47 protein-coding genes, 1 other RNA gene and 1 pseudogene (2 of these 49 cut by a window edge) are annotated in these 57,671 nt (G+C 43.2%); 19 read left to right on the top strand and 30 right to left on the bottom strand.

Features of this window, described 5'->3' with window-relative positions:
• Positions 1–921: the 5' portion of an NADP-dependent isocitrate dehydrogenase gene (locus tag EYR97_RS05525; RefSeq protein ID WP_131092827.1), read on the bottom strand. The gene continues 1,299 nt to the left of window position 1, outside the view; 921 of the gene's 2,220 nt are visible here — the first part of the coding sequence; it begins with the start codon at positions 919–921; the stop codon falls past the left edge of the window.
• A 637-nt stretch (positions 922–1,558) separates the two neighbouring features.
• Between EYR97_RS05525 and EYR97_RS05530 the strand changes: the two genes are divergently transcribed.
• From EYR97_RS05530 to EYR97_RS05560, 7 genes are all read left to right on the top strand, one after another.
• On the top strand, positions 1,559–2,101 hold the full coding sequence (locus EYR97_RS05530; RefSeq protein ID WP_131092828.1) for an rRNA large subunit pseudouridine synthase E: 543 nt from the start codon (positions 1,559–1,561) through the stop codon (positions 2,099–2,101).
• Positions 2,102–2,328: 227 nt separating this feature from the next.
• The gene (gene mnmA, locus EYR97_RS05535) at positions 2,329–3,456 is read left to right on the top strand and encodes a tRNA 2-thiouridine(34) synthase MnmA (RefSeq protein ID WP_131092829.1); all 1,128 of its coding nucleotides are present in this window, start codon (positions 2,329–2,331) and stop codon (positions 3,454–3,456) included.
• The gene (hflD, locus tag EYR97_RS05540) at positions 3,456–4,082 is read left to right on the top strand and encodes a high frequency lysogenization protein HflD (protein ID WP_131092830.1); all 627 of its coding nucleotides are present in this window, start codon (positions 3,456–3,458) and stop codon (positions 4,080–4,082) included. Before mnmA ends, hflD begins: the two co-directional genes overlap by 1 nt.
• Positions 4,083–4,095: 13 nt before the next feature.
• Positions 4,096–5,463 (top strand): adenylosuccinate lyase, encoded by a 1,368-nt coding sequence (purB, locus tag EYR97_RS05545; RefSeq protein WP_131092831.1) that lies wholly within the window; start codon positions 4,096–4,098, stop codon positions 5,461–5,463.
• A 91-nt stretch (positions 5,464–5,554) separates the two neighbouring features.
• Complete coding sequence (locus tag EYR97_RS05550) at positions 5,555–6,202, top strand: adenylate/guanylate cyclase domain-containing protein (RefSeq protein WP_131092832.1); 648 nt, start codon at positions 5,555–5,557, stop codon at positions 6,200–6,202.
• Positions 6,203–6,356: 154 nt separating this feature from the next.
• On the top strand, positions 6,357–7,496 hold the full coding sequence (locus tag EYR97_RS05555; RefSeq protein ID WP_131092833.1) for a JmjC domain-containing protein: 1,140 nt from the start codon (positions 6,357–6,359) through the stop codon (positions 7,494–7,496).
• A gap of 8 nt (positions 7,497–7,504) precedes the next feature.
• Positions 7,505–7,963 carry a GNAT family N-acetyltransferase gene (locus EYR97_RS05560; RefSeq protein WP_131092834.1) on the top strand — a complete coding sequence of 153 codons (459 nt, stop codon included), beginning with the start codon at positions 7,505–7,507 and terminating at the stop codon, positions 7,961–7,963.
• A 96-nt stretch (positions 7,964–8,059) separates the two neighbouring features.
• Here the strand turns inward: EYR97_RS05560 and EYR97_RS05565 are convergent, their stop codons facing one another.
• Positions 8,060–8,464: a DUF4826 family protein gene (locus tag EYR97_RS05565; RefSeq protein WP_131092835.1), complete on the bottom strand. Its 405-nt coding sequence runs from the start codon at positions 8,462–8,464 to the stop codon at positions 8,060–8,062.
• Between the two features lie 521 nt (positions 8,465–8,985).
• Here EYR97_RS05565 and EYR97_RS05570 point away from each other — a divergent pair.
• From EYR97_RS05570 to EYR97_RS05580, 3 genes and pseudogenes are all read left to right on the top strand, one after another.
• Positions 8,986–9,201 (top strand): PGPGW domain-containing protein, encoded by a 216-nt coding sequence (locus EYR97_RS05570; protein ID WP_131093159.1) that lies wholly within the window; start codon positions 8,986–8,988, stop codon positions 9,199–9,201.
• Positions 9,202–9,495: 294 nt separating this feature from the next.
• Positions 9,496–10,002, top strand: a complete 507-nt coding sequence (locus EYR97_RS05575) for a (2Fe-2S)-binding protein (protein ID WP_131093160.1) — start codon at positions 9,496–9,498, stop codon at positions 10,000–10,002.
• A pseudogene (locus EYR97_RS05580) lies at positions 9,999–12,264 on the top strand (molybdopterin cofactor-binding domain-containing protein). Before EYR97_RS05575 ends, EYR97_RS05580 begins: the two are co-directional and overlap by 4 nt.
• 269 nt (positions 12,265–12,533) lie before the next feature.
• Here EYR97_RS05580 and EYR97_RS21860 read toward each other — a convergent pair.
• Together EYR97_RS21860 and ppsA are read right to left on the bottom strand one after the other, a co-directional pair.
• Entirely contained in the window at positions 12,534–12,683 is a 150-nt protein-coding gene (locus EYR97_RS21860) for a hypothetical protein (protein ID WP_165477983.1), read from the bottom strand.
• Positions 12,684–13,023: 340 nt separating this feature from the next.
• A complete protein-coding gene (gene ppsA, locus EYR97_RS05585; protein ID WP_131092836.1) occupies positions 13,024–15,396 on the bottom strand; it encodes a phosphoenolpyruvate synthase in 2,373 nt (790 codons plus the stop codon).
• Positions 15,397–15,669: 273 nt separating this feature from the next.
• Here ppsA and EYR97_RS05590 point away from each other — a divergent pair, with 273 nt between their 5' ends.
• Positions 15,670–16,482, top strand: a complete 813-nt coding sequence (locus EYR97_RS05590) for a pyruvate, water dikinase regulatory protein (protein WP_131092837.1) — start codon at positions 15,670–15,672, stop codon at positions 16,480–16,482.
• Between the two features lie 16 nt (positions 16,483–16,498).
• On the opposite strand, the gene EYR97_RS05595 is transcribed toward EYR97_RS05590, so the two are convergent.
• The 5 genes from EYR97_RS05595 to EYR97_RS05615 form a co-directional block, all read right to left on the bottom strand.
• Positions 16,499–17,383, bottom strand: a complete 885-nt coding sequence (locus EYR97_RS05595) for a hypothetical protein (RefSeq protein ID WP_131092838.1) — start codon at positions 17,381–17,383, stop codon at positions 16,499–16,501.
• A gap of 219 nt (positions 17,384–17,602) precedes the next feature.
• Entirely contained in the window at positions 17,603–18,268 is a 666-nt protein-coding gene (locus EYR97_RS05600) for a choice-of-anchor E domain-containing protein (protein WP_131092839.1), read from the bottom strand.
• 195 nt (positions 18,269–18,463) lie between these two features.
• A complete protein-coding gene (locus EYR97_RS05605) occupies positions 18,464–20,260 on the bottom strand; it encodes a tetratricopeptide repeat-containing sulfotransferase family protein (RefSeq protein WP_242634910.1) in 1,797 nt (598 codons plus the stop codon).
• The gene (locus EYR97_RS05610) at positions 20,247–20,438 is read right to left on the bottom strand and encodes a hypothetical protein (RefSeq protein ID WP_131092841.1); all 192 of its coding nucleotides are present in this window, start codon (positions 20,436–20,438) and stop codon (positions 20,247–20,249) included. Before EYR97_RS05610 ends, EYR97_RS05605 begins: the two co-directional genes overlap by 14 nt.
• Before the next feature lie 131 nt (positions 20,439–20,569).
• A complete protein-coding gene (locus EYR97_RS05615; RefSeq protein WP_131092842.1) occupies positions 20,570–23,272 on the bottom strand; it encodes a TonB-dependent receptor in 2,703 nt (900 codons plus the stop codon).
• Between the two features lie 315 nt (positions 23,273–23,587).
• Here EYR97_RS05615 and EYR97_RS05620 point away from each other — a divergent pair, with 315 nt between their 5' ends.
• Both EYR97_RS05620 and EYR97_RS05625 read left to right on the top strand, forming a co-directional pair.
• Positions 23,588–25,555 (top strand): BCCT family transporter, encoded by a 1,968-nt coding sequence (locus tag EYR97_RS05620; RefSeq protein WP_404840949.1) that lies wholly within the window; start codon positions 23,588–23,590, stop codon positions 25,553–25,555.
• A 30-nt stretch (positions 25,556–25,585) separates the two neighbouring features.
• On the top strand, positions 25,586–26,065 hold the full coding sequence (locus EYR97_RS05625) for a MarR family winged helix-turn-helix transcriptional regulator (protein WP_131092844.1): 480 nt from the start codon (positions 25,586–25,588) through the stop codon (positions 26,063–26,065).
• Positions 26,066–26,151: 86 nt separating this feature from the next.
• On the opposite strand, the gene EYR97_RS05630 is transcribed toward EYR97_RS05625, so the two are convergent.
• Together EYR97_RS05630 and EYR97_RS05635 are read right to left on the bottom strand one after the other, a co-directional pair.
• Complete coding sequence (locus EYR97_RS05630; protein ID WP_131092845.1) at positions 26,152–26,496, bottom strand: RnfH family protein; 345 nt, start codon at positions 26,494–26,496, stop codon at positions 26,152–26,154.
• Positions 26,493–26,924 carry a type II toxin-antitoxin system RatA family toxin gene (locus tag EYR97_RS05635; protein ID WP_131092846.1) on the bottom strand — a complete coding sequence of 144 codons (432 nt, stop codon included), beginning with the start codon at positions 26,922–26,924 and terminating at the stop codon, positions 26,493–26,495. Before EYR97_RS05635 ends, EYR97_RS05630 begins: the two co-directional genes overlap by 4 nt.
• A gap of 174 nt (positions 26,925–27,098) precedes the next feature.
• Between EYR97_RS05635 and smpB the strand changes: the two genes are divergently transcribed.
• Complete coding sequence (smpB, locus tag EYR97_RS05640; protein ID WP_131092847.1) at positions 27,099–27,578, top strand: SsrA-binding protein SmpB; 480 nt, start codon at positions 27,099–27,101, stop codon at positions 27,576–27,578.
• 62 nt (positions 27,579–27,640) lie between these two features.
• On the opposite strand, the gene EYR97_RS05645 is transcribed toward smpB, so the two are convergent.
• Entirely contained in the window at positions 27,641–28,864 is a 1,224-nt protein-coding gene (locus EYR97_RS05645) for an NADH:flavin oxidoreductase/NADH oxidase family protein (RefSeq protein WP_131092848.1), read from the bottom strand.
• Positions 28,865–28,995: 131 nt separating this feature from the next.
• Here EYR97_RS05645 and ssrA point away from each other — a divergent pair.
• Positions 28,996–29,352, top strand: a transfer-messenger RNA (tmRNA) gene (gene ssrA / locus EYR97_RS05650).
• A gap of 72 nt (positions 29,353–29,424) precedes the next feature.
• Here the strand turns inward: ssrA and EYR97_RS05655 are convergent.
• The 11 genes from EYR97_RS05655 to EYR97_RS05705 form a co-directional block, all read right to left on the bottom strand.
• The gene (locus EYR97_RS05655; RefSeq protein ID WP_165477984.1) at positions 29,425–30,960 is read right to left on the bottom strand and encodes an NAD(P)/FAD-dependent oxidoreductase; all 1,536 of its coding nucleotides are present in this window, start codon (positions 30,958–30,960) and stop codon (positions 29,425–29,427) included.
• 292 nt (positions 30,961–31,252) lie between these two features.
• Positions 31,253–32,428 (bottom strand): hydroxymethylglutaryl-CoA reductase, encoded by a 1,176-nt coding sequence (locus EYR97_RS05660; RefSeq protein WP_131092850.1) that lies wholly within the window; start codon positions 32,426–32,428, stop codon positions 31,253–31,255.
• Positions 32,429–32,670: 242 nt separating this feature from the next.
• On the bottom strand, positions 32,671–34,050 hold the full coding sequence (locus EYR97_RS05665; protein ID WP_131092851.1) for a sensor domain-containing diguanylate cyclase: 1,380 nt from the start codon (positions 34,048–34,050) through the stop codon (positions 32,671–32,673).
• A 267-nt stretch (positions 34,051–34,317) separates the two neighbouring features.
• Complete coding sequence (locus tag EYR97_RS05670) at positions 34,318–35,136, bottom strand: sterol desaturase family protein (protein ID WP_131092852.1); 819 nt, start codon at positions 35,134–35,136, stop codon at positions 34,318–34,320.
• A complete protein-coding gene (locus EYR97_RS05675; RefSeq protein ID WP_131092853.1) occupies positions 35,129–35,782 on the bottom strand; it encodes a CDP-alcohol phosphatidyltransferase family protein in 654 nt (217 codons plus the stop codon). Before EYR97_RS05675 ends, EYR97_RS05670 begins: the two co-directional genes overlap by 8 nt.
• A complete protein-coding gene (locus tag EYR97_RS05680; protein ID WP_131092854.1) occupies positions 35,776–36,429 on the bottom strand; it encodes an ATP-binding cassette domain-containing protein in 654 nt (217 codons plus the stop codon). The genes EYR97_RS05675 and EYR97_RS05680 overlap by 7 nt, the downstream gene beginning before the upstream one ends.
• On the bottom strand, positions 36,419–38,185 hold the full coding sequence (locus EYR97_RS05685; protein ID WP_131092855.1) for an ABC transporter permease: 1,767 nt from the start codon (positions 38,183–38,185) through the stop codon (positions 36,419–36,421). The genes EYR97_RS05680 and EYR97_RS05685 overlap by 11 nt, the downstream gene beginning before the upstream one ends.
• A complete protein-coding gene (locus EYR97_RS05690) occupies positions 38,185–39,558 on the bottom strand; it encodes an ABC transporter substrate-binding protein (protein ID WP_131092856.1) in 1,374 nt (457 codons plus the stop codon). Before EYR97_RS05690 ends, EYR97_RS05685 begins: the two co-directional genes overlap by 1 nt.
• The gene (locus EYR97_RS05695; protein WP_404840948.1) at positions 39,542–40,381 is read right to left on the bottom strand and encodes a DUF547 domain-containing protein; all 840 of its coding nucleotides are present in this window, start codon (positions 40,379–40,381) and stop codon (positions 39,542–39,544) included. The genes EYR97_RS05690 and EYR97_RS05695 overlap by 17 nt, the downstream gene beginning before the upstream one ends.
• A gap of 53 nt (positions 40,382–40,434) precedes the next feature.
• Entirely contained in the window at positions 40,435–42,495 is a 2,061-nt protein-coding gene (locus EYR97_RS05700) for an FAD-dependent oxidoreductase (protein WP_165477985.1), read from the bottom strand.
• A gap of 108 nt (positions 42,496–42,603) precedes the next feature.
• Positions 42,604–44,943, bottom strand: a complete 2,340-nt coding sequence (locus EYR97_RS05705; protein ID WP_131092859.1) for a TonB-dependent siderophore receptor — start codon at positions 44,941–44,943, stop codon at positions 42,604–42,606.
• Positions 44,944–45,101: 158 nt separating this feature from the next.
• Between EYR97_RS05705 and EYR97_RS05710 the strand changes: the two genes are divergently transcribed.
• The gene (locus tag EYR97_RS05710) at positions 45,102–45,518 is read left to right on the top strand and encodes a hypothetical protein (RefSeq protein ID WP_131092860.1); all 417 of its coding nucleotides are present in this window, start codon (positions 45,102–45,104) and stop codon (positions 45,516–45,518) included.
• A gap of 22 nt (positions 45,519–45,540) precedes the next feature.
• Here the strand turns inward: EYR97_RS05710 and EYR97_RS05715 are convergent, their stop codons facing one another.
• Entirely contained in the window at positions 45,541–46,005 is a 465-nt protein-coding gene (locus EYR97_RS05715) for an EVE domain-containing protein (protein WP_131092861.1), read from the bottom strand.
• Positions 46,006–46,247: 242 nt separating this feature from the next.
• Here EYR97_RS05715 and EYR97_RS05720 point away from each other — a divergent pair, with 242 nt between their 5' ends.
• A complete protein-coding gene (locus tag EYR97_RS05720; RefSeq protein ID WP_207308042.1) occupies positions 46,248–48,590 on the top strand; it encodes a YgiQ family radical SAM protein in 2,343 nt (780 codons plus the stop codon).
• 227 nt (positions 48,591–48,817) lie between these two features.
• Here EYR97_RS05720 and EYR97_RS22205 read toward each other — a convergent pair whose 3' ends face one another.
• The 6 genes from EYR97_RS22205 to ahpC all read right to left on the bottom strand — a co-directional run bounded on the left by EYR97_RS22205 (position 48,818) and on the right by ahpC (position 55,465).
• Positions 48,818–49,003, bottom strand: coding sequence for a hypothetical protein (locus EYR97_RS22205; RefSeq protein ID WP_258313204.1), 186 nt, complete (start codon positions 49,001–49,003; stop codon positions 48,818–48,820).
• Positions 48,981–50,282 carry a PepSY domain-containing protein gene (locus EYR97_RS05725; protein WP_242634913.1) on the bottom strand — a complete coding sequence of 434 codons (1,302 nt, stop codon included), beginning with the start codon at positions 50,280–50,282 and terminating at the stop codon, positions 48,981–48,983. Before EYR97_RS05725 ends, EYR97_RS22205 begins: the two co-directional genes overlap by 23 nt.
• A 9-nt stretch (positions 50,283–50,291) precedes the next feature.
• A complete protein-coding gene (locus tag EYR97_RS05730) occupies positions 50,292–50,828 on the bottom strand; it encodes a hypothetical protein (RefSeq protein ID WP_131092862.1) in 537 nt (178 codons plus the stop codon).
• Between the two features lie 9 nt (positions 50,829–50,837).
• Positions 50,838–52,970: a TonB-dependent siderophore receptor gene (locus EYR97_RS05735; protein ID WP_131092863.1), complete on the bottom strand. Its 2,133-nt coding sequence runs from the start codon at positions 52,968–52,970 to the stop codon at positions 50,838–50,840.
• Between the two features lie 175 nt (positions 52,971–53,145).
• A complete protein-coding gene (ahpF, locus tag EYR97_RS05740) occupies positions 53,146–54,735 on the bottom strand; it encodes an alkyl hydroperoxide reductase subunit F (protein ID WP_131092864.1) in 1,590 nt (529 codons plus the stop codon).
• A gap of 166 nt (positions 54,736–54,901) precedes the next feature.
• On the bottom strand, positions 54,902–55,465 hold the full coding sequence (gene ahpC / locus EYR97_RS05745; RefSeq protein ID WP_131092865.1) for an alkyl hydroperoxide reductase subunit C: 564 nt from the start codon (positions 55,463–55,465) through the stop codon (positions 54,902–54,904).
• Between the two features lie 227 nt (positions 55,466–55,692).
• Between ahpC and EYR97_RS05750 the strand changes: the two genes are divergently transcribed.
• On the top strand, positions 55,693–57,009 hold the full coding sequence (locus EYR97_RS05750; RefSeq protein ID WP_242634914.1) for a DUF2252 family protein: 1,317 nt from the start codon (positions 55,693–55,695) through the stop codon (positions 57,007–57,009).
• Positions 57,010–57,300: 291 nt separating this feature from the next.
• Positions 57,301–57,671, top strand: the 5' portion of a protein-coding gene (locus EYR97_RS05755) for an ExeM/NucH family extracellular endonuclease (protein WP_131092866.1). The gene runs 2,224 nt beyond the window's last position; the window shows 371 of its 2,595 coding nt (coding positions 1–371); the start codon lies at positions 57,301–57,303; its stop codon lies beyond the right edge, outside the window.

The raw sequence follows: 57,671 nt of genomic DNA on the forward strand, positions 1-57,671 counted from the left end.
TAGGCTCGCGATCTTATCATAAACACTGCCAAGACCGTTGTTAGGATTCACACCCAACTCTTCGAATAGGTCACCCCACTTGTCGAACAACTCTTTGTAGAACACTTTCACACAGTGACCAAACACGATTGGGTGAGACACCTTCATCATGGTCGCTTTCACGTGTAGTGAGAAAAGAATCCCCGTGTTTTTTGCATCTTCGATTTGTTCTTCGAAGAACTTACACAGCGCCTTCTTACTCATGAACATACCGTCGATAACTTCACCAGCAAGTAAATCAACGCGCGGTTTTAGTGTTTTCTTGCTACCATCTTTACCCGTAAACTCAATGCTTACATAGCCTTCTTTTTCAACGGTTACTGATTTTTCACCTGAGTAGAAGTCGCCACCGCGCATGTGCGCAACGTGCGTGCGAGATGCTTGAGACCACTCACCCATTGAATGCGGATGCTTGCGCGCGTAGTTTTTAACTGCTGTTGGCGCGCGGCGGTCTGAGTTACCTTCGCGTAGTACAGGGTTAACCGCACTACCTAGTACCTTGCCGTAACGCTCACGAATGTCTTCTTCTTCAGCCGATTTAGGTGAATCAGGGAACGCTGGTACGTTAAAGCCTTTGTCATTTAATTCTTTGATAGTAGCGCGAAGCTGAGGAATAGAGGCACTGATGTTTGGTAATTTAATGATGTTTGCATTTGGATCTTGTGTCATCTCACCTAGTTCAGCAAGCGCGTCTGTCACTTTTTGATCGTCTGACAAGTACTCTGGGAAGTTCGCTAATACGCGAGCAGCCAAAGAGATATCGCTTAATTCAACGTCGATACCTGCAGCAGAAGCAAATTTCTGAATAATAGGGAGTAAAGAATACGTCGCCAACATTGGCGCTTCGTCAGTCTTCGTATAGATGATCTTAGACTTGGTCATTATATACCTCATTATGTCGACAGCGTACTGCCGTTTTTTCGTCCATTGGGTCGCAACCACTCGCAATATTAGTCAAATATTGCGCCCATAGTCATTGCGATACGTAATTGATGCTTTCCACCAAACACCCTTGTGTAAGCGCTTGGCCACTTGCTGTTTTCGTCCTCATACCTTACTACGCTCAGTTTTATCAGCAGCAAAGTAACAAGCTGCAACTGACTAATAAACGTACGAATGCACAGCCTGATGAATTCGACTGCGTTCATTAGTATAGGGTCGAAAGTTTGAGTTACAAGTCATACCATTGTCTTAACCTGTAAGATCAATGAATTTATCGACAAATTGGCTGACGACATCGAATGCTGGTCAATTTTCAGGCAAGCAATCCGATGAACTGCCTTCTATCGAGTTGATATCGCAAACATAACTACCTAGAGTTCATGATACCAAAGTTTGCGTTACCTAAGTTCGTGGTACAATTTACGGCAAATCGGTTTATTAAGAGTTTACTAGGCACGATTGCGCTAGATTAAAAAGGGTCGAAATCAAAGGTGCCACCATGCGCCAAAGGAATTCCGATGAGAAACAGCACAAAGTGCTTCATGTAATGTTTAAAATTCAGCAGTATGGATAAGTAATGTCATCTAACACCCAAGTTATTTTGTTCAATAAGCCCTTCCAAGTTTTGTCTCAGTTTACCGATGCTGACGGTCGAGAGACGCTTAAGGACTATATAGACATTCCGAATGTATACGCTGCTGGGCGCCTTGATAGAGATTCGGAAGGGCTTCTTGTACTCACCAATGATGGAAAGCTTCAACACAAACTGGCGAACCCAAAAGCGAAAACCAGCAAAACCTATTGGGTTCAAGTAGAAGGCATTCCTGACGATACTGCAATTGAAGCACTTAGAAATGGCGTTGAATTAAAAGACGGTATGACCCGGCCCGCAAAAGTGAAAAGAATGGATGAGCCCAAGGTATGGGACAGAAATCCACCCGTTCGTTTTCGTCAATCCATCCCAACAAGTTGGCTTTCTATTACTATTACCGAAGGTCGTAACAGGCAAGTAAGACGAATGACAGCGCATGTCGGTTACCCCACCCTTCGACTTATTCGTTACCGTATTGGTAGTTGGACAATCGATGGAATCGAAAATGGACACTACGTAGCTTTCTAATTTACTTTCTAATTTAAAGTAAACGTAACAGAATTTACCTGTTAATTTCATCATATTTAACATGTGAATTGCAGCTCAAAATCTGTTAAAATCCGCGACCTCAAAAAGGGGCTAATTCAAAGAGCTAGTTCGAAGAGCTAAATCAAAGAGCTAAATTAAAGAGCTATGTCTCCACGCTTTATTGAAAAATGTTATTTGGCCCATACTTCTCCGAAACTTTGAATTAAATGAGTGTGCAATCAGCAGTGAGTGATATTGAATCTAACGCAAACAAGAAAGTAATTGTTGGTATGTCCGGCGGAGTTGACTCGTCTGTTTCAGCCTACCTGTTGCAACAACAAGGGTATCAGGTTGAAGGTCTTTTCATGAAAAACTGGGAAGAAGACGACAATGATGAATACTGCGCTGCTGCGGAAGATTTAAAAGATGCACAAGCTGTTGCCGACAAACTAGGTATTGAGCTTCACACCATAAATTTCGCCGCAGAATATTGGGACAATGTATTTGAGTATTTTCTTGAAGAATACAAAGCAGGCCGCACGCCTAATCCCGACATTATGTGCAATAAAGAGATTAAATTTAAAGCCTTCTTAGAGTTTGCAGCTGAAGACTTAGGTGCAGATTATATCGCTACAGGTCATTACGTTCGCCGTCGCGAAGTTGATGGGAAATGGCAAATGCTTCGCGGTTTAGACAACAACAAAGACCAAAGCTACTTCCTTTATACATTAGGTGAAGAGCACGTTGCTAAAACCTTGTTCCCCGTGGGTGACATTGAAAAGCCATTAGTGCGGAAAATTGCTGAAGAACAAGGCCTCATCACCCATGACAAAAAAGACTCCACTGGAATTTGCTTCATAGGTGAGCGTAAATTTAAAGACTTCTTAGCCCGTTATTTGCCAGCGCAACCCGGCGTAATAGAAACAGCCGAAGGCGAAGAGATCGGTCAACACGAAGGTCTTATGTATCACACATTAGGACAACGCAAAGGACTACACATTGGTGGTCTGGCTGAATACGGTGACGAGCCCTGGTACGTTGTAGACAAAGATGTTGCGCGCAATGTGTTAATTGTAGGGCAAGGTGCAGATCACCCAAGGCTCTATTCAAATGGCTTAATTGCTAAACAACTCCATTGGGTAGACAGAAAAACTCTTACACAACCTATGCGCGCAGTGGTAAAGACCCGTTATCGTCAAGCAGATATTCCCTGCACTATTACGCCTACAGGCGATGATACGATTGAAGTGCACTTCGACGAACCGCAAAAAGCGGTAACGCCAGGCCAGTCAGCTGTTTTCTATAATGAAGAAGTTTGCCTTGGTGGCGGAATTATAGAGAGTTATATCCGCTAATGTTAGAAACCGATATTGAAAATAACTTAGCGCTGGCCGGTGTGTGTCAGGCGGCGGCGCTGGTACAACAACTCGCCCGTCGCGGCAGTGCTGACGCAGATGCCGTAGAAGCGAGTCTGTCGAGCATCTTGGTGACATCCCCCGAAACACCACAGCAAGTATTTGGGCAGCTAAGTAACCTGAAACTAGGTTACAGTACGCTGGCCGCACAACTGTCTGATAAACAGAACACCAAAGATACCGAGTTAACCCGCTACGTCGCCAGTATATTAGGGCTAGAAAGAAAATTGTCTAAAAAGCCCAAAGCAATGCAGGAATTGGGTGACAGAATTTCGCACGTACAAAGGCAACTTGCGCATATCGACTTCCAAAACCCGCAAATAGTGTCCTCTTTAGCCAGTATTTACAGCGACATCATTAGCCCGCTTGCCCCTCGTATTCAAGTGGCAGGCAACCCTGATTATTTAAGCCAACCGGCAACACAACACAAAGTTCGTGCATTACTTTTGGCTGGCGTGCGTTCTGCAGTAATGTGGCGACAAATGGGTGGCAAGAGACGCAACATACTTTTTAAACGCAAACAAATTCTTAACAGTGCTATTAAGGCACTACGATTAATAAACTAGTGAGGAGCTCAAGGTGGAACTGAGTCAGTTAACTGCAATTTCCCCTGTCGATGGTCGATATGCTGGCAAAAGCGTAGAATTACGCAGTATTTTCAGCGAATATGGCTTACTAAAATACCGTGTTGAAGTAGAAGTACGTTGGTTGCAAATGCTCGCTACTCACCCACAAATTGAAGAAGTTCCTGCCTTTTCAGACACGTCTAATGCATTACTAGACAAAATTGTGGCCGAGTTCAGTGTTGATGATGCCATGCGCATTAAAGAAATTGAAAGCACAACAAACCACGATGTTAAAGCGGTGGAGTATTTTCTAAAAGAAAAAGTAGCAGATAATAGTGAATTGTCAGCGGTTAACGAATTCATTCACTTTGCATGTACCTCAGAAGACATAAACAACTTATCTCACGGCCTGATGTTACGTGAAGCACGTGAAACGGTTATTTTACCGTATTGTGATAAGTTGATTGACGCCCTAATTACACTAGCCAAGAAATATCAAAACGTGCCGATGATGGCTCGCACCCACGGTCAACCTGCATCACCAACGACCATGGGTAAAGAAATGGCGAATGTTGCCATTCGTCTTAAACGCCAACTAAGCCAAATTGCTAACGTTGAATTGCTAGGTAAAATTAATGGTGCGGTAGGTAACTACAACGCTCATTTATCAGCGTACAAAGACGTTGACTGGCATGATGTGTCAGAAAAATTCGTTACTTCACTAGGTCTTACGTGGAACCCCTTCACTACACAAATTGAGCCACACGATTACATCGCTGAAATGTTTGATGCTATTGCGCGCTTTAACACCATTTTGATTGATTTTGATCGCGATGTTTGGGGTTATATTGCATTAGGTCACTTCAAGCAAAAAACCATTGCTGGTGAAATTGGTTCATCAACAATGCCGCATAAAGTGAACCCTATCGATTTTGAAAACTCAGAGGGTAACTTGGGCCTCGCCAATGCAATTTTTGACCACCTTGCAGCAAAGCTTCCAATTTCTCGCTGGCAGCGTGATCTTACTGACTCAACCGTGCTTCGCAACCTAGGCGTAGGTGTTGGTTATGCTGTTATCGCTTATCAAGCCACACTCAAAGGCATCAGCAAGTTAGAAGTAAACGAACAAAGCTTACTTAATGAACTGGATAACAACTGGGAGTTGTTAGCCGAGCCAATTCAAACAGTTATGCGTCGTTACGGTATTGAAAAACCTTACGAAAAGCTTAAAGAGCTCACTCGCGGTAAAAAAGTAAATGCAGACGTTATCGCCGAATTTATTGATAACTTGGCAATGCCTGAAGAAGCGAAAGCGGAACTTAAAGCGCTGACACCAGCAACCTATATTGGTGATGCAATCAGGCTGGTTGATCAGTTATAAAACGTCAAGAAGCCTTGTACATTGAAAAGCGCGGTATTTCATACCGCGCTTTTTTTGTGCTACATTTTATGCTAAATCAAGGCTTTTTCCCGTGGAAATTCAAACTACAAACACTCAACCTAGGCATCATTTACAAAGCCAAAAGCACATAATAAACCACGCTGTAGTTATCTTCGTAGACATGTCAGGCTATCAACAACTGAACCATGCTCTGGGTGATGAAAACTGTATCCTAATCATAGAAGCATTGTTTCGCCAACTTGATACACTGGTAAAAGCGTTATCTTTGAAACCAGTTAAAACCAACGGCGATCAATATATCGTCATTTCAGAAACCGATAAGCAATTATCTAAAGAGGCTAAACAACATAACCCAACATCTGTTGAAATTAGTACATTGCATGCTCTTCACTTCGCCACATGTGCCCACGATATTGTTCGCAACAACAAAACGCTGTATAAACACAACTGTGGCCTACGCATAGGTATCGCGTCTGGCCCTATTGTAGCCGGTTATCCAAATAGGCACATGGGTGGCTATGATATTTGGGGGTTAACTGTCAATTTGGCTGCCATGTTGGAAAAAAGCACGCCCAAAAACACCACTGCAGTTTGTTCAAAAACACTGTTCTGCTTACCAGCCTACTGGCAGAGTCGGTTTAAGCAAACCTGCTTTCCTGTCAAAAATAGACGAGTAAATGCATTTGTAACCCAGATGGATAAGAATCTGAACCACTAAGATTTAAACGCCCGTCTGTAAAACGTGGTTTATTACTCGTCGCAACGTTGCGACACATTAACTTTCATTCAGAAAGTGGTGCAGTTCGCCTGACATTATCAACGTGTTAGGCGATAATCTTCATAATTCTGAATTAGCATAAGTAGTTAATACCATGCCCCCATTTATTCTCGATAAGTTTGATGCCGATGTATTTCTAAACGAATATTGGCAACAAAAGCCCGTTGTTATTCGACAATTGTTTAAACACTTTGACGACCCCATCGACGAGAACGACTTGGCAGGATTGGCACAAGAGCCTGATATTGATGCGCGGGTTATTAGTAACCAAAATGGCAAATGGCACGTTGAGCAAGGCCCGATTGAAGATTTTGATGCTGTATGCAAAGGGCAATGGACGTTATTGGTACAAGGTGTCGATAAGTATATTACCGATGTAACGCCGCTTTTATCCCCTTTCGGATTTATTCCACATTGGCGCTTAGACGACATTATGGTGAGCTATGCTACACAAGGTGCAGGTGTTGGTGCTCACATCGACCAATACGATGTATTTCTTGTTCAAGGCAAAGGAAAACGACGTTGGCGTGTGGGGGAGCCTGACGATTTTAAAGAGATATTTCCCCATCCTAAATTACGACAAATAGAGGGCTTTAAACCTGTTATCGATGTAGTTGTAGAGCCTGGTGATGTGGTTTATGTTCCTCCCGGTTGGCCCCATGACGGACAAACTATTGAAGATAGCCTGACCTATTCTGTGGGCTATCGAGCGCCCGATAACTTGCAGTTAGCAGAAAGCCTAGCAATGATGTTAGATAAAGGGCAATGCAACGTAAGGTTTTCAGACCCACAAAGAGTAAAACCTCATTCGCCTGCTAGCGTTAACATTGATGATGTAAACAGGCTAAAACAACAGCTTGTAGAAGCAATACAATCAGATGATTTTACCTTTGCACTACTTGAAGCGATGAGTGAGCAAGGTATCCCCGAATTTCCAGTAGAGCCTGAAGTAACACTTGAACAAATTGCCAATGAATTTTCTGCCGGTTTGAGTTTTGTGCCAGCAGCGGGTGTAAGAGCACTAATTTGTGATGGCAAAGCGGGACTTCCTAGAGCTCTGTACGTAAATGGCACTCAGTTTGAGTTTAGTCACACTGATACAGAATGGTATACTGCATTGGCTTCAGGGGAATTGCTCAATGCTACATGCTGCCAAGATGCACCTTCTTTTACATTTTTAGAAACCTTGACTACACTCGTTAATAACGGGTATTGGGAATGGTATGAAGGTTAGTAGGCAAAATGGCGTTTACAATTCAGAGCGTCGATTGGGAAAAGGACAAACATCGACTTAAAGCACTAAGGGAACACGTATTCGTATTAGAATGGCGCGTACCAAAAGCAAGTGAGTTCGATGAAGAAGATTGCTCTGCCTGCCATATTTTAATTATTGGCGATAACGATGAAGCGATTGCTACAGGTAGGCTAACAAGAAAAGGCGAATTAGGAAGAATTGCGGTTAAACGCTGCTACCGAACGTTACCTGTATACCGTGCACTTTTTGCTGCTCTGATTGACGCAGCAAACAAAATAAAAGTACCCAATATTAAAGTGGTGTGTAATTTAGATAGCGTTTCCTACCACCAATCAATTGGCTTTGTCCCCGAAGGCCAAGTATTTATGGAATCAGGTGTTCCTAGACAGCGTTTAGTATGTCCTGCTGAACGCTTTCCTTTACCTGACGTCACGCAGTTACACTAACACTTTTTAAATTTAAAGGATCATGGCTACGGTATAAGTAGCGCGTTAACCAGTAGCCATATCAATTCTTTGAAAAAACTGGGGTTATAAGCCCAATTAAGACCATAGTTGTGGCGCGTTTTGCATCACAAATAGGTTTTCAGCTCTATTTTCTAGTAGCGCAGCAAATGCTTTCTGTTCGTCACTGGCGCCCTGTGCCGTTTTCAAGTTCTCAGCTTTAAGCTGCCATTGCATACCAAAATACCTAAGTACTTCTTTTGCATCTTTTGCATTTTCGGTAGAAGTAAAGTCGGTGGGAAGGTCGCCGCTAATTACCCAATAACTCTTACCGTCCATAGCGCGAATTTTCCATACGGCGAGATACGGCATAAGGTAACGACTCTCATCGGTGATGACCGAATCAAATAAAACACCGTTCTCAGCCAAATATTTATTAGCATGTTGAAATTGATTCTTTACCCATTCTGCGCGTTCTTCATCACTTATTGTTTGTTCTGCCATTACTGTTCTCTTTTCTATCTAATCAAACGCGTTATCGCGCTAATATGATTGCCACGTATCTTCGTGATGCATCGTTAATATAGCCCCTTTTTACTTTATTTCGGCAGCGTTATCCAGAGCAATCACCTACTACATACGAGTTCTTACGACAAGTGCACATTATTTCAACAGCCAGAAGGCAATAGTTAAGAAAATCGCCTTTTCTGCTGTTTGATTTATAGACAACAACGCTTAGCGGCGACGTAATTAAGCCGAGATCTGAGAGTTAGCCGTGACGTAAATCATGAGAACAACTTACCAAATCAGGCTATAGAGAGAAGTAACATTAAAGGCATGTTCCGCATAAAAGGGGAATTTTTGATAAATGGTTACAATTTTAGTGTTGGCATAAGTACTTTAATCGAACACAATGAAAAGAATCGTGAATTGCAGGGCAGATAAAAACGCATCTGCTCTCGTGAAACATTAACAAGCTGTTGTATTTATACGGCACCTTTTAGACATAAACGGAGTACAATATGATGCGAATAGTTAGATTAACAGTAGGTGCTTTGTTATTCGTAAGTGGTATTGTACTGACACTACTACCAGGTTCCATTTTATTGGTTATCGGCGGGTTGATGCTGTTAAGTTATGACTGGCCGCGCGCCAGAGGCTGGTTGAAGTTTAGTCAGAAGTCGATGGCACACGGTGCACGAAAAATCGATCGCTTTTTACTTATGAGAAAGCTTCGATAGCGTTCGTTTTTCGTTTTTTCCTTATTCGCGTTTTCCCTGCTCGCACCTCAGCAGCGCACACCTTTGTCGCACTGCATACGTGATTAGTCTAAAGTCTATAGTAAACGTTACATCTCGTGCTAACGTAATGTATTCGCAACAGCACATCCCTTTCTAATAACAACACCAACGGTAAGTGCTCATATCTGAGCAGTGTGCAAAACACAGGCAATGTAATTGTATAAATATGTACGTCACTAAACATAGTGAGGCTTGGGTAAGTCATATATGTCAATTACTAACGGAGACAAGACCATGATAACGTTTACCGTTAACGGTAAAAATTACGAATTTTCGGGTGATCCATCAACACCAGTCCTTTGGTATCTGCGTGATGAATTAAATCTTACCGGTCCTAAATTTGGATGTGGTATGGCGCAATGCGGAGCGTGTACGGTACATATTGATGGTACGGCTCAACGCTCATGTGTTTTACCCGTATCAGCCGTTCAAGGGCGCAAAATCACTACCATTGAAGGCCTTAGCGAAAACGGTGAACACCCCGTTCAGCAAGCTTGGGTTGAACACAAAGTTCCCCAGTGTGGTTTTTGTCAATGTGGACAAATAATGCAAGCCGCCAGCTTACTGGCGTCCAATCCAAATCCCAGTGATAAAGAAATTGTTCAGAACATGTCGGGTAATATTTGTCGCTGCGGCACCTACCCTCGTATACACAAAGCGATAAAATCAGCAGCGGAGTCTATTTCCGGTACTGCTGGCGTAAGCTACTTCACCCCCAACACTGAGGGAGAGAACGCATGAAAAAGACGCACCAGTACTTTGATATGAATAGAAGAAGCTTTCTAAAATCGAGCGCAATTGCAGGTGCACTTGTTATCGGCACTTACTTTGCTGGCGGTGCACCGCGCGCCATGGCCGGGGTATTAGCCAAACCTTCCGACACAGCCAAGCGCGCAAACTTGTTCATCGCTCTGCGCCCTGATGGCATGGTCGAGATCACCTGTCACCGATCTGAAATGGGGCAACAAATTCGAACAGCTATTGCGCAGATAGTGGCTGATGAAATGGAAGCTTCATGGGATAAAGTAGTCGTCATTCAGGGTAAAGGCGACCCTAAATATGGCGATCAAAATACCGACGGTTCACGAAGTATCCGCTTTAACATGCAACGTTTACGTGAAATGGGCGCAAGTGTCCGTTACATGATGCAACATGCTGCAGCAAAACGTTGGGGCGTAAACCCAGATAGTTGTCGTGCCGAGCAGCATGTCGTCACCCACACATCAGGTAAAACACTTGCCTACAAAGATTTAATTGACGAAGCGCTGTCTATAACACCACCTGATGTTAACGAGCTTAAGCTAAAATCGCGTAAAGAGTGGCGTTACATTAACACAGGTATGGCACATATCGATTTGAACGATATTGTCACGGGTAAAGCGACATTTGCAGCAGATGTGCGCGAGCCAAAAGCACTGGTTGCTATCATTGAGCGCCCTCCCGTGGTGGGTGGTAAAGTAAAATCCTTTGATGCAACTAAAGCCAAAGCCCTAAGTGGCGTGGTGGATGTTATTGAAATTCCAGCAGCGAAAGGCGCTACACAATTTCAACCCAAAGGCGGCGTCGCTGTCATTGCGCAAAACACCTGGGCTGCTTGGCAAGGCCGAAAAGCACTTAGTGTCACTTGGGATGACGGCGCCAATAGCGATTATAACTCAAGCAATTTCAAAGAAAGCTTGCTTGAAACCGTGAACAAGCCACAAGCCCATGTACGTGAAAAAGGCGATGCTACAGGTGTGTTAGCAAGTGCAGCTGACAAACTAGTTGCTGATTATTATATTCCCCATTTAGCCCAAGCCCCTATGGAGCCACCTTGCGCTACTGCCATGTATTATAAGGATCGCGTAGATGTTTGGGCAGCAACGCAAAACCCACAAGCCGACATGGAAACTGTTGGTGCTATGGTTGGTATGGAAAAAGTAAAAAATCAATGTGCATGTAACTATGCTAGGTGGCGCATTTGGGCGTAAGTCGAAGCCTGACTTTTCAGCTGAAGCAGCTTATTTGTCGATGAAAACAGGCAAACCTATTCGCGTGCAATGGACACGTGAAGATGACATTCAGCACGGTTTCTATCACGCAGTATCAGCACAGCACGTTGAAGCATCGCTTAATGATGAAGGTGCTATTGACGCTTATTTACACAGAACTGCGTTTTCTCCCATTGCATCTACCTTTCAAGAAGGTGCCAATGCGCCATTTAGCTTTGAGCTCGATTTAGGCTTTACTGACAACCCTATTCTCACGCCCAATATGAAACTAGAAAGGGGCGAAGCGCCGGCAAAAGCGCGCATAGGTTGGATGCGTTCGGTATCAAATATCTTCCACGCGTTTGCCGTACAGTCGTTCATCAATGAAGCTGCACATAAAGCAGGCAAAGATGCAAAAGATTATCTATTAGAGGTCATTGGTCCCGATAGAATAATTGATGTCACTGAACAAAATGCTGAGTACATGAACTATTGGGGGGATAAAGCCGTTTATCCCCTTGATACCTCACGGCTCAAAAATGTAATAAAAAAAGTGGCCAGTATGGCAAATTGGGGAAGAGAGATGCCTAAAGGCCGTGGTTTAGGTATTGCGGCTCACCGTAGCTTTTTAACTTACGTTGCCACAGTGGTTGAAGTTGAGATATCAGACAAGGGTGACCTAACCATCGTCAAATCTTGGGTAGCAATTGATGCAGGTACGGTGGTCAATACCGATACCGTTATTAACCAAACACAAGGTGGCTCAATCTTCGGTATAACCACCGCAATCAGCGACGGGATAACCTTCGACAAAGGCCGCGTGCAGCAGAGTAACTTCCACAACTATCGCGTACCACGAATGAGTGACGCGCCTTTAGATATAGAGGTAGAAGTTGTTCAAAGTGACGCAGCGCCAGCAGGCGTTGGTGAGCCAGCTACACCAGTGTATGCCCCTGCGTTGTGTAACGCCATTTTCGCAGCATGTGGCAAACGTATCAGACAGCTGCCAATAGGAAACCAATTAAAGGCGTAATTCAACACCGCTTTTATCAAACTTTAACGCAAAAAGGAGACCTCGATGGTCTCCTTTTTAATTGAAGCTAGAACGTTTATGTTTCTGTTTACGGTCTGTCAGAAACAAACTCCTTGAGACCTTATGCAAACTCACATCAAACATTGTAAACCACTGCGTAAGATAGCAAGCAAACTGAAAGTATTGATGAAAACTTTCAAAATTTAAGAACAAAAACAATAAAAATTATTAATTACTCTTCTTTTTACCTTTCACTTTATCAGCGGATTTTATTCGTAGTTGCGTTCCATCCACATGATTTTCATTTTTAACTCATCAATTTCTTTGTACGCGTCAGCTAACTGCTCTGCCATAGAAGCTTGCTGCAATACATTATCTTCATTGTTGTTAAATGATGTAGTGTTGTCGTTGTGTACCATATTAGCTCAACCAAGTAGTTTATTAATCATGAAATTAAGTGCGTAACCAACTCTGTAATGTTACACTTATAATTACAAAAAGTCATTTAACAACTTCAATAATCACTATGCTTCTGATAAATATTGTCAACTTGGCGAAACGCGAAATTACCAGACTTTCTTTGTGTCTTTACAGTTAGTAAAACGGGCGGAAAGCTAGCTTCATACAAGTGTGTGTTTGTGCGTTTACACGTTGACGTTGATCCACGCTAAAAAAAGAGACCTGACCGGTCTCTTTTTATTAGCGTTTTGTTGTTAAAAGTTTACCCGAGATGAATTACTCCAATCCCTAGCAATGCTATTAACCGTGCTTTTCAGCCAGATATAGCCAAGTTTCAACCACCGTATCTGGGTTAAGCGATACAGAGTCAATACCTTCTTCAACTAACCATGCCGCAAAATCTTCGTGATCAGATGGGCCTTGACCACAAATTCCCACGTACTTGCCACGCGCTTTTGCAGCGCGAATAGCCATAGAGAGCAATGCTTTTACAGCTTCATCACGCTCGTCGAATAGATGTGCGATAAGCCCACTGTCTCTGTCTAAGCCAAGCGTGAGTTGGGTAAGGTCGTTTGATCCAATTGAGAAACCATCAAAGATATCTAGGAATTGGTCGGCCAGTAACGCATTAGAAGGCAATTCACACATCATGATAACGCGTAAACCATTCTCCCCTTTCTTTAAGCCCTGCTCTTCAAGCAACTCGATAACCTTTCGGCCTTCCTCGAGGGTTCGAACAAATGGGATCATAATTTCTACATTTGTAAGACCCATATTGTTGCGAACGCGCTTAATAGCTTCACACTCTAGAGCGAAACAATCGCGGAAGTCTTCTGAAATGTAACGACTTGCACCGCGGAAGCCCAACATTGGGTTCTCTTCATCTGGCTCATACTGATAACCGCCAACAAGGTTGAAGTATTCGTTAGACTTAAAGTCTGACATACGAACAATTACCTTCTCTGGCGAGAACGCAGCACCAATGGTAGATATGCCTTCAACTAATTTTTCAATGTAGTATTCGGTTGGCGATGCATAACCTGCAATCATGTCGCTGATCTCTTCTTTCAGCTCTTCAGGCTGGCTGTCAAAATTCAGTAACGCTTTAGGATGCACGCCAATCATACGGTTAATAATGAACTCTAAACGCGCAAGACCAACACCTGCATTAGGAAGACGGGCGAAGTCAAAGGCGCGATCTGGGTTACCCACATTCATCATCACCTTAAGTGGTAAATCAGGCATGGCGTCAATTCGCGAAGTAACCACATCGAATTCCAACTCGTCGCCATAAATAAAGCCAGTATCACCCTCGGCACAAGACACGGTGATCTTATCGCCAGTATTAATACTGTCTGTGGCATTACCACAACCTACAACCGCAGGTATACCAAGTTCACGAGCGATAATGGCAGCGTGACATGTACGTCCACCGCGATTAGTAACAATTGCAGATGCCTTTTTCATGATTGGTTCCCAATCGGGATCCGTCATGTCTGTTACCAGAACATCACCGGCTTGAATTTTGTCCATCTCTTCAATTGAGTCTAAGACTTTTGCTACGCCAGCCCCAATTTTGTGACCAATCGCACGGCCTTCACACACAATATTGCTTTGGCCTTTTAGCTGGAAACGCTCAATACTTTGCGAGTCTTCACGGCTGCGCACAGTTTCTGGACGTGCCTGAACAATGTACAACTTGCCGTCAGCGCCGTCTTTTGCCCACTCAATATCCATAGGACGTTTGTAGTGGTTCTCAATAATTTGAGCTTGTTTAGCCAGTTCCATCACTTCCTCATCACTCAATGAGAAGGTTTTGCTGTCTGCTGCTTCAATATCAACAATAGAAACCTGCTTACCGTGTGACTCATCGTCTGAATAAATCATCTTAGTAAGCTTGCTGCCTAAGTTACGGCGAACAATGGCAGGAAGGCCTTTATCAAGGGTTGGTTTATGAACATAGAATTCGTCGGGGTTAACTGCCCCTTGAACCACCATCTCACCTAGACCATAAGAACTGGTGATAAACACCACGTCTTCAAAACCTGATTCGGTGTCGATAGTAAACATAACGCCCGACGATGCAATATCACTGCGCACCATACGCTGGATACCGGCAGATAGGGCTACGCCTTTGTGATCGTAACCTTGGTGAACGCGATATGAAATGGCGCGATCATTAAACAACGACGCGTATACATGCTTGATAGCAACTAATACTGCGTCATAGCCTTTTACGTTTAGGAAGGTCTCTTGTTGACCTGCGAACGATGCATCTGGCATATCTTCTGCGGTTGCTGAAGAGCGCACAGCAAATGAAGCCTCTTCACCCGCATCGCCTTGTAGAGTAACAAAGGCTTCTTTAATTGCTTCTTCTAAACTTGGTTGGAATGGCGTGTCGATGATCCACTGACGGATATTCTTACCCGCTTCAGCCAAAGCATTAACGTCATCAACGTCAAGTGAATCAAGTACATCGTGAATTTTTGCTTCCAGACCACTTTGCTCTAGAAACTCGTTAAATGCTTCAGCGGTGGTAGCGAAGCCACCTGGCACTTGTACACCGGCATTCGCCAGGTTTGAAATCATCTCGCCCAATGATGCGTTCTTGCCGCCTACGCGACCTACATCATGCATGCCCAGTTCTTGATACCAAAGTACGTATTCTTGCACAGCCCAAGTCTCCCGCTTTTTTTATGAGTAGGGTATGAGGTCAATTTCAGGTATGTGCTTATTTAAGCCTGAAACTCATCAAATTTATGCCGAAAATAAGGCGCTTGCCATGTCTAAAATCGTTTCATGAATTTGACATTGCTTTGATATAAATCGTAGTCAATTCCATTAACCGTATAGCTTTTCGACAAAATCATCTTAGAATGGGGTATTTAAGAATGTAAACTCTTAATTACTTTTGTAATTAAATTACAACAATGTTAAGGATATGTTGTGCGTACAGCTTTTTATATTTCCGATGGTACAGCCATCACTGCAGAGGTGTTTGGCCACGCCCTGCTTTCACTTTTTCCCGTTGCATTTAATCACAACACCATTCCTTTTGTTGAAACTGAGGAACAAGCTCACAAAGTTCTTGAGCAAATTTCTGAAAGTTTTCAAGACTCCGGAGAACGCCCGCTCGTTTTTTATACAATTGTGAATGTAGATATTCGCAAAATCATCTCGAAATCAGTGGGTATTAACTACAACTTTTTAGACCAATTTGTTGCGCCGCTGGAAAAAGTATTAGGCGTGCCATCAAAACCGGAAAAACATCGTACCCACAGTATTCACGAAACCACTTATGATATTCGAATAGAAGCGGTGAATTATGCATTGGCCAATGATGATGGTTCGAATTTAAAAGACTATGACGAAGCCGATATTATTCTCACCGGTGTGTCGCGCTCAGGAAAAACGCCAACGAGCCTTTATTTAGCATTACAGTACGGTATAAAAGCTGCCAATTACCCATTTACTGAAGAAGACATGGGTGACATGCTAAAACTCCCTGCAGCACTTCGCCGTTATAAGCATAAATTGTTTGGCTTAACCATTGCGCCAGACCGCCTGCATCAAATCCGCTCAGAGCGTCGTGCTAATAGTAAGTATGCCTCGTTGGTGCAATGTAGAATGGAATTAAGAGAAGTAGAGAACTTGTACCGAAAAGAGAAAATCCCCTTTCTTAACAGTACAAAATATTCCATTGAAGAGATTTCAGCCAAAATACTCGCTGAAACAGGCTTAAAACGCCGTAAGTACTAGTCTCAAGAATAATAGGCTAGTCTTCTTCCGCTTTTGTCTTCAAATCTGCGGTAAGCTTTCTATAGTAAACAATCTGGGGAGTCGGCAGTTTTTCTATGTCGACTTTTCCCAGCCACATTGCCGCCTTAGCACTGTCTGATACCCTATTTTCAATTTCGGCGAGACGTAGGTAAATAGTATTCACTTGCGCAAAATCTTTGGCCGCTTTTGCGTAAGTTAAACCAGTTAGAAAAGCTTTTCTCGCTTCATCAAATTTACTGTAATTTCGTAGTGCAACTGCATAGTTGTTATAGGCCACCGCAACCTGTTGAGGATCATCTATTTGTTTTGCCCAAAACAATGACTTTTCTCTGTAAAACAGATGTTGTTCTAAATGCTCACTTTTGAGCGCTATATGCCCTAACTCCGCAAATATCTCGCGATAAAACTCTGCGTCGTTGTAATTATTGGTTTCTAATACGTCAACAAAGTCACGAGCACTCTCAAAGCGCTCTAGAGAAACGAGCAAATTTAGAATGCTCAAAGCAGTTTCTTGAGAGGGATCTTTTTCAAATAACGCCTCATAACCTGAAAGTGACTGCACATAAGCAGATTTAGCTTCCTCTTTTCGGTTATTGATAGCAAGCCATTTGCCAAACAGCATATTAATTACCGGTTGATACTCTACCGGTACATCTTCATGATTTACCCAAGGACGTATTACGGCATAAAGCTCGTCAAATTTTCGAAAATGAAATAAAGAATTTAATCGCAGTATTTCTAACTGCCACCATTGAGAGGAGCCTGAAGCTTGATGCTGTTGACGCGCGCTTATTTCAGAAAAACAAGATACAGCATGATTTTCGCAAATAACATCGATTCCATTAGCACTGGCTAACGGCGACGAGATCGAAAACAACAATAATAGAAAACAGCACTTCTTATTTGGAAAAGATCGCATCTTCAAACTACTAGCGAACATCAACTGTCTGTAAGTATAGCTTAGCTTTGTGACAAGTGGCTGTTAAAAATAAGAATTTAATCGCATTTTGTAGGCGTATTGACGCCATCTACCCAACTGTGCAATCAACAAACACAGACAAACTTTGCAAAGTTGGGAGATAGACGCCTTAGCTAAAATCTATCGGTAGATTGTTTTTCGAGTTACTGCTGCCATTACTCCCATCAGCAAAAGTATGATCGTTCCTTTTTCTGGAACTTCAACATAGTTATATGTGATACGAACATCTGCAGAGGCGAACGTATTTATTTCCGTCGCCAAATTCCCCCCACCAATTACGTTACTGGTAGCGAGCGCTTCGAACGTAAAGAAACCTTGTCCGTTACCTGTAAACAAATTTAGAAAGGACGGTATTGTAAAGGTCATTACTTCATAATCGTTCGTCGCAATATTAAGAAACTGTACGCCGGATAAACCGTTATAGTCTGTAACACCGTCGAAGCTTTCTAACTTATCTGTTCGTGTTGCATTTGGTGCGGCAGACAAAGATGTTAATCCGTCTTGTAGCAACAGCGTGATACTCGTTGATAATGTCGCAGTAATGTTTGCACTACGTGTTGTACTTTTGTTTTCTACGGCAATATTGCCACTTGAACGAGCGAACAACTCGACTATTACGGACTCTAGCAAACGCCCTGATGACAAGTTATCAAATAAAGCAAATACAACAGGCACATCAAAATCTGTCGTATTACGCGCAACTGATAAGTTTTGAACAATAACTCCTGCACTCGCCAGTGATGGTGAAAGTGCTAATACAACCATGCAAATAAATTGCTTAATCATTTTAATAAACTCAGTAAACTCTGTGAGCCAAGCCCTCTTGGCTGATGCGCATTAGCAACTCTTGAGCCAGAAATAATAAGCTTATTTATCAACAACCTATTTAACGCAACCTAAATATATGTAAATTTAAATGACACTTATTTCGTTATGTTGATTTTTTGGTTTAACTTGAACTTGTTTATCCTTCACAACGCATTAATCTGTACCACCCACAATTGACTTTAAGGCTTCAAGATGTGCTTCAAAAGGCTTCCATTGCGCCCTACCCGTTTGGTAAATAGGTTGACGCACTTGCTCTGCACTTGGTGTTTTGATCACTCTTTTGGTTTTGTAGAAATCCAAACAAGCAGATTCAAACGGAAGGCCGCAAAAATCAAGAATACGCTTTACTTGCCCTTCCAAGTCGTCTAACACATCCTCGTGTTGTACGGTAAGAATGTCGCCTGGTAATACCGTATGCCAATGGTCCATCAATGAAAGATACGCATTGTAGTAACGACCAATATCTGTAAGGCTATAGCTAAACTCTTGTCCATCACCGAACAATTGCTTAAAGCCACTAAAGCAACAATCCATTGGCGCTCTTCGCGCATCAATGATTTTCGCATTGGGCAGTATTTTTTTGATCAAGCCAATATGAATAAAGTTATTCGGCATTTTATCGATAAAAAATGGCGCTGATTGACGGTATGGCCTCGTCTGTTTGATATAACGTTCACCAAGTAATTTCAGTGCCTCCGCACCCAACGAACCTACATTTAAGGGATAAGGCGTGTTTTGATTGCTAAGCGATGATGCAATGCCCAAGATATCGTGGAGTTCCATCGTGCCATCGACCATAGAGTGTGAAGCCAATATTTGCTCTAAAAGTGTGGAACCCGCACGTGGCAGGCCTACAATGAAGATAGGATCGGGTGATTGGCACCCTTCCTTTTTTGAAAAGCTCTCTTCAGTAAAGGCGGTTTTCTGCGCGTTAAGCGCAGTTTCGGTACGTGCAATGTCGAATTGTAATGTGCGCTTTTTAAGGTCGTTACCTTTGTGGTAATAATGAAATGCGCCATCAGCATCGCCCTTATCTTCTAGTCCTTTACCCAACGCGAAGCACAAATGAATGCAATCATCTAATTTTGTAGACGCTTTACTTAGCTGTTCTTTCATAAGTGAAAGCCAAGCATCGCTGAATTGATAAGTTTTCGTGTTGGCTAAGCTCCAATACGCGTCACCAAAATCTTCAGCAAATTCAGTGGCTTTTTCATACGCACTAATTGCTTTACTTGTGTCTCCTTTTGCTTTCAAAGCATGCCCTAAAGCTACCCATACCGCTGGTCTGTCGGGGTTTTCTAACAACAAAGCACTATATATATCAATGGCTTCATCTAAGTTACCTACCCCTACAAAAGCATGTGCAAGGCCTACTTTTACCGTAAAGTTATCTGGTGATTGCTTAAGACGACGTTTAGCTACTTCCACTGCATCGGGAAATTTACCCAGTTTTGATAGCAAACTTTGATAAGCTGCTGCAGCTCGGTCGTTGTCAGGATAAAGTGTAAAACAGCTTTCTAATAAAAACTCGGCATCACTGTAAACCTTGCACTGCATACCAATTTCTGCCAACAGCATCATTGCCTCTGGGTGATGTTTGTTGGTGGTTAAAAATTGTCGGCATACTTGTTCAGCTTTATGAAGCTGACCATCATGCATAAGATCAGTAGCACCCAATATAGGCTTGGGTAACGATAATAAAAATTCAATTTGTTGCTGGCATAGCGTCAATGCTTGTTGCTGATCATCTTCCTTGTAAATAGCCTCAAGCTGTCTCCACGCACTTAATAATGCAGGGTTAAAGCGAGTAGCTTGATAGAAGCCATGTGCCGCTTTAGCTTTATCCCGTTGTAAGTAGCAATAGCCTAATTCTTGATAACCTCGGGCATAGTCTGGAAATTGTGAGATAAGAGAATCGAGTATTTCAATTGCACTATCAGGCTTTGCCATAAGTCTGTAAGCGACAGCCATTACATACAAGACTTCGTTTTTTTATCTGCGCCTCTAACGGACTTTTCTCGTTCGCGTCATCGCGAATTAATTGACTGCATTCAGAGATAACCAACTGATGCTGAGATTGCATTAATTGCTGTTTAAGCGTTTGAAGTTTTTGTTCTTGTAAATTCATCTACTGCCTGACTTATTCATGCCGATAAAACAAAAACGGCAAACTCGATAGAGTTTACCGTTTTTTAACTAGTACAAATACGTTATTTCCAAGTGTATTTAACTAGTACTGAACTTTAATTGAATTTACGATTAATAGTAATCGTAAGAGAAACGCATGCCAATAGTACGCGGTCTATTCGTTACAACCTTAGGCGTGAACTGCTGCGTATCGATATTTAAGATGGCGCTTTCATCAAATACGTTGTCGATATAAAGCTCCGCTTTCCATACATCATTAGTTACACCAATGGCTAAGTTCGCCAGCACGTAAGACTCTTGAACATAACGACCGCCACGGAAAGTTTCACCGTTGGAGTCAGCATAAGTAACACCTTCATACACGCCTGCTTCTTGCTCTATTTTTAAACCAGAACCCGTACCGTAAATAAGCTGTGTCGCGTCTTCCATTACATATGCGTCCATTACCATTCCGGCCAAACGATCACCAGTATAGCTAACAGAGCCGTTAACATAACCACGCTTATCACCCTCCAGCTCGAAGAAATAACGCGCGTTGATATTTCCTGAGAATTTCGCTGAATATGGAAGCTCAGAGCCAACACCTGCTGCAATACCTTCAAGTTCTGAGTTAATACGCGTTAATTCAGTATCTAGAACACTAAACGCCGCATTAATAACTAAGTCATCGGTAGCCAACCACGTTAAATCAGCATCAACACCCTTAATTTCTGCATCACCCACGTTGTCAGTAAATACAAGAAACGAGATATTAGTTGGGTCGAATCGCGATGTTTGTAAGTCAGTTATTTCTGAGTAATATGCGGTTGCGTTAACACGGAACTGACCATCAAAGAAATCGCCTTTCAAGCCCAGTTCGTAGTTATCCAGCGTATCAGTTGTTGAATACACTGGAATACGGAAGTTTTCAAATTTACCAGACTGGTTGTTCGCCAAGCCACCACCTACACGGTTTGTTACCGGTGGACGGAAACCTTCTGAATAATTAGCAAATAGAAGCAAATCTTTGTTTACTTTCCAATCTAGTGAGAATTTAAAAATGGTATCATCAACCGTAAGCACGCCATTATCATCAAGTAAACCGACTTCAAGTTGACCACTTTGAATCGCTGTGTTAACCGATTCTGGATCAAGACCCACAGCCGCTAACTCATCTGGATCCAGTGTACCAAAGGCTCTTATACGGCGTGTGACGTCTACCGTTGAGGTAGAACCAACATAGATATCGTCAATCTCGTACCAACGCGCGCCAATGCTCGCGGTTAGCGTATCAGTAATATCGTATTCAAACTGACCAAACACAGCAATCTGTTCGATAGTATGAGTAATATCGTTAATGAAACTTACTTCTGAAGGGAAAGGGCCGCCATCGCTATTAATGCCTTCATTGCCTACCAAAGTACGCTGAAGATTATCAAAACCAAACGTAGACATCTCTGTATTGGCAATCTTGAATTGGCCTACCGTCGCGACTTCTTGCTCGTCATAGAACAAACCTGCCGTCACACGCCATGGCGTATCCATGGTAGTATTAAAACGAATTTCATGAGTATTACGTGTAGAAGAGGTCTCTTCTTTGTAATATTTAGTGGGGTCTAAACAGCGCTCATCAGCAGCATTGTCTGGTGTATCGTAGTGGTTACATACATAATATGCGGAGAATAAACCACCATTGGTGTAACCGGTATAGTCGGCTAGCGTGTCGATGTCACGGTTTAAGTACCCCCCCGTGTAGACCACATCCAACTTGTCTAAACGACCTTCAAGCGTCCAGGTTGTTAGCCCAAACTCATCTCTGTTCTCTTCAGGTTGAAAGCGCAATGCTGAACTTTCACCTTCTAGGGTTGGGTCGTAAGCAAATACACCTTCAGTGTCGAGGGTTTGCTGAGTATGTTGAACCAACAAGTCCCAATCTTCATTGATGATGTAAGACAAACCAAAACGTGCACCTGTGTAAGTTGCATCATTGAAGTCGTCTTCAACCAGTGCGTCGTTTTGAGGAGAAACAACTGCCGCTTCTGAGCTAGAATTAATGTTAGGGTTGGTAATGCGGTTTGCATCCATACCTACAGGATCGGCCAATGGACCACCTGATATACGGTCGATAACAACAGCACTGCCGATATAGCCACCTTCACCAGGTACATTTCGTACGTTGTCTATCCAACCGCCTTGCTTGTCGTTGTATGCGGCAACGCGAACTGCAAGGTCGTCAGTCAGCGGCATATTAAAGTAAGCTTCAACCGCATTACTCATTTCTCCGCCTTTGGTGAAACCAATATTTGTGTCAAAGCCCGCAGCGAAGCTAGTATGCTCAGGTTTGTTCGTAATTAAGCGAATAGTACCAGCCTGCGAGCTTGCACCAAACAGCGTACCTTGAGGACCTGGCAATACTTCAACACGTTGCACGTCGGTGGCGTAAACATCTAGGTTGCGTCCCGCCATAGACACAGGCATTTCATCAAGATAAAAAGCAACTGAAGGCTGAAGTGCTTGTACAGACGACAACATAATATTTGATTGTGTTGTAGCAGCACCGCGGATGTAGATTTCGTTTTGACCTGGGCCCGTCCCCTGGAAAACAACATTTGGAAGAAACTCTACATAATCTTGAAAGTTATCAATGCCTAAATTTTCTAACGCTTTACCGTTTAGTGCCGTAACCGCTACAGGCACATCCTGTATCGACTCAACGCGTTTAGTGGCAGTAACTTCAATATTTTCGAATTTCGCCGGCGTGTCTTTTTCTTGTGCAATAAGAGGTGATGACGCCAATGCAGCGACAACTGCACAGCTAAGCTGAGTTTTTCGCATTTGTGTGTGTTTCCTTCTTTGGATTTTTATTCTTCGGACTGTGTTTACTAGCAACACTTACCAAAAGGATCATATATTACGATACACAATCCATTTATAATTTCTACTCAAACGATTAGAAATTGAGCAAAAACCGATAAATATTCTTCTAAAGTCTATTAATCAAACATTAAAAAACAAAACAAAAGCCTTACATGCAACAAAAGTAAAATCACATCTAATTATTTCACCTGATATTTATAAAGTGCATCCATTAGGGTATATTTCACCGTATTACATACAATACAAAAAATAATTAAGGATATTTACTGCGTGATTGACCACCAGAAAGCGTCGTCTTTGAACAAACCCGTGTTTTTTACCTCATCAGCATTAATCTTCTGTTTGTTGATTTTTGCGGCGGGTGCACCTGACACTGCTGATACACTGTTCCAACAATTACAAAGTGTGATTGTTGCAAATGGCAGTTGGTTTTATGTTTTCACGGTTGCAGTTATTGTGGTATTCGTTGTGTTTTTAGGCATGTCGCGTTATGGAGAAATTAAACTCGGGCCGGACCATGCAACGCCAGAATTTACATTCATAACATGGTTAAGCATGCTATTTGCAGCCGGTATGGGTATCGGGCTGATGTTTTTTGGTGTGTCAGAGCCATTAATGCATTTTCTAGCACCACCCACAGCACAAGCTGAAAGTATTGATGCTGTGCGTGAGGCAATGAAAACCACCTTCTTCCACTGGGGCGTTCACGCATGGGCAATATATGCGGTGGTCGCGCTTATATTAGGCTACTTTGCCTATCGCCAGAACTTACCACTTACACTGCGCTCAGCGCTCTACCCGCTTATCGGTGATAAGATATACGGCTGGCCTGGTCATGTTGTAGATATCTTTGCGGTTACCTCAACGGTTTTTGGTGTATCTACATCCCTGGGGTTCGGTGCCTCTCAGGTAAATGCAGGTTTTAACTATTTATTTGGACTACCGTCAAATACCGGTGTGCAAATAATGATTATGGCAGGTGTAGTCGGCTTGGCGGTTATCTCTGTTACCACAGGGCTTGAAAAAGGCATTAGAAGACTTTCTGAAACCAATATGGTTCTAGCAATTGCCCTATTATTGATTGTACTGGTACTTGGCCCCACAGTATTTCTATTACAAGCCTTTATGCAAAATACAGGAGCCTACTTATCTGATTTAGTGCGCAATACGTTTAATCTGTTCGCATACGAAAAAACCGACTGGATTGGTGGATGGACTATCTTTTACTGGGGCTGGTGGTTAGCGTGGGCTCCGTTCGTAGGATTATTCATTGCACGAATTTCATATGGCCGCACAATTCGTGAGTTTGTGCTGGGTGTACTACTTATTCCTTCTGCGTTCACATTATTTTGGATGACCGTATTTGGTAATGCAGCAATCGATCAGGTGCTTGTTCAAGGTAAAGATGTGCTTGCCAACATGGTAAATGAAGATACCGCGGTAGCACTTTTTGTTTTCTTAGAGCAATTTCCCTTCTCTTCTGTTCTAAGTTTCATAGCTGTATTGATGGTAGTTGTATTCTTCGTTACCTCTTGCGATTCAGGGGCAATGGTCGTCGATATGCTGTGCTCACACGGTGAAAATAATACTCCACTATGGCAAAGAGTTTATTGGGCCGTGGGTGTAGGTGTTGTAAGTTCAGTACTGTTATACGCTGGCGGATTAGGCGCATTGCAAACTATGACAATAGCCGCAGCGTTACCCTTTGCCATTGTGTTATTGATTGCTATTTCAGGTTTACTTAAAGCACTGCGAATTGAAGGTTACAAACGAGAGAGTTTACAAGTACTCGCCGGTACACCTCAGCACGGTGATTCCGATAAAAACTGGAAAGAGCGACTTGAGAACATTGTTACCTTCCCTGACGAAAAAGCGGTAAAGCGCTATATTGCAAAAGTCGTAAAATCGGCCATGACTGAAGTAGGTGAAGAGTTTAAAAAACAAAGTTTTGAAGCTGACATTGAAGAAAACGACGACGCGCTTATCTTAACTGTTAAAATGGGTAACGATCCTGATTTTATCTATGCAGCGTACGCCACACCCACAGAGCAACCCGAATTTGGTCCAAGTGAGACACAATCACTGGACGAAAACGACAAGGCAACGTACTATCGCGCCGAAGTACACCTCAGTGAAGGGGGGCAGAACTATGATATTATGGGATGGTCCAAGATATCAGTGATCAACGACATCATTGATCACTATCACAAACACCAGCATTTTATTCATTTGCTCAAGTAACCCATGCATTATGCATATGTTGGAAGTAACATGCGAAAAGAAGAAGAATTATTAGTGGCCTTACGTCGCGTAATACGCGCCGTAGACTTACGCAGTAAGCAGCTTAATAAACACGTGGGGCTAACGGGGCCACAACTACTTGTAATGCAAAATATACAAGAGCGCCCAGGGATCATGGTGCGCGAAATTGCGGACAGTATAAATTTAAGCCCCGCAACCATTACTAACATTTTGGACAGATTAGAAACAAGAGATTTGGCCACACGTATTCGCAGTACACAAGACAAGCGCAAAGTAGGTGTCTTTTTAACAGACAAAGGGAAAGAAGCAGTAGAAGGGGCCCCTCGCCCTCTTCAAGAACATTTCGTTGAACGTTTTGCACAACTTAAAGAGTGGGAGCAAAGCCAAATGGTCGCCACCGTTCAGCGTATTGCAACAATGATGGATGCAGAAGACATTGATGCATCACCATTCCTTGAATTGGGTAGTATTTCAGACAAAGCGGTTTGATACTTCACGTGTAAACGCTAGTAGTTATTCAGCTTAGATTAGTAATGAGCAACCCTAAAAACAAAAACGGCCCGAATGGGCCGTTTTCATTTCGCTTTCAAAGGATTTACTTTTCCGCCGGTCACTTTATCGGCTCTGCCTTCCTCTTTGGCTTTTTCAGCCCGTCGTTTTCTAATCTCTTTCGGATCGGCAATAAGCGGGCGATATATCTCAATCCTATCGCCATCTATAAGCGTATCGCGCAATTTAACCACACGACTCCAAATGCCTACCTTAGTTGCACTTAAGTCAATTTCGGGAAACTGCTCTTTGATATTCGAAGCCTCTATCGCCTCTTCAACCGTTGTACCAGGTTTAATGGCAATATCGATGATAGTTTGCTTAGTCGGCAACGCATACGCCACTTCCACATTAATCAGCGCATCGCTCATGCGTAAACGCTCCTAGCGCGCTCAGTAAACGCTGCAACCATACTACTTGCCAAACTATTAAACACTTTACCAAACGCCATTTCTGCCAATTTATTGGAAAATTCAAACTCTAAATTGAGCTCTATCTTGCATGCCTCTTCCGATAAGGGAGAAAAAGTCCAGCCACCGGTTAACGAGCGGAATGGCCCATCGACCAATTCCATCGCAATACTCTTGCCAGGAACCAGTGAATTATGTGTAGTAAACCACTGTTTTATGCCAGCTTTGGCTACCAACAGCGACGCTTTCATCGTTTGCGCTGACATATCGATAATTTTGCTGTCTGTACAACCGGGAAGAAATTCAGGATAAGACGCAACATCATTAACTAAGTTAAACATGGCTTCAGCACTGTGAGCCACCAGTGCACTTCTATGGATACTTGGCATTTATTCCACTATTACAATTACGCTTTTGCGCATTGTAACACAGAATAATTCGCTAACTGATATTCGGTTTTAGCAAATATGCCCACATATTCTAATTGTGCGGTTGCTAGAGAACACTGAAATTATGCGACACACATAAAGACATTCTTAAAGACTATCAGTATAATAGCGAGCATGAAAAAGAATAAAGCCAACAAAAACACCACCGGAAATATCGCGCAAAACAAAAAAGCGCGTCATGACTATTTCTTAGAAGACAAGTTCGAAGCTGGGCTTGAACTTCAAGGGTGGGAAATTAAAAGTATTCGTGCTGGTAAAGTGAACATTACCGATGCATACATTATTATCCAAAATGCCGAAGCCTATTTAGTAGGCTGTCGTATTAGCCCATTGAATCAAGCATCTACCCACGTTGTTGCAGCACCAGAGCGCGCTAGAAAATTGTTACTCAACAAGCGTGAAATTGACCGTTTAATGGGTGCACGTGACCGCCAAGGTTACTCAATTGTAGCAACTTCCATGTATTGGAAAAAATGCTGGGTGAAGCTAGAAATTCATTTAGCTAAAGGTAAGCATGCCCACGATAAGCGTGACACCATTAAGGACAAAGACTGGCAGCGCCAGAAAGAAAGAATGATGAAACACAGCGTATAACGCTGTGTTTTTCTTTATACGGTAAACTTGTGCACGGAAAGCTTGTGCAGGAGCGAATATTTCTACCCCACATCTCGCTTTGTCATCTTATTGCGGTGCAACATATCTAGAATCAAGCTCCACAGTGGTGAAGGGTCGCGCAATGTAGTTATGTTGTTGCCCAACCTGCGCAGTTGACGCCTTACCATTGCCATGTTCGCCAAGCTAGCAAGCGATTTGTCTTTCCACGTGCAATGGGGAATAACACCAGAGTAGGTCCACTCTTGTTGCCATTTTTTCGCAAGATCTGGCGTGATTGCTAACGCGCTTGCTAAGCCCACCAACGCACAACCTTGCTGAATTACCCTTTCGGCCACTTCCGCGCGTTTAATGCCACCTGTGGTCATAAGGGGAATATCGGTTTTACTTTCCAACACTTTAGCAAACTCAAGGAAATAAGCCTCGCGAGCTAATGTAGTGTCGTCACGGGTTTGCCCTTGCATCGCGGGTGCTTCGTAACTTCCCCCAGATAATTCAACCACATCAACACCAAGTGCTTCAAGCCGATTAACCACCTCACACGAGTCATCAAAGGAGAACCCATTTTTCTGAAAATCAGCTGAATTTAGTTTAACCATCACAATGAAGTCTTTAGCACAAACAGCGCGTACCTGACTGACAATATTGATGAGCAAACGAGCGCGATTGATAATAGAACCGCCCCACTCATCTTGGCGTTGATTGGTAAGTGGTGACAAGAATTGTGTTAATAAATAACCATGGGCAGCATGAATTTCAACACCATCAAAACCCGCTAATTCAGCTTGCTTGGCCGTTTCTACAAAACGCTTGCATACCTCGTGAATATCTTGGCAGGTCATTTCTCGAGGTTGAGCAAACAACTTAGAGTGTTTACCCATATCAAGTGGCACTGCAGAAGGAGCAATGGCATTGCCCTGCATTGCTTTTAATACTTGGCGACCTGGATGGTTAATTTGCATGATGGCAAGCGCGCCATTTGATTTAATGATTTTTGCCCATTTTTGAAACGGTGCTAAATCATTCGATTTTTCAAGCGCTACACCACCTGGCCCAGTCATTGAAGAACGGTCGACCATTACGTTTCCGGTTATGATCATACCAAGATTGCCATGTGCCCAATAGCGATACAAAGAATACATAGACTCGCCCGGCACATTGCCAAGACTCGACATATTTTCTTCCATAGCAGCTTTAACAAGCCGATTTCTTACAGTAACACCACAAGGTAATGTGTACGGAGAATACAAAATTGAATCTGAAGACATTAACACAATAAATTCTAAATGAACGCCTGCGTACTTTAAGTGTTTTTGCGTATAAATGCATCTTTTGAAAGCAAATTATAAAAGAAACGTTTAACACGGCATGAGTTGTGTTATAATCCCAAAACATTTTCGGGGCTGATTAGGATTCGACAGGATCTAGGACGCCGGAGGTGCATGCAGAGGAGCGGTTGGCCTCTTAAAAAGCCGCATTTAAATAGTCGCAAACGACGAAACATACGCACTAGCCGCTTAATAACCGGCATAGGCCCTTCCACCACAGCTTAGTTTGCTAGCGTGGGTTTGGAAGGTCATATAAGCAAACTAGCGAGGGAAACTCTCCTGAGGTTGAACCGCGAAATAGTATCAGGACAGCTATCAGGAACCCTGTTTGTCGGGGTCCAAAATAGTTAAAGAAATGACAAACTAAGCATGTAGTACCAAAGGTAGACATTTTCTGGACGCGGGTTCAAATCCCGCCAGCTCCACCAATTCAAACAGAACCCCGCTAACTAGCGGGGTTCTTTGTTTTTGCAATACGAAAACGTCTTGCTAAAAACTGATCAACAATTAGCTTCATCAGCATTGCGACGCTTTTCAGCTGCCTTTTCGTGAAATTTTGCCAAGTGTTCAGTATCGTCAAAACGCAGCACACCATCTTCGATGTCCCTATATTTAATTGCCAACAGGTCTTTTAAGTAAAAGTCTTTATTCCGCCATGGAAAATGTAAACCTTGCTTAGGAAGCCGCGGCGCTGCGCGTAATACATACCCAGAGTTTAAATCAACAATTCCTTCAGATTCTTGTTCCTCTTCAAGATAGGGGTAAACACTGCTGTATTGTTTTTCGTCTAAAAGATTGAGTAAACGACAAATATACTGATAAGAAAGCTCAGCTTTTAGTGTCCAAGAGGAATTGGTGTAACCAAAAATCATTAAAAAGTTAGGTATATTACTAAACATCATTCCTTTGTAATTGGTCAAGCTATTGGGAGTTACGTTGTGACCATCAACCTCAACCATCATCCCACCCCACAGCTGCACGTCTAAACCCGTCGCGGTTACTATGACATCCGCGTCAATATGCTCGCCATTTTTTAGCTTAACCCCATTCTCTGTAAACGATGCTATATGCGCCGTAACGATAGACGCGCTACCGCCGTTTAAACAATTAAATAGATCGCCATCAGGTACCATGCAAACTCGTTGATCCCAGGGCTTATAGTTAGGTTTGAAATGCGTATCTACATCAAAACCATCATTCAACGCTATTGCTGTTTCCTTTCGAATTATCTTTGCCATAAAGTTTGGAAACCGCTTAGATAAAAAGTAAGTAATTTGCTGCATCAGCACATACTTAGTCCGCATTATCTTATTGGTAAACTTAGCTGACATGAATGAGGATAGAAAGCGATATAAACCGTCAGAAGATGGGCGATTATAAATATACGTTGGCGAGCGCTGTAGCATTACAACATGACTGGATTCTGCTGCCAGTTTGGGTACAAGGGTTACGGCTGTTGCCCCTGAGCCAATAACCACAATACGTTTGTCTTTGTAACTGTAATTCTCTGGCCATTTTTGTGGGTGAATAATATCGCCCTTAAAATTATCGGCCCCCTCAAACTTGGGCAAATAGCCGCTTTCATAGTTGTAATAGCCTGTACATGACACAATAAACTTACAATAAATCTTATATTCAGTGCCATCAGATTTTCTAACCGTACATGTCCATTTATTTTCTTCTGATCGCCAACTTACCTTTATAACCCGTTGTTGAAAACGGATGTATTCTATCAATTTTTCGTCTTCAACCAGCTCACTAAGATAATTATTAATGCGTTCTGCAGAGCCGATATATTCGCGTTCAGTCCAAGGTTTAAATGAATAGGCAAAGGTATACATATCCGAGTCAGAACGAAGCCCTGGGTATTTAAAAAAATCCCATGTTCCACCAAAGTTATCTCGACTCTCGATCACCGCAAAGGTGTCGTTCTGACGCTGCTTTTTAAGCGTATAGCACATCCCTAACCCAGATATGCCTGCCCCAATTATCAGCACATCTAGGTGTTCAGAAGGATCAGTTTTTGTCGATTGCATTCCCTTATCCATTAACATCTTTTTTACTTTTATAATGCCCAAGACCATCCAAATCAACTAGATATTGCAATGGAACGTGGCTGTATAAACCTTCCCTTTCGGAAAAACATGCAAAAGTTAAACTGGGAAGACAGCTAAAAGATGTAATGCTGATGATGAGAGCGGCTTGCTCGCAATGAGTGAAGAAACAAAAACCAGACACATAACAGCTGTCATTATGTCTGGCCTATAGTCTTAGTGTTACTTGTACGATTTTAACCACCACTTGTTGTCAAGCGGCGATTACGGGTGGTTATGGGCGGTTACGCCCGTACTTGTCGTGGCTGCTTACCCAATGCCCCGCAATAACTGCACAACCTAGAGAAATATCACCTGCTAATACGGTTGCCGCAACAATTTCAGCCAGCTTGTTAGCTTTACCTTTACCGTAGCAACCCATCAGTTCTAAACATTCACGTTGGGTTGGTAAACCTGTACCGCCACCGTAAGTTGCCACAATTAACGAAGGTAGCGTTACTGCCATGTACAAATCGCCATTAGGTAGCAATTCATGAGAAAGCAAACCTGCGTGTGACTCTACTACGTTGGCTTCGTCTTGGCCGGTGGCAATAAACAAAGAGGCAATACCGTTTGCTGAATGCGGTCCGTTATAAGCCGCACCTGCCATTAATGCCCCAGTGTTAGCCAGCACAGTTGCGCGAGCCAAAGTGTGGGTATCCACCTTCATAATTTTTGCCAGCACTTCTCGCTTTAATACAATCTCAGCTATCACGCGCTTACCACGAGAGTGCAGCATGTTCAGGTGTGAGTGTTTTTTGTCGGTATCCATATTGCCCGACAACAAATATTCACATTGCACTGGATAATTAGCTTTAATCCATTCACAGGCCGCAAGGGTCGCTTTACCTACCATGTTCTGGCCGGCAGCGTCGCCTGTGGTGTAGTTAAAACGCAAGTAACGCACACGCGACACAGACCATTGGTGAATATGCTGCAATTTACCTATGCTAGTTGTGCTTTCGGCGGCAGCGGCAATGGCTTCGAAATGTTCATCTACCCATGCGCCAAACTCGCGCGCTTCACGGGCATCCGAGAAAATAAAGGCTGGAGCACGTTGCATAAATTGCTCAACCACTGTGGTTTTTACCCCACCGCATTCGTTAATCACGCGCATTCCACGGCTATAGCTGGCAACCAAGGTTCCTTCTGTGGTTGCTAGCGGTACATAAAACATACCATCAGCGTTTTCACCATTAATTTGTACTGGCCCTGCAATGCCCACAGGCATTTGTACCACACCGATAAAGTTTTCAACGTTACCGGGCAAGAGTGCAGGGTCGATCGAGTATTGCCCCGTATGCTCTAGGCTCGACCCCGTTTTCTGTGAAAGAAACTCTCTGCGTTTCTGTGCCATTTCGTTTGTATGGTCGTCCATAGTATTACGCGGGATGCGGGTATCATCAGTCATTGTGTTAACGTCCTCTTTTTACAATACAGATAAAGCTTTTAATGGAGCTGCGTATGTTATGCCAAACCGTTTAAGTGACTTGGTTTTATTAAATTACTATTCGATTAAGTCCTGATTATAGCTATGAATTTACTATACACATGATTAAACAATGATGACAAAACAAATGTGTTTGATAATGGAAATTTATAAAAATATAAAGATTATGTTAACTGTTTATGGAAATTTAGATTGTTGTTTAGCTAAAACTTCGCACAATTTTTCCCTGCGTGTTTTGCTCTGTATAACGCTTCGTCGGCTTTGAGCACTAAATCAGTTGCAGATTCTCGTTGATTGTCAATATCAGCGCAGACTAAGCCTATGCTAATAGTTAGTAATTTATTGTGATGTGAATGCTCGTGAGGTATGCCCAGCTTTCTAACATTACGCAGTATTTGCTCAGCAATTCTCATTACCGACTTTTCACTTGCGCCAGGTAAAATGACAGCAAATTCCTCACCGCCATAGCGCACCGCTAAATCATTAAGGCCTAAGCAGCTATTCGTTAACGTTTCCGCTATTTTCTCTAACGCGTTATCGCCTGCCACATGACCGTATGTATCGTTAAAGGCTTTAAACGAATCTACATCAATCAATAATAACGACAATGGGCGTTGGCTGTTGCGGCTTTCCACTAATTCGCATTCAAGTGCGTTATCAAAAAAACGTCTATTACCAATACCGGTTAAACCGTCAATGTTGGCCAATCGCTCTAGTTGTTTATTGGCTTCAACCAGTTCTATCTGTACTTTTTGGAGGGCTTTTTGGTTATGCAGGTTTTGTAATGTATTACCCAGTATTTCGCCTACTCGTTTAAGGTATTCAATATCATGGGGTTTCCATTCATAAGGCCCACCAATAATGTCACACCCTATGAAGCCATAAATTTTACTATTAACCATAATACGTACGCACAAAATACTGCAAATACGCTCTCTTTCGAATTCAGCTCGCTCTTTCGACGCAGTATCTGGAATGGTAGCCACATCATCCACTTTAAAAATGCCATTGGTGACATGCTCAATCAAATAAGGCATTTCATTCGTTGGCATGTCTTGTAAGTCGTCGATGTAAGGAGTGACCCCTGCCGCCACCCATTCGTGGGTGTTAGACATCAAGTCTCCATCATCAGAAAACTCAAACAAGTAGCACCTGTCAACATCACAGAACTCACCAAAGGCAGCTAAGCTTTGGTCAATAATGGCATCGAGTTCATGAATTCCCGCATTAATCAGCTTTGATGAAAAGTTAGTCAGGAGTTGGTTAAACGAAATATGTTTTCCAATGGCAGTATCTTTAGACGCGTTGGTCGATAAGTCATCGAAGTTAATTTTGATATGCAAGAAAACCCAGTCACCTGGAGGGGTAGACACCACCTTGCTTTCAACAAGACAGTGAATAGTACGAAGGTTGGTCTGTAACCTTACCCAAAGATTAACTTGCTCACCATGCTCGGCGAGCTCGAATGGAGATTCTGCTTTTAGCAATTCCACTTTTGACACTGGGTCAAAAAATGTTATCTCATCTACATTGATATCACGTTTGTCAGTCGCTCCGAAATTACGCTTAAAACCACTGCTCATGAATATACCACCCTCTCCTTTCTGCTTAAAAAGCAGACATGATGGCAATTCCTGAAAAATAGGTAAGAGATCTTCCGTCTTCAATCTAACTCTCGCGAATCAATAATTATTATTTATCGTAGCAGCACTATGCATAGGTATATACTAATACTTATGCATAATGCAATTTTAAAGCAATGCTATTTGTATATCGGCAATTTTCCTTAAGTATTGGAGTGGATGTTTTTAATAGCCATTTTCACACTTGAAACTGACGCTACATAAGTGCTACTTACTTTTATCGCTCGCCTTCAAAAATGGCTGTATTAATAATGCGACTACTGTTGCATTTGATTTATTAGCAGGTACGTCTTTTTGGCCTATTTTTAGTGTCTTGTCATTGCAATTAACAGTTGGAGTGTAACTATTAAACAACTTATCCCACCAGGTGACACTAAACCCGTAGTTAGAGTTTGACTCGGTTTTAGCCTGACTGTGATGTATGCGGTGAAGTCGCTGCGTTATAAGAATGATACTTACCCTGTCATCCCATTTTTGCGGTAAACGTATATTGGCATGGTTGAAAAGCGAAAAGCCATTTAACGCCACCTCGAATAGTAAAATAGCTAAAATCGGGACCCCTAAAAGCACAATAGCAAACGCTTTCACTCCTAGACTTATTGCAATTTCAATTGGATGAAATCGCAGCCCTGTTGTAGTGTCAACATGGCTATCAGCGTGATGCATTTTGTGAACGCGCCATAATATCGGAACAACATGAAAGAGCCTATGCTGCCAATAAATGATCACATCCAATAACAGTACACACAAGGTTACTTCCAGCCAATAAGGCACCAGTGTTTCTAACGTATTTATGTTGAACAGGCCAATATGAGCTTCTTTCGCCCATAACGATACGCCCACAAGTGAGCTAGGCAACAGTAAGCGCGCGGTTACAGCGCCCAATATCACCATACTCAAGTTTGCAATCCATCGCTCTTTTCGACTAAGTACTGCCTTTCTTGCTGGTTTGTAAGCTTCAATAGCGCCCATTACGGCAAATACACCAAGAAAAATGGCAAGACGGACTTGAGCGCTACTATCCATGAGATACGTCTTTCTTTATCAGTTCGCTTTGCTCATGCTGTTTTAAGGTTCTATAACCACCAGCAATTCGCGTTACCACAGTTATCAAACACGCACCGGCAAAAACGTATGCCAATATAGGGAAATAAATTGGCCAAACGCAAAAGGCAACAAACACCAAAATAGTCTCGCTACCTTCTGTTAACCCTTGCATGTAGTAAAAACTCTTATTGGTAAACTGAGGCCTATCAATTTGAAACTTTTCAGCGGCAATTGCAAAAGCCAAAAAGCTGCTACCGGTTCCTATAAAGGTTGCTAGTAAAACAAGAGCAGGAGCGCCCCAATCAGCAGGGTTTGCTATTCCAAAGGCAAGTGGAATAGCGGCATAAAACAAAAAGTCGAGACAAATATCTAGATAGCCCCCAGCACTACTACTGCAGTTTTGATGGCGTGCTAATTCGCCATCTATGCCATCGCATATTCTATTGATTGCAATACATACCAATGCCACACCAAACCAGTTCAATATAATAAAGGGCGCCGCGAGTAAGCCGAAGACAAACCCAAATACGGTGACTTGATCGGGCGTTACATTCCGTACATTCAAAAACAGTACAATAGGTTTAAGCAAGGGCTTAATTAGCGGTGTAACTTTGGCATCTAGCATGGTGTTAACTCAATAATGTCGCCCTTTGCAGCAGCGGCGTCATCTGCATCATGCGTAACTAATAGTGCAGCAACGCCCTGCTCTTTCAGTGTTGCAAACGTCCAAGTTCGTATGTGCTCGCGCAGCGCGGTGTCTAGTTTACTGAAAGGTTCGTCCAGCAAGACCACTTTTGGTTCTGATGCTAAAGTTCTAAGCAAAGAAACTCTGGCTTGCTGCCCTCCGGATAACGACGACACGGCGCGTTTTTGCAAGCCGCTTAAGTCAACAGCTTCAAGCATACCTAAAATTGCCCTTTCACGAGCGCTCTTTGTTGTATATTTTTTAGGTGGTAACCCAAATGCGATATTGCCCTCTACCGTCATGTGATCAAACAAAAGTGCGTCTTGAAACATGTAGCCCACTTTACGCCTGTAAGCCGGCACATTATTCATGGTTTTCCCGTCAATTACTATGTTACCCAATAGGGTAAATGGCGAAGCTAGCTGCCCAGAGATAGCATGCAGCAAAGTAGATTTACCCGACCCACTTGCGCCCATTACGCTAAGGATATGGCCCTTTTCTACACTTGCGTTAATACTAAGTAGCGCCTTGTCGTGTCGATTGATAGTAATTTTATCTAGCAAAAGGCGATGATGATTATTTGCCATTTAAAACCTCACTTTCTTTACTTACACTGCTCAAAACGCCGTTTTCTCCCCTTTTTCTATTAACCAATAATGTTGGAGCCCACCACGCAATTATAAACGCGACCAAGGGTAAAAGAGCTTGAATAATGAGGTACACCGCCGTCACTCTGCTACTGTTTCCTGAAGCAGAGGCAACGGCTTCAGTGGTAATAGTGGGTAACGTACCGCCCGAAGCGAGTAATGTCGGCAGATATTGGCTGAAGCTTATAGAGGCACCCAGTGCCCACGCCACTAAAATAGGTGAGGTCAAAAGAGGCAGTTTTACATGAGTAAACACTTGCCAAGGTGTTTTCCCCAAACTCTGCGCCACCATGGCATAACGGTTATCAAACTTTCTATAAGCCACAGCCAACGCCATAAATACATAGGGTAAAACATAAACCAAATGAGCGATGAAAGTATGAAACCAAGTGGCAGAGGCAAGCACAATTTGTTGCAGCCACACTAACCCGTAGAGAAAAGCGACACCCGGTACTAGCAAAGGAAGAAATAGCGCCAGTGACAACACTAATGTCATTGTGGATTTTGTGGGTTTTAGCAACTCACTTTCTAACGCAAGTAATACAATAATGACTGACGACACACTCACTGCCACACCTAATAAAAGCGTATTTACAATGGGAGGCAACATACCGCCCAACACGGTTTGCCAATGAAGCAAAGTTAACCCTGAAGGATAAAGTGCAGGAAAAACCCAATACTGTGCCACAGAATGCATAATGACTGAATAAACCACTAAGCCACAAAGCACAACGTACAACCCTACTATGCCCGCGGCTTTAGTTATTATGAAGAAATCAAAAAACGTACGGGTTCCTTGTATTCGCTGACTACTCGCGACCTTACTTACTATTTTCTCAACGAATATAAACGTCAGCAGCGCTAAGCAAGATACGCCCACCTGTAAAATAGCAGCGGCAGAGCCCAACAACCGCAACGACAAATCGATATGGTTAAACCAGTAGAATACAGCGACAGACAACGTACTAGGGTTGTTAGGCCCCAAAATAAGTGGGATCTCAACATTTGATGTTGCAAACACGACCACTGCTAAAAGGGGCAAACGAATTTGTCGATAAACTAGCGGTAATACAAGCTTCATAAAACTTGCGATTGGCGTGTACCCGCAAGAAGCCCCTATTGCTAAGTAACTTTTAAACTTGTGACTAAGTTGAGGTTGCGACATCACGCTCATCGCCATTAGCACAACGAAAGGCAGTTCCTTAAGCGTAAGCGCAAATAAAACACTTAACCCAAGCTCGTCGTAGGGAAACGCAAAACTCCATTTCGACATCCCTGCCGACACCATTACGCCTTCGCCAGATGCTGTGAATAGCCGTGCAATAATACCTGAAGGACTGATAACAAATAAAAGCGCAATAGCTGTTGCTGCATGAGGAAGAGCAAGTAATGGGCTTAATAAGCCTTGCAGGTAGCGAAAAGCCTTAGTTTGATAGCTCGCGGCCAGTAAGAAAAAAGCCCCTGCAATAGACAATAAAGTGGCGCCTAAGCCAGTAAAAAGCGAAAGCCACACCATTCGACCTAAGCCATCGACACTGTTCAGCTGTTTAAAAACATCAAAAGAAAAAGTGGTCGCACCAAGCACTGGAAAGTAGCCGAGCGCAGGAAATACCACACCAATTAGCCCTGCCACAACAGGTACCACTAACACCACCAACAATATCCAGCGTGCCAGAACGGTCAAACGAGTGAACATCAGTACCTTGCTCCGTAACGTTTAAACCAAGCATCGCGCAACGCGTCTGTCCAACTTGCATGCGGCTCTGCAAGTAATGGTGTTGATAATGTCTTATCCAACGCTGACGCATGTGGTGTGTCTTGAATAAACAGCTGACGTTGCGCTTGGTTAAGCTGCGTCATATCAAGCACAGTATCGTCACCCCATACGGTTAATTTTTGTTTTTGGGCCTGTGCCTCAGGAGACAATAAAAAATTCACCACCGTCTTCGCTGCATTTTTAGAAGCGGCATTGAACGTAAGCCCAATAAAATGCACATTCGCTAAACTGCCGTCATGCATTGCATAGGTTCGAATATCTAACGGTAAATCAAAACGCTCAACCGCACTTGGAATTTCAGCAGCCGTAAAAGAAAACGCCAGTGACAATTCACCACTACCCATTAAGCGTTGTAACTGAGAGGCTTGGCGCAACATAGTTTGCCCTTTACGCCACATCAGTGGATGTAACTTATCAAGGTATTGCCATAAAGCAAGAAGTACGCGTGCTAACGCTTCTGGCGAAACAGGGCTATAAAAATCATCTAGATATTCTTTGTTTAAGGTAAGCGCAGCATACTTCAAAAAAGTAATACCTAAATAATCATTGGGTATGGGGTAAGTAAACCTACCCGGTGCTTTCTGCGCAAAAGTCAGTAAGGCTTCAATGGTGGTTGGCGCTTTTAATGACAGTGCCTCTAAATGAGATTGTCGATAATAAAACACCATTGATGCTTTACCCCAAGGCGCTTCCATGCCTAACGTGGCTTCACCAAAATCTGTCACCATGGCTGCATTTTGCTGTGGGTTGGTTAACGCAAAATTCTCTATACTACTTACCCATTCAGGCTCAAGTAACCCATGCTGTTTCATAGCTGCAAAATTTTCACCATTGATCCAGATAAGATCTACACTACCTTCACTATGATTGCCTGCGGCTTTTTCCGCCAGTACACGAGATACCGCATCGCTGGTATCTGCCAGTTTTACGTGTTGTAAGTTGATGTTGTATTCTTTCTTTACCTGCTCACTCACCCACTGCAAATAACCATTAACTTGAGCACTGCCGCCCCACGCGTGAAACCGTACAGTTTGAGGCTCTATTTCATCGCTTGTCACCCGTCGCGTGGATGCAGACTTAGCGGGTGTAGGCGTAGCATGTGGAGATTGACTGGTAGTTAATTGATTGGTAGTTATTTGATTGGTAGCTATTTGATTAGCTTTGGACGCAAAACTAGCAAAAAGCATAAGCATGAGTACTGCGATTACCTGTCGTATTCGGATAGCACTTACGCCGAACATTGTTGCTTTATCTTCAAGCCTCAATACTAACAACCTATTGGGTAATATCATTTAGTCGCCAATCGTACTCATTAAATGAAATCGACATGTCACCGCTTATTAGTTTGTTCGCTTGCATTTCACTCAACCCTAATGCGTCACTGTATAATCCGATAAATGCTTTAACTGAATGTGCTCCCTGCCATCCTTGCTCGAAGTCATCCCCATACCAAGAAAATATTTTCGACAAATATAGCGTATCATCCAATACATAATTTCTAGTTTTGTCTGCCAGAAAGCGTTCTGTTTGACCTTGTAACTGTGTTTCGAGTTTCTCTCCTGTGTAGCTTTCTTCGCGAAGCGCTGGGCAACCTATGCTGGCACAGTTAACGGCAAAATGTATACGTGGCTCTTGGTACTTGTTATCCCCTCGAATCAAATTATGTTCAATATCATCCAGCGTACGAATTTCGCCTAAAAGCGGCGCTATTTCTTTTTTCCAAGGAGAAGAAAAGAAACTGCCCAAATCACGAATAGAAGTTATGTCTGGGTACTCAGTTAGAATAAGTGCAATGGTATGCGCATTGTATGCATTAATAAGAAACGCAAGTTGATGATTGTCACTCCAACTATCAAATGTTGTTTGCTCAACTTTTGTTAACTCTGATAAATAATCATCTAGCAAGGGTTTATCACGCATAAACCCCGCATAATCAACTTGTGTACTCGCGCCATTATCAATGGTGATGACATGCTTTCTTAACAGGCTATCAAACCCACTGTGCAAATTTTCATTGGCAAATGAGCATGATGCAAAAAAGCTTAACCAACAAACCAGCAAAATGCTTTTTTGCTTAGAAATCACGATTTTTCTTAGTAAATGGGTCGGAACCATTATCTTTCTTGATAAGTCGCCCACAAGCCTGCTATTACTGAATAGACACATTATCAGCTCCGTCGCCAAGCGTGAAATTTCTCAACGTATTGCAACAGTTTCTCAGGCGCATTAGCACGTTTCCAGCTGCCGGCTGCATATTTTGCACCTTCAGCCCATGTTGGATAGGCGTGGATAGTGCCAAGAATTTTGTTTAAGCCTAAGTTGTGCTTCATGGCCAACACGAATTCCGCCATTAAATCTCCGGCGTGCTCACCCACTATAGTCACGCCTAAAATCGTATCTTTCCCTGGCGGTGTTAACACCTTAATAAAGCCTTTTCGCTCACTCTCGGTGATAGCTCGATCCAGTTCTGCAAACTCAAAGCGGGTAACTTCAACATCAATACCTTGTTGGGCAGCTTCTCGCTCATTAATCCCCACACGGGCAATTTCTGGGTCGGTAAACGTCGTCCATGGAATAACGCGATAATCAACTTTAAACTTCTTGAAATTACCAAATAGTGCATTGACTGCCGCATACCACGCTTGATGGGCAGCCACATGGGTAAACTGGTAAGGGCCAACCACATCCCCTGCCGCATAAATATTGGGCATGAGCGTTTGAAGATACTCGTCGGTTTCTATGGTGCGATCAAACTTAATGCCCAATTCTTCAAGGCCAAACCCAGAAAGTCTCGCTTTTCGGCCCACGGCAATAATGACGTCATCATAAACAAGTGCGTGCTCAACACCATTGTGCTGAACAACCAATACCTTTTCGTCACCCTGACGCTCAAATCGAAGGGCCTTGTGTGAGGTAAGCACATTCACACCGCTTTCTTTAAGAGTGCTTGCAGCAAAATCAGCCACATCAGTGTCTTCACGCCCCATTAATTGCTCTGCAAGTTCTACCTGCGTTACATCGCTGCCAAGACGCGAAAAGGCTTGCGCTAACTCACAGCCAATGGGGCCGCCACCAAGTACAATAAGCTTTTTCGGCGCTTGCTCTCGCTCAGAGAATGCCTGCCACAACGTATCAGACGTAACATAACCACTTTCTTCAATACCAGGCATTGCCGGTACAAAAGGGGCGGCACCGGTTGCAACTACAATATTTTTCGTGGTTAGTCGTTGAATTTCTCCCGTGTTATGTTTTATTTCTACTGTCCAAGGATCCACAATGGTGGCATAGCCTTTTACCACGTCAACGCCCAACGAGGTGTAACGCTCTACACTGTCATTTGGCGCAATGGTTTGAATAACGTCTTGTACCCGCGCCATAACATGTTTGAATGAAAAACTCGGCTCTATTGCGTCTAACGCGTACTTTTCAGCATCGCGCATTTGATGCGCCACTTTTGCTGTTTTAATTAGGGCTTTACTTGGAACGCACCCATAATTTAAACAATCGCCCCCCATTTCACCGGCTTCCACCAATGTTACTTTCGCTTTCACTGCTGCTGCAATATAGCTAGTTACAAGACCACCTGCACCAGCACCTATTACAACCAAATTTCTGTCGAAAGTTTTCGGCTTAGTGTACCCCTTGTAGACACGACGACGATTAACGATGGCAACAATCCCTTTGGCTATCCATGGGAAAATACCCAGCAGTATAAATGAGAAAATAAGACCTGGCGACACAATACCCGACAAGCTAACTATTTGCGCAAGCTGTGTTCCCGCATTAACGTAAACAGCGGTTCCCGCAAGCATACCTAACTGACTTACCCAATAGAATGTCCACGTTTTAAGAGCTGTTAGCCCCATTAATAAATTAATTAAAAAGAAGGGAAATACAGGCACTAGTCGCAAAGTGAATAAGTAAAATGCCCCTTGCTTTTCAACGCCTTTATCAATGTTGTTCAGTTTGTCTTTGAACTTGGTACGCACCGTATCGCGCAAAATAAAACGGGACACCAAAAACGCTAGGGTCGCGCCTATTGTTGATGCGAAAGACACAATAATTAGCCCTTGCAGCAAGCCAAACAAAGCACCAGCTGCTAGGGTTAAAATTGCTGCGCCAGGTAGCGATAATGCAGTAACAGACACGTAAACAGCAAAGAACACACCCATGCTTAAAAAAGGGTTTTGCGCAATAGCCTGTTGAAAGCCATTAAGTGAACCTTTCATTCCTTCTAGGGTTAAATAGCTATTTAAATCAAAGTAAAAGAACCCTGCTATGGCGACTATTATCAGCGCAAGAAGGAAAGCGTTTTTTAAACATGTTTTACCCTTTAATTAAAATACGTATTGTGCGGTCAACTGAGCATGGCGTGGCACGTTTGGCATTACTAAGGTTGCACCAAAATAGCCCCCTTCAAACAACGGTTGCCAGTTTTCTTCATCCGTCACGTTAATCACATCTACCCGCAAACGCAGTGCATTCGTTACAAAATAATCCGCACTTAGGTCAATACTGTACTGGTCGCGGATCATGACGGTTTGCAAGAAATCGAGTGGAAACGACTTAGTGTAAAGCGCACTCGCACCAAAGCGTAAATCGGCGGTAGCTTGCCAGCCAACATTCAAAGAGGCGATTTGTGGTGGAATGCCTTGCACTCTGCTGTCAGAGGGAGCAAAAGCAGTAAATGATGGCGAGCCAACGCCTGTTCCTTCAATAATATCAGGGCGGCTATTGTCAAACGCATCTGCAACTTGAGAGGTGCCCTGGAATGCTGCAGAATCATCAAAACGCGCATCCAAATAGCTGTAAGCCGCATTCACCCAAATATCGTCGGCCTGATAGAACACTTGAAGCTCAGCGCCCTGTGTTTTTATACCACTGTTACTGCCATCGCGATTGCGCAAACTACGGGTTTGATCAAACACCGACGCCTCGGCATACCATGTGTTACTGGGTGCGTATTTAACACCAACCTCGTACAAGGTATTTTCGGTAGCAAAATTTAAGGGGTTAATTTGATTATCTCCCCCAAGTACCGTTCCACCTCCCATGCTGTTTGAGGTAGCGTCATTTTCTGAAAACGCAGCATAAACATTAACGGCTTGGGTTAACTTGTACACTGCGCTTAATTGATAGCTTGTAAGCGTATCATTAAATGTATCTGACGCTGCTTCAACACCCTCTGGCGCCAGAGGGTCTCTTGCTTCTACATCGTAATAGTCAACGCGAACACCGGCGATGGTCGACAGTTTTTCTGTCCACTGAGAACGTTGCTGAAGTGCAAGCCCAGTTTGCCATGTTGTCGAGTCAGTGGTGTCAGATAAGTTGAAATCACCAGAGCCATCACCATCCAAATCGTACTGGGCACCTGGCGAAACAAACACACCGGGGCGCAACTCCACAAGGCGCGCCTTTTGTGCATCGGTAAGCGGGATCACGCGATTTAAAAGCGGGCCTGTTAAATCAATAGGGTTATCTGCTTCTGTGGTAAATTGGCTGTAGCCAAGCACATCGTTATAGCGCAAGGCCAAGCCAAATGTGGTGGTTTGCGTATCATTCCAACGTACGTCAATTTCGGTGCGATTTTCAAACGTATCAGCGCCATCAATAATTTCTACGAAACTATTTTGCGCAATTTCTTCTCGCTCTAAGTATTGATAGTATGAAATGTTTCTTAGTGTAATCATGTCATCGAAGTGATATTCAAGATTACTGCGTAAAACGGTAGTTTCAGCGCTATTAATATCATCGGGGTTAGTAAACACACGGCTTCGAGGAATTACGACTTCACCCGTTGGAGAGATGATCGCACCAGCTCCGGGCACAGTACTTCCATTGGCTTGAACACCTTGACCTGTAATGTATATGCCGTTATCAATAAGATCCTGCGTTGGGCGGTTTATACCCGCATTATCTGGGTAATCTGTATCATAATACTCAGCGCTTATATCCCACACCACGTTATCACTTGGTGTTGTGCGATAGGCAACAAAAAGGTTTTTACTCTCACGCTCAGCATAGTCATAGAAACTATCGTGATCGAGGTATTCTGCACTAATTCGTATACCACTTTTACCTTCTTCAATCGCGGTACCGAAATCAATTTGAGTTGAATATTGGTCCCAACGACCAGCCCGTAATGTCACCTTCCCTTTTTGCCCGTTTACAGGGGCTACTTTGGTTTGCAGGTTCACAAAACCGCCATTGCGCTGTGTGCTGCCAAATAAAATAGGCGAAGGCCCTTTTACTACATCTATTTGTTCAACACTGTTGAACGATACGGGTAAGCCGAAGCCGTTGTTACCTGCTTGTCGGCGTATACCATCTTGAAATAACTCTCCAAGCTGACCTCGAATACTGGGCAAACTGGGTACACCAAAGCCACTTGGTGAATAAGCGTTAGGCGCGGCTTTCACAATATCGTGTAGGTCATCAATATTAAGCTGCTCTATTGCATCTGCTGATAACGACGTTACAGAACGGGGCGTTTCTGCCACACTTAGCGAATCGCCAAAAATACCTTTTAAAGCGTTATCACTTGGATTCAACGTACCTAGACTTTGTTTGTTTCCCTTAACTTCCACAACTTCAATATCTGATACTTGTTGTGCAGCAAGGCCATGACTTACAGCAAGGGCAAGTGAACTAAGTGCAATACCAATCGCTTTTTTCATTTTGAATTCCATAGATTTTCTGTTCTTGCTCGACAAGACCGATACGTCGCTAGAAAACTTTCAGCGCACTTTTAATTAAAAAAAAGAGGATTTTGAAATTTTCCTTTTACTTCACCGCTCTATTTCGGTCACAACATTTAACAAACAATGGAATTATCATGCAACACACGGCACCTCAAACCTTAAACCGATTAACGTGGGCACTTTTCGTCCTTCGCATATCTGTTTTTATCGTCATGTTTGTCTGGACACTCGACAAATTCGTTAACCCAGCCCACGGAATGAAGGTGTTTGAGCACTTCTACGGCATTGGCGGTATGCAAACCACTATGGTTTACCTACTAGGCGCATTACAACTGGTATTAGTACTGGCTTTTGTCGCAGGGTTTGCCAAGCGATATACCTATGGACTGGTGTTTTTACTGCACGGTGCGTCTACCTTGTCGTCGTTTCCGTTATACATAGACGCGTTTAACAATTTACTGTTTTTTGCCGCATGGCCTATGTGGGGTGCTTGCTTTACCTTGTATTTATTACGCGATGCCGATACGCGGTTTATCTTACTGAAACCCTAGCTACGTTTATTACAGTTTGTATCTATCGCTTGGCAACAGCGCAGAGTTGTTGCCATTCGTTTTCTACTACTGGCATGATACTTAAGCGGCTACCTTTTTTTACCACACCAAGCTCGGTGATAGTCGGCATCGATTTAATGGTGGAAAGTGGTATTACACTGGGAAACTTTTCTACAAACTTCACATCTACACGAAACCACCTAGGGTTTGTTTCACTCGATTTAGGATCGTAATATTTAGACTCTGGATCAAATTGAGTAGTATCAGGATAGCCAGCCTTAACCACTTCGGCTACCCCTGCAATGCCTACTGTTTTACAACTCGAATGATAAATGAATACCTTGTCGCCAAGGGCAATATCGTCGCGCAAAAAATTACGCGCCTGATAGTTTCTAACCCCATCCCATGGCTCAGTCTGCTGTGGGCGATTGGCTAAGTCATCAATAGAAAATGCGTCTGGTTCTGTTTTAAAAAGCCAATAACCCATGTATACCTCTATTTTTCAAATATTTATATGTAGACAAATTAAAATAACACGTAATTGTAAACGTTAGTATGTAATAAGCGTTTGTAAACAAGGCCAGAGTGATTTTCACATACACTACCCCATTAATTTAATTACACTGCTATACCTTCACAAGTACATCACTGCTATAATTACGCTTCAATTCTGAAAACCTGCAAAATGCACGTTTCAGCTAATTCTCTGTTTATCTAGATGTGATTACTATGCAAGCCACCATTAAGGCCGAACGCGGTCTGTTTTCTTATCCAAAGTACTGGCCTCACTGCCTGGGTACTGCACCATTTTTACCTATGTCGAAGGAGGAAATGGATGCCTTGGGATGGGACAGCTGCGACGTTATTCTGGTGACAGGTGACGCTTACGTAGACCACCCGAGTTTTGGCATGGCAGTTATTGGGCGTGTTTTAGAAGCACATGGTTTCAGAGTCGGTATCATTGCTCAACCCGATTGGACGAGCAAAGACGACTTCATGAAATTGGGTAAACCCAATCTGTATTTCGGTGTAACCGCTGGCAATATGGATTCCATGATAAACCGCTACACGTCAGATAAAAAATTGCGACACGACGACGCCTACACACCTGGCAATGTAGGTGGCAAACGTCCCGACCGTGCAGTTACTGTTTATTCTCAGCGCTGTCGAGAGGCCTTCAAGGGCGTACCTGTAATTATTGGTGGCATTGAAGCCAGCCTTAGGCGTATTGCCCATTACGATTATTGGAGCGAAAAAGTACGTCGCTCGGTATTATTTGATTCCAAAGCAGACATGCTGTTTTTCGGTAATGCTGAACGCCCTCTAGTTGAAGTGACTCACCGTCTGGCTGCGGGTGAAGACATTGCTGACCTGCGTGACATTCGCGGTACCGCTATTATCGTTAAAGAAGCCCTTCCCGAGTGGCAAGGCGTAGATTCAACGTCATTAGACAGGCCGGGTAAAATTGACCCAATTCCAAGCCCTTATCAAATGGAGCCGGAATGCGATAGTCAAGAGAAAGATACGAAGAGCAGCGAAGCCCCTGAGGCCGCTCCCATCGTTATTCAACCTGCGCAAAGGGAAAAAGAAAAGCGCAAACCATGGGAAAACGTGTACGTTAAGTTGCCTGCTTTTGAGACAGTAAAAGACAACAACGTGTTGTACGCCCATACCTCGCGTATTTTACATCAGGAAACCAACCCCGGCTGTGCTCGCGCGCTCATGCAACGTCACGGCGACCGCCATATTTGGATAAACCCACCAGCAATGCCATTAGAAACCGACGAGATGGACGCGGTTTTTGATTTACCTTATCAGCGTGTTCCTCACCCTGTTTATGGCGATGCCAAAATACCCGCTTATGACATGATACGTTTCAGTATCAATATCATGCGCGGCTGCTACGGTGGATGTACTTTCTGTTCTATTACAGAACATGAAGGGCGTATTATTCAAAGCCGTTCTGAAGATTCTATTATTCGTGAAATCGAGCAAATTCGCGATACCGTTCCCGGCTTTACCGGTGTTATCTCAGATTTGGGAGGTCCAACGGCTAACATGTATCGTCTTCGTTGCAAAAGCCCTAAAGCTGAAGCAACCTGTCGTCGACCTTCATGTGTTTACCCAAGTATTTGTGCGCACATGGATACCGATCACAAACCAACTATCGACCTGTATCGCCGTGCGCGCAACTTACCCGGTATTAAAAAGATTTTGATAGCTTCGGGTGTACGTTACGACCTTGCGGTAGAAGATCCAGAATATGTAAAAGAGTTAGCCCTTCATCACGTAGGTGGTTATCTAAAGATAGCGCCAGAGCACACCGAAGAAGGTCCACTGTCAAAAATGATGAAGCCGGGTATGGGCAGTTATTACCGCTTTAAAGAGTTGTTCGACAAGTACTCTCAAGAAGCAGGCAAGAAACAGTACCTTATTCCGTACTTTATCGCTTCGCACCCGGGTACAACCGATGAAGATATGCTGAGCTTGGCGATTTGGCTTAAAGAAAATAAGTTTAAACTGGACCAAGTTCAAAACTTCTATCCATCGCCGATGGCCACCGCTACCACCATGTATCACACCGAGGTGAATTCACTGCGTAAAGTGACCAAAGACAGTGAATCAGTACCGTCGGCAAAAGGCGAAATTCATCGCCGTTTACACAAAGCGATGTTGCGCTATCACGACCCTAAGAACTTTGCGCAGATCCGCGAAGCGCTTGTAAAAATGGGCAGAGAAGACTTAATTGGGCGAGGCCCGCAGCATTTAGTACCACCAGAAACTGCGGATGAAAAACGCCAAAAAGCGCAACGCGGTCGACGGGGAGAGCGAGCATTAACCAAACATACGGGTTTACCACCACAGTTCCAACGTAAGTCCACCAATAAAAATGGCGGAAAAAGCAACGGAAAACCAAGGACTTCTGGACATCATGGTAGTAAAGGCAGTAACGCGGCTAATGCCAATAACACCAGTAATACCAATAGCACTGGCAACGGGGGTAAAAATAAGCCCAATAGTCGTAAGCCCAGTAATCGTAAGCAGCGCCAGCATGCTGGACCCAAAGGGTAATTAATTCCAGCTACCCGTTTATAAAGCAAAAAGCCGATTTAGTAATTCATACTAAATCGGCTTTTATATTTTACGCGTGTTGTTATACCAAGCAGCTTATACCAACCAGCCTATACCAACCCGCTTAGGAGCTTTCCCTTTCAAAGTGAGTCAAAATCTTAGGCGGATTGGTATTTCTCAGCTATTTTTCAATTCACGTGTGGAGTATCATTCGCGTGACGAACACGTCACGCTGTTACTTCTGAGTCTGTTATACCTTGCGCATTTTGCTGATTGAGTACTTTCTTATCTCGCTTAATGAGCACGGCACTGCGATACAAGCTCCACACGACATAAACTGCCATAGGGCCGTTCAACTGTAATGACGATACTGTGAAGAATGCACTGCCATTAACAACAGCATATGTCACCAATAAAACAAGTACACCAATACCTGAAAGTGCCAACCAATATGGTTTCGTCAGAGTTTTTAGTGTTGCTGCGAGCACGCAATTCAACAGCATTACACACCAGAAGACGGCAATAAGCGAGCCTGTAAAAAAACATATCTGCAACGCCGGTTAATGCCAAAGCACCTACACTGCCCCACACCGTTGCATACCACAATCGGCTAGCCAGAGGTGGATGTGCTTTCTTTGACAACCATATTTCCATTCCAGAAACACACAACATGGTTAGCATGACCCCAAGGACAAAGTACAACCATTTGCTGATAAGCCCTGCAAAATCACCGAAGTGCAAGCGATACATTGACCATACTAACTGTTTGCCCCACTCTCCGTGCTCATAGCCTGAAACACCGATGAAGTTTCCGGCAGTATCAAATCGATAACCTTCTGCATAAATCATCTTATTGGGTGCCTTCGCGTATATCTCAATAAATTGCTCTGGCTCGCCCACCTCATGCACAGTAAGGAAAATAGGTGATTTTTCTGGAGCAAGTTCACTCATTTGTGCAAAAGCTCGACCGATAGCGGCCTTTCCTTCCTGTGGAGTTAGCACTGGATCAGGGGTAAAAATTTGCTCGATTACCGCTTCTCGATCCCCATCGTAATTCAACGACGCGACTACAATTAAAATAACCCCAGCCAAACCAAAATATGCACCAGTTACGGCAATAATGGTGTGAAAAGGCGCTGCCCATAAGCCAAAACGATTGTGTAAATCGATTTGCGCTTGCTGACCGTTTCCGCCACGACGTAGTTTAAATGCATCTTTTGCAATGCGTTTATGCGCAACGACGCCCGTTACTATCAACGTACAAATAATAGCACCAAGTGCACTGACCAGAATCATACCCCAGCTATTTGGTAAATTGAGAGATAAGTGCAAGTCCACCAACATTTCGGTAAAAGACACGCTTTCTTTTTCAATTAAATTGCCTTGCGTATCGGCAAAATAGGCAGCATGGTCGTTTTCTACGACAAGCCTGGGGATGTCCGAAGTAGGAAACACCACATAAAGATGGTGTGTTTCTTGGGTGTTTTGCGCTAAGAATGTATCCATGGCCTTTTCAATAGCAGCCGGAGACACATTGTCCATTTCTTGAATATGCGGCTGTTCCCAGCGTTCAAATTCCAAGTGAAATACAGCAATGGTGCCAGACAAACACACCAAAAACAGGAGGACACTTAAAAATACACCTACCCAGTTATGTGCATTTAATGCATTTTGTTTTGTTATCTTATCCATTTTTAACACCTACATGGGTAACAGCAAAAGAATTGGAACACTGACACTCGCTAAGACACCGTATGCCCCTAATACAAAGAACTTCCTTTGTGTTACCAAATAGTGATAAACCATCAAACCCCAAAAGATAGGTAGCAATACAATTCCTGCCCCTAATTTCCCTGCCATAGAAAAAGGTAACAATGCACAAAATCCAAGCGTACTTAACACACTCACCACAAGTAAAAATACCAAAATAACAAAATAGTTAACGGCATTACCCACTACTGTTTTTCGTGAAAAATCAAACTTTCTTGGTGCTGGGCTATTTTGGGGTGCCGGTAGTTGAGTCTGATTTAACGCAATAAAAGGCCACACCATCAATGAAGGGATACACAACGCGTACAGCACGCCAAATTCCCACCCTTGCGCGAAGGACCAACAAATTGTGGCAACAAGCCACAACACTAACCCTGCATATAACATAGGCGACGTTTGTGCCCGCCAGCTTTTATAAACGGTAGCCACCGCAGCGAGTGTCAAGCCACTCGCAGCAAATGTAAGCATGATTACTCCTTAGAATGCGTAAGTAACTGATGCATTGATGGTTCTTCTTACACCAGGGAAACAGTCGCCACGTGTAAGACAGGAAGTAAGATATTCTTTGTCGGTTAAATTTCTCACATTCAGCTGTACATCAATGTCATCAGAAAACTGATACGCCAACATTAAATCAGCAAGAGTATAACTTGGTGTCACATATCGAATTGACGCATTTTCAGAAACACTTTCACCCACATAACGCAGGCCTGCGCCTAAACGTAGCCCAGCAAGTTTTGCAGGCTCATAATTCAGCCATAGCGACGCATTGCTATCAGGCTGTGCCGATAGTGCAAAACCATTCGGATCTTCGGCGTTCATGGAAGACGCTGCAAATTGCGCAGTTACTTCATCGAAAGTGACACGCCCTTCAATCTCTACTCCGTCAAGACGGGTAATGCCTTGCTGCTGTGCAGCTTCAGATGGCAGGCTATTTGGGTTGGGTAAATTGGAAATTTCAATGTCGTAGTAAGCTACTGTTACATAACCAGGGATAGACGAAAATGCCCACTTAATACCGGCTTCATACTGTCTACCTTCTTCTGGCTTAAGCTGGTTACCATTAACATCAAGCCCTACAACGGTTTCAAAAGACTCAGCGTAGCTAACATAAGGTGACAGGCCATTCTCAAAGCGGTAAAGAATTCCAGCTGAATAAGATGTCTGATTGTCATCTTGCTTTATTAAGCCTGTATTGTTTTCAACACGGTCGTGTCTTAACCCTAAGGTGAAACGCCAGTTTTCAACGGCTATTTGATCTGACAAATAAAAGCCAACATCATCGACTTCTTGGGTTGGAGAGTCGCGATAAATAGCATCGAAAACACTTTGATCTGGCGCCCCAGTGAAAACAGGGTTTGCCAAATCTAATATATAGCGGAAATCTCCCTGCAGTGCCCCACCCCCTGCGTAATACGCAGAGTTTGTGTCAGTTTCAACTGCTTGATATTGCACACCCGCCAATAGTTCATGCTCTAAGCGCCCAGTAGCATATTGCTTGCTTAACCTTACATCTATTGCTTGCTGATTAAATGTGTTATCGGCTTGATAAAAGGTACGTGGGACAAATGTATCAGTTGGAGCAATTGGTGCGCCAACAAAAGCGTTAAGATAGCGAGTTCCACCGGTAAAAGCAGTCCATGCTTGATGGTAATCGGCATCGCCATCTCGCCATAATGCAGTAAACGACATAGACATAGTGTCGTCAAAATAGTGTTCGCCCAACACCGTAATTTGGTTAGAAGAGGTATCGAACTTATTAAAACCAGGCTCACCTGTGTATACGTCTTGATCAGGTAAGTATGTGCCGTCTGCCAGAGGAAGTAGCGTACCTTCTACGGGAATAAACTGGGCGGCTGTGTCACTTTCTGTATCTTGAAATAACCCCATTAGGGTAAGTGTTGTGTTGTCACTTGGCATAAAAGAAAGTGAAGGCATAAGCACATGTGTATCATCAGTAACATGGTCAACCTGTGAATCTGAATCACGATAAAGGCCGACAAAACGCCCTATCCATTTGTCATCTCCTGATACGCTACCATTTATATCAACACCAAGTTGCGCCCGTGAAAAACTGCCATAAGACAAGACCACTTCATTGCCCTTATTAAGCTTGGGCGTCTTTGATACATAGTTAACGATACCACCGGGTGAACCCTGACCGTAAAGCACTGAAGCAGGGCCTTTTAGTAACTCAACTTGTTCCATAGTATACACTTCGGCACGGGTTGAATTGTAACTCCCGAATAACTCTTGAATTGAATCACGATAACGGGGAATACTTAACCCGCGTGAAGATACTGAGTCAACGCGAGTTGCATAGCCATAGGACTCACCTGTTACCCCTGCCATGTATGTCGCCGTTTGCGATAAATTTAACGCGCCTTTTTGCTTAAGATCTAAAGCAGTTTCGATGGAAATTGTTCGGGCGAGCTCAACAATTGGTGTGTTTGTTTTAGTAGCGCCAAAAGGACTACGCGTTCCCACCACTTCAACCTTTTCAATAGCCTTTTCATTATCGTTTTCAAGGTTATCGCTAACGACATTTTGAGCATACGAAGGTGTAGCCAGTGCAGAAGCTATCGCTAAAAAAATAAGTGTCTTATCCATAAGGCAAGTTGTCTTTTATCTAGTAAATTAATTGATGAAGATAATTTACCAAAATTTTATGCAAATGATAACCAGTATCATTAACATTATTTCTATAAGTTATAATACAAATACAAAAAAGCAGAGACACTTTCATGTCTCTGCTTTCCACATGCACTAGAAAGAGAGTTACTGCTTACGCTGCAACTGACGCATCTTCGCTTTCATCTACTTCATGACTAAGTAAATATTCAAATGCAGCGAGCGATGCCTTCGCGCCCTCGCCCATTGAAATAACAATTTGCTTGTAAGGCACAGTGGTTACGTCACCCGCCGCAAATATGCCAGGCTCAGAGGTTTGGCACTTAGTATCAATAACAATTTCACCATGCTGTGTCGTTTCTACCACGTCTTTCATAAACTGGCTATTTGGTACTAGGCCTATCTGTACAAACACACCAGATAGCGGAAGGTTTTGCACTTCTTCAGTAGCACGGTCTTGATATTCAATACCATTCACTTTGCCGCCTTCTGCCGTTATTTGGCGAGTTGCTGCATTTTTAATGATGGTAATATTGTCGCGTTTTAGAGCTTGATCAACCAATACCTTATCAGCTTTAAGTTCTGGCATGAATTCAAAAACGGTAACCGACTTTACAATACCCGCTAAATCTAATGCAGCTTCAATACCTGAGTTACCACCACCGATAACCGCCACGTCTTTACCTTTGAAGAAGGGACCGTCACAGTGAGGGCAGTACGCCACGCCGTTGCCTACATTTTCTTTTTCACCAGGAACACCCAGCTCTCTCCAACGGGCACCTGTCGCAACAATTAAGGTTCTGGTGCGGATCTGCTCACCTGATGACAGGGTTATTGTCTTAATATTGCCTTTTTCAATGGTATCAACGCGTACGTGTTCTTTCAGCGTAATGTCGTAATCGCGCACGTGCTCCATCAAGTTGCCAACAAGTTGAGGACCTGTTGTCTTAGGTACCGAAATAAGGTTTTCAATACCCATAGTATCTTTGACTTGTCCACCGAAGGTTTCAGCAACAACAGTTACTTTCAAGCCTTTACGAGCGCTGTATATTGCAGATGCAACGCCTGCTGGGCCGCCACCAATCACAGTAACATCTTGTAACGGCAACGCTTCGCCTTTATTAGCACCTTTAAGACTTGGATCGCGCTCTAGTAACTTATTGATAAGAACCGATGCGTCAACTTTACCATTAGCGAATAATTCGTCATTTAAGTAAACGCTTGGCACACCTTGTATGTCACGCTCTTGAATAAGATTTTGGTATAAACCACCGTCTATCATTTCAGCTTTGATATTTGGATTTAACAGCGCGAATTGGTTCAATGCTTGTACAACTTCAGGGCAGTTGTGACAGCTCAAGCTAATAAACACCTCAAAGTGCATTGGCTCGTTCACCGCTTTTACCATGCTTTTCACGCTATCATCTAATTTAAGCTCTGTGCCGGCAGCATGAAGCATCGCCAATATCAATGAGTTAAATTCGTGGCCGCCAGGAATACCTGAAAAACGAATTCCAGTATCCTCGCCATCAGCTTCTAATAAAAAGCTAATTGAGCTGCGCAATTCACCATTGGTGTCGCGCTCTTCTACATTTAATTTATCGCTAACGCCTGCGATGTCGGACAGAAACTTAACGAGCTCCTCGCGCTTGCTATGTTCACCGGTCTGTACGACAAAGGTTACGTTTTTCTGCATTGTTTCGGTATAGCCTTTCAATGCTTGTAAAATTTCTTTAGTTAACACGGTTATTCTGCCTTATTTTCGACACGCCGATCCCCGCTGACCTTTGCTTATGGTCAACCAAAAAGCGGAAAAAGGAATTAGAGATTACAGGAGCGGCAAGCCGCTCCTCATGATTTTTAATACTTACGTACGTTGAAGCTAGTACGCAAGGTAAAAACCTGGTGACTTAGATTTTGCCTACTAGGTCAAGAGAAGGTGCTAATGTTGCTTCGCCTTCTTTCCATTTAGCTGGACAAACTTCACCTGGGTGGCTTGCTACGTACTGTGCAGCTTTAACTTTGCGAACTAGGTCATCTGCGTCACGACCAATACCTTCTGACGTAATTTCCATTGCTTGGATGATACCTTCTGGGTCAACTACAAATGTTGCACGGTCAGCTAGGCCCATAGTTTCACGCATACAGTCGAAGTTACGAGTGATTTCGCCAGTAGGGTCGCCGATCATTGCGAACTTGATCTTGTTGATAGTATCTGAAGAATCGTGCCACGCTTTGTGTGTGAAGTGTGTATCAGTTGATACAGAAAATACTTCAACACCACGAGACTGAAGCTCTTCGTACTTATCAGCAATGTCGCCAAGCTCTGTTGGGCAAACGAAAGTAAAGTCTGCCGGATAGAATACGAAAACTGCCCATTTACCTTTGATGTCTTCGCTGCTTACGTCAACAAATTCACCGTCTTTAAATGCTGTTGCTTTGAAAGGTTTGATAGCAGTATTAATCAATGCCATGTTTAATTCTCCATTTATGGTTTTAAATTAATTCCGTAAACGACTAGCATACGGATATAAACTCTACGTTAATATAGGCTACATGGTTCTTAATAAATTCATGTACCCGGAAACTGAGATAGAGAATAGCGCGTAAGATTCAAAAAAACTAATTGGTAAATATGAACCGCTTAATCAGGTTATTGAATTGAACGATTAAATAAACGACTACTGGATATTATTTCCCTATGCGTATACAGCAACTCATCGACGAAATCGCGCGTATAGATGGTGTGCCACCTTCCCCTTCCCTTGGCAAGCACCTGAAAATGGCAACAAGCCCTTTTGCCTTTTACCGTGGTACAGCACAACTATTTTATGCGGATATTGCTAACGGCGCGCTGCGTTACCCTATTAATTTAGATGCTATTCCTCTTACCAGCGTAGTTGGGGATTGCCACACCTCGAATTTCGGATTTTTAACCGAAGAAGGCTCGCATGGCGACACTGTCATCTTTGCACCAAATGATTTTGACGATGCTTGTGTTGGCAAAGCATATTGGGATTTGCTTCGTTATCTCACTTCGCTACAGCTAGCAAGAATACATTGTGAAGGCGCCGTATTAGGCGAATTTAATAAGGTAGACGTTGACATTGACAAACCAGTGGTTGACGAAGCCCATGTTGTCAGCGCACAGCGCGCGTTTTTACATAGCTACATATCAACCTGCGAACGTGTAGAAGCCGATCCAAATGTGATTTATGAAGCACAAGATTGCCGACCTGATGCGATCCCCTCAAAATTAGCCAAGCTTTTTGATAAAGCGATAAAAAGAAGCTCACAGGGGGAAGACTTTACGACGAAAAGCGCACTTGCTAAAGCGGTTTGCTTAGAAGACGATGAATTGAAGTTTCGAAACAACAGAAGTAAATTCACACCGCTAGCAACATCTCAGTTTAATTCACTCGAACAAGCATTTTCCCCCTATATGGACGACAGTGTTGTCGATATTGTAGAACGCGTCAACGCAGGTACTGGCTCGGTCAATATGTCACGCTATTACTTTTTAGTTGGCCCAAATAAACCGCATTCTGAAGAACAATTCAGATATTGTCATATAGTAGAAGTAAAGCAGCAGCGCGATGCCGCTCCCCTTGCTTACTTTCCAAATATTAATCCTGTAAATACACTTAATGCCGCCCATTTGACCGCTCGCTGCCAACGCAGAATGCAACGTAAACCCGACCTTATACTTGATGAAGTTGAGTTTGAAGACGCTCACTATCTCATTCGATCTCGTCATCACGCAAAAGTAGGCATTGCACCTGAAGATATTGCAATGGGAAACAAAGCAGTAAAAGGCGGGTTCACTTACTTCGCAACACTATGTGGTTATACGCTAGCACTTGCACATTGTCGTGCTGATAGACGCAGCACTCGTTTTGCCAAAACAACGCTTACGCACTTGCCAACACATATTGATGCACTCATAAATGCCGCGAATCAATATAGCGATCAAGTAGTTAGTGATTATCACTGGTTCATAGACTCACTTGCTATATAAAGTCAACTCACCACCTTTGCCTAATACTACTTTTGTTTAGTATTAGGCTTATTTGTGTACAGATATTTTTACTTTATGACAACCCAAAGGCATAAGTAAACTTACCCATAAAAAGTAACTCTTTGTATTTTATAGATATTGATAAAATCAGCTTGAATACAGTTAAGTCATTCCTACGTATAACAAATGCATATACGGTAGTTTGAGCAATAGCAAAATTGCATACAGTTTCGCACTGAACAGATGCGCTTACTGACATAAATTAAAACGAAACTACAAAGGGAATATGACGTGAAAACTTCATTAACTTTATTAACTGCAGGTATTCTATCTGCCCTATCTTCTGCCTCAGTGCAGGCAAGCGATATTGTGATTAGTGGGGTTGTTGATGGCCCACTACCAGGGGGCTATCCAAAAGCGGTTGAGCTTTATGTCGTTAACGATATCGATGATCTTTCTGCTTACGGCGTGGGGAGTGCGAACAATGGTGACGGCTCTGACGGTGAAGAGTTCACTTTTCCAGCTGAAGCAGCAGTTGCAGGTTCACACATTTATGTAGCAACTGACACTGATGGCTTTACTGAATTTTTCGGCTTCGCGCCAGATTTCACCTCTGGCGCATTAGCCGTCAATGGTGATGACGCAATCGAGCTTTTCCAAGA

The organism is Alteromonas sp. KUL42 (genome assembly GCF_006538325.1).
In the GTDB taxonomy this organism is placed as follows: Bacteria; Pseudomonadota; Gammaproteobacteria; order Enterobacterales; family Alteromonadaceae; genus Alteromonas.

What these genes read in the sequence shown, in the direction of transcription:
- smpB (WP_131092847.1), top strand. Translation starts at nt 27,099, where the DNA reads ATGAAAAAGAATAAAGCCAACAAAAACACCACCGGAAATATCGCGCAA.
- EYR97_RS05750 (WP_242634914.1), top strand. Translation starts at nt 55,693, where the DNA reads ATGCGTATACAGCAACTCATCGACGAAATCGCGCGTATAGATGGTGTG.
- EYR97_RS05635 (WP_131092846.1), bottom strand. Translation starts at nt 26,924, where the DNA reads ATGCCAAGTATCCATAGAAGTGCACTGGTGGCTCACAGTGCTGAAGCC.
- EYR97_RS05605 (WP_242634910.1), bottom strand. Translation starts at nt 20,260, where the DNA reads ATGGCAAAGCCTGATAGTGCAATTGAAATACTCGATTCTCTTATCTCA.
- EYR97_RS05695 (WP_404840948.1), bottom strand. Translation starts at nt 40,381, where the DNA reads ATGGTTCCGACCCATTTACTAAGAAAAATCGTGATTTCTAAGCAAAAA.
- EYR97_RS05625 (WP_131092844.1), top strand. Translation starts at nt 25,586, where the DNA reads ATGCGAAAAGAAGAAGAATTATTAGTGGCCTTACGTCGCGTAATACGC.
- EYR97_RS05565 (WP_131092835.1), bottom strand. Translation starts at nt 8,464, where the DNA reads ATGGCAGAACAAACAATAAGTGATGAAGAACGCGCAGAATGGGTAAAG.
- EYR97_RS05720 (WP_207308042.1), top strand. Translation starts at nt 46,248, where the DNA reads ATGCAAGCCACCATTAAGGCCGAACGCGGTCTGTTTTCTTATCCAAAG.
- EYR97_RS21860 (WP_165477983.1), bottom strand. Translation starts at nt 12,683, where the DNA reads ATGGTACACAACGACAACACTACATCATTTAACAACAATGAAGATAAT.
- EYR97_RS05680 (WP_131092854.1), bottom strand. Translation starts at nt 36,429, where the DNA reads ATGGCAAATAATCATCATCGCCTTTTGCTAGATAAAATTACTATCAAT.
- EYR97_RS05570 (WP_131093159.1), top strand. Translation starts at nt 8,986, where the DNA reads ATGCGAATAGTTAGATTAACAGTAGGTGCTTTGTTATTCGTAAGTGGT.
- EYR97_RS05660 (WP_131092850.1), bottom strand. Translation starts at nt 32,428, where the DNA reads ATGACTGATGATACCCGCATCCCGCGTAATACTATGGACGACCATACA.
- EYR97_RS05560 (WP_131092834.1), top strand. Translation starts at nt 7,505, where the DNA reads ATGGCGTTTACAATTCAGAGCGTCGATTGGGAAAAGGACAAACATCGA.
- EYR97_RS05610 (WP_131092841.1), bottom strand. Translation starts at nt 20,438, where the DNA reads ATGAATTTACAAGAACAAAAACTTCAAACGCTTAAACAGCAATTAATG.
- EYR97_RS05665 (WP_131092851.1), bottom strand. Translation starts at nt 34,050, where the DNA reads ATGAGCAGTGGTTTTAAGCGTAATTTCGGAGCGACTGACAAACGTGAT.
- EYR97_RS05615 (WP_131092842.1), bottom strand. Translation starts at nt 23,272, where the DNA reads ATGCGAAAAACTCAGCTTAGCTGTGCAGTTGTCGCTGCATTGGCGTCA.
- EYR97_RS05670 (WP_131092852.1), bottom strand. Translation starts at nt 35,136, where the DNA reads ATGGATAGTAGCGCTCAAGTCCGTCTTGCCATTTTTCTTGGTGTATTT.
- EYR97_RS05685 (WP_131092855.1), bottom strand. Translation starts at nt 38,185, where the DNA reads ATGTTCACTCGTTTGACCGTTCTGGCACGCTGGATATTGTTGGTGGTG.
- EYR97_RS05735 (WP_131092863.1), bottom strand. Translation starts at nt 52,970, where the DNA reads ATGGATAAGACACTTATTTTTTTAGCGATAGCTTCTGCACTGGCTACA.
- EYR97_RS05675 (WP_131092853.1), bottom strand. Translation starts at nt 35,782, where the DNA reads ATGCTAGATGCCAAAGTTACACCGCTAATTAAGCCCTTGCTTAAACCT.
- EYR97_RS05710 (WP_131092860.1), top strand. Translation starts at nt 45,102, where the DNA reads ATGCAACACACGGCACCTCAAACCTTAAACCGATTAACGTGGGCACTT.
- ahpC (WP_131092865.1), bottom strand. Translation starts at nt 55,465, where the DNA reads ATGGCATTGATTAATACTGCTATCAAACCTTTCAAAGCAACAGCATTT.
- EYR97_RS05600 (WP_131092839.1), bottom strand. Translation starts at nt 18,268, where the DNA reads ATGATTAAGCAATTTATTTGCATGGTTGTATTAGCACTTTCACCATCA.
- EYR97_RS05575 (WP_131093160.1), top strand. Translation starts at nt 9,496, where the DNA reads ATGATAACGTTTACCGTTAACGGTAAAAATTACGAATTTTCGGGTGAT.
- EYR97_RS05715 (WP_131092861.1), bottom strand. Translation starts at nt 46,005, where the DNA reads ATGGGTTATTGGCTTTTTAAAACAGAACCAGACGCATTTTCTATTGAT.
- EYR97_RS05645 (WP_131092848.1), bottom strand. Translation starts at nt 28,864, where the DNA reads ATGTCTTCAGATTCAATTTTGTATTCTCCGTACACATTACCTTGTGGT.
- EYR97_RS05655 (WP_165477984.1), bottom strand. Translation starts at nt 30,960, where the DNA reads ATGCAATCGACAAAAACTGATCCTTCTGAACACCTAGATGTGCTGATA.
- hflD (WP_131092830.1), top strand. Translation starts at nt 3,456, where the DNA reads ATGTTAGAAACCGATATTGAAAATAACTTAGCGCTGGCCGGTGTGTGT.
- EYR97_RS05725 (WP_242634913.1), bottom strand. Translation starts at nt 50,282, where the DNA reads ATGGATAAGATAACAAAACAAAATGCATTAAATGCACATAACTGGGTA.
- EYR97_RS05700 (WP_165477985.1), bottom strand. Translation starts at nt 42,495, where the DNA reads ATGAAAGGTTCACTTAATGGCTTTCAACAGGCTATTGCGCAAAACCCT.
- EYR97_RS05730 (WP_131092862.1), bottom strand. Translation starts at nt 50,828, where the DNA reads ATGCTTACATTTGCTGCGAGTGGCTTGACACTCGCTGCGGTGGCTACC.
- mnmA (WP_131092829.1), top strand. Translation starts at nt 2,329, where the DNA reads ATGAGTGTGCAATCAGCAGTGAGTGATATTGAATCTAACGCAAACAAG.
- EYR97_RS05630 (WP_131092845.1), bottom strand. Translation starts at nt 26,496, where the DNA reads ATGAGCGATGCGCTGATTAATGTGGAAGTGGCGTATGCGTTGCCGACT.
- EYR97_RS05555 (WP_131092833.1), top strand. Translation starts at nt 6,357, where the DNA reads ATGCCCCCATTTATTCTCGATAAGTTTGATGCCGATGTATTTCTAAAC.
- EYR97_RS05530 (WP_131092828.1), top strand. Translation starts at nt 1,559, where the DNA reads ATGTCATCTAACACCCAAGTTATTTTGTTCAATAAGCCCTTCCAAGTT.
- EYR97_RS05690 (WP_131092856.1), bottom strand. Translation starts at nt 39,558, where the DNA reads ATGATATTACCCAATAGGTTGTTAGTATTGAGGCTTGAAGATAAAGCA.
- EYR97_RS05705 (WP_131092859.1), bottom strand. Translation starts at nt 44,943, where the DNA reads ATGAAAAAAGCGATTGGTATTGCACTTAGTTCACTTGCCCTTGCTGTA.